Source organism: Actinoplanes sp. NPDC004185, from assembly GCF_053603475.1.
In genome coordinates, this window is sequence record NZ_JBSGFR010000009.1 from 1 (window position 1) to 53880 (window position 53880).

A 53880-nucleotide genomic window follows, 5' to 3' on the forward strand; every position below is an offset into this window, starting at 1 on the left:
CCGCCCGCGGCGGTAATATCGGTCGCGTGAACACCGCGTGCCCGCAGAGCTGGCGCCCGTCCTAGCGACGGCTGCCACTTCCGCACGCGCGGGCCGTCCCATCGGACGGCCCGTTCTGTGTTTCCCGGGTCGTCCACGACCTCCCAGGAGACAGAGATGACCATCCAGACACTGAGCCTCGAGGACCGGATCGCCGCGCGCCCCGGCGACTTCCGCGTGCTGACCGGTGACCGGCCCACCGGGCCGCTGCACCTCGGCCACTACTTCGGCACCCTGCGCAACCGGGTCCGCCTCCAGCGCAGCGGCGTCGACCTGGTTGTGGTGGTCGCCGACTACCAGGTGCTGACTGACCGCGACGTGGCTGAACGGCTCGTGCCCACGGTCGAGGGGCTGATCCTCGACTACCTGGCCGCCGGGCTCGACCCGGACCGGGCGACGATCTTCACGCACAGCGCGGTGCCGGCCCTCAACCAGCTCGTCCTGCCGTTCCTCAGCCTGGTCAGCGTGCCCGAGCTGCAACGCAACCCGACCGTCAAGGACGAGATCGCGCACTCCCGCCAGAGCTCGGTCAGCGGGCTGATGTTCACCTACCCGGTGCATCAAGCCGCCGACATTCTGTTCTGCAAGGGCAATCTGGTGCCGGTCGGCCAGGATCAGCTGCCGCACGTCGAGGTCACCCGGACGGTGGCCCGGCGGTTCAACGAGCGCTACGGGCCGGTCTTCCCGGTGCCCGAGGCGCTGCTGGGCGCCGCGCCGCTGCTGCTGGGCACCGACGGGACGAAGATGAGCAAGAGCCGCGGCAACGCGATCGCCCTGTCCGCCACCGCGGACGAGACCGCCCGGCTGATCCGCGGCGCCAAGACCGACGCCGACCGGCACATCACCTTCGACCCGCAGGCGCGGCCGGAGGTGTCCGGGCTCGTGCAGCTCGCCGCGCTGTGTCTGGAACAGGACCCGCACGAGGTGGCCGCGACGATCGGTGCCGCCGGGGCCGCCGCCCTGAAACGGATGGTCACCGAGGCGGTCAACGAGTTCCTGGCGCCGATGCGGGCGCGGCGGGCCGCGTACGCGCAGGAACCGGGACTGGTGCGGGACGTGCTGCGGGCCGGCAACGCGCGGGCCAACGCCGTCGCGGACCAGACCCTGCAAGAGGTACGGGAGGCGATGGGCACCCTCTACTGACGTGCGGTCACCGTGGCCAGCAGCTCGGGCATCCGCCTGTCCAGCATCGGACCGGCCAGGTGGAGCCCGAGCAGCAGGGCGCCGCCGCCGTAGACCAGGCCCAGCGGCAGGCCGACCCACAGCCAGACGTCATGGGCCAGGAATGCGACGAGCTGCATCGGCACGGTGATCAGCGCCGCGCCGAACAGGGCCGCGAAGGTCAGCAGGCCCTTGGCCATGCCGCCGCCCGAGGACAGGGCGAACGGGTTGGCCGTGTCGGGCAGGGCGTAGGCGACCCGGACCGAGATCGGCAGGACCAGGGCGAGGCCGACGCCGTACGCCGCGGCCAGCATGCCGACCAGGGCGGGGATCGTCTCCGGGCGACCCACGGCGACGCCCACGACGATGGCGATCACCAGCAGCGACGGGACCACGTACACGGAGAAGCCGGCGACCCGCGAGGTCAGCTCGAGCCGACCGGGGACGCCGGCCACGACGTTGGCCGCGTAGGCACTGCCCTCGAAGCCGAACTGGTTGGCCAGGCTCACCGCGGCCAGCGCGCCGACGAAGATCAGCATGCCGGTCGGGGCGCCGGCGGTGCCGCTGCTCACGCCGATGAAGACGGGCAGGAAGATGCCCACCACGCTGAAGGTGATGAGGCTGGCCCGCCGCCGCGTCTCGCGCCACCAGTACCGCATCTCGCGGGCGGTCAGCGCGCCGAACCGGGTGCGGGGCAGCCAGGCCGGCACGAGCTGGGCGACCGGCTTGCGCGCCGAAGCCACCCGCTCCCGGCGGGCGGACCGGCCGACCGAGCCGAGCATCGCGCGTTCGAGGGTCGCCGACCACCACCACAGCAACAGGCCGATCGTGGCCAGGACCAGAACAAGCTTCACCGGTACGGCCCACAGCCGGCCCGCGGCAACGTCCAGGCCCATGCTGTACGGCGCCCCGAACGGGGTCCAGGCGACGACGTCGGCCACCCGGGCGATGCCGGTCCAGTCGGCGTTCTCGGCCCCGGCGAGCGCGGCCAGTTGCAGCGGCCCGAGCAGCGCGGCGACACAGGCGAGCAGCACGGTGGCCAGATCGCGGGCCCGCCGCGACCGCAGCGCCGTCGCGAAGGCACTGGTCAGCGACCGGCTGATCGCCGCGCAGAGCAGGATGCCGGTCACCACGCCGACGAACTGGACGAGGCCGGCACCCGGGCCGCCGAGCCGCGCCGCCGAGTCGACCATGCCCAGCGTCCCGATGAACGTGGCCAGCGCGGGCACCCCGGCCAGCGACGCGACGAACAGGCCGCGGATCAGCGTGCGCCGGGGCAACGGCAGCAGCGCGAAGCGGGCCGGATCGAGTGACTCGTCCACGCCGAAGAAGACCAGGGGCAGGAACAGCCAGCCCAGCACGAGCAGACCGCCGGCCAGCGGCAGGGCCACCTCGGCGGCCCGCTGCTCACCGAGCAGGCCGGGCAGGCTGAACAGGGCGTATCCGCCGACCGCGGCGCACGCGGCGAGGACCGCCCCGAGCACGAACAGGGCCACCCGCCAGGTCTGACCCCGCAGGCCGTTCGCGGTGATGCGCAGCTTCAGCTTGACGAAGTGCCGGACGCCTACAGCCACGCGAGTTCCGACCCGGTCGCTGTCCGGCCGCCGACGACCTCGACGAAGACGTCCTCCAGCGAGCGCTCCCCGCGGACCTCCGCGAGCGTGCCACCCAGCCGGATCGTGCCGTCGGCGAGGATCGCGACGTGGCTGCACAGCCGCTCGACCACGGCCATGACGTGACTGGAGAAGACGACCGTGCCGCCGCCGGAGACATAACGCTGCAGGATGTCGCGGATCAGCGCGGCGGACACCGGGTCGACCGCCTCGAACGGCTCGTCCAGCACCAGCAGCCGGGGCGCGTGCAACATGGCACAGGCCAGGCCGATCTTCTTCTTCATGCCCGCGGAGTAGTCGACGACCAGGGTGCGGTTGTCCGCGCCCAGAGCCAGGACGTCCAGCAGCTCGGCAGAGCGCTGATCGACGACGTCGGCGTCCATCCCGCGCAACAGGCCGTGGTACGCCAGCAACTCGGTGCCGGTGAGCCGGTCGAAGAGGCGTACGCCGTCGGGCAGCACGCCGATCCGGGCCTTCGCCGCGGCTGGGTCGGCCCACACGTCGTACCCCAGGATCCGGGCCTGGCCCGCGTCGGGCCGCAGCAGGCCGACGGCCATCGACAGGGTGGTGGTCTTGCCGGCGCCGTTCGGGCCGAGCAGACCGAAGAACGAGCCGGCCGGCACGTCGAGATCGATGCCCGCCACCGCCAGCTTGGTGTCGAACCGCTTGACGAGACCACGCAGCGCGAGCGCCGGATCCGGGCTCAGGCGCTGGTGGGGGACCGTCATGCCCCCGAACCTAACGGTTGGTCAGCGGCCCGGGCCACCCCTGCGGATGGTCCGGGCCACTTGTCACACCTGGAAAGGGTGGACCCCCGTTCATCCCACCCGTTCGATCACAGCGCGCCGGATGAGGAACTTGCCCGCCTCGCGGACCTCCTCGAAGGCGGCGTTGTTGAGCAGCACGCAACTGCCCGACGGGGTCGCCACCTTGACGGTGATGCTCTTGTTGTTGTCGAGGTTCGTCACCTTGAGCGTGGTGCCGATCGGGAACGTACCGCTGGACGCCGCCGGTGCGCCGCCCTCACCGGACAGGGTCACGGTCGAGCCCTTGCAGACGACGTCGCCGGTGGCTGCCCCGCCGGCCGGCGCCTTGGTCGGGGCGGCCTTGGTGGGGGCCTGGGCCGGGGCCTTCGTCGGCGGCTTGGTGGCCGCCCTCGTCGGTGCGGCCTGCACGTTGCCGGTGCAGCCGGCGGTCGCGCGGCGCTGGTTGATCAGGTCGACGACGGCCTGCCGGTTGGCGATGCGCGCGTCCGAGAGGGCGTCCGGGTTGGCCCGCTGACCGGCGATGAAGTCCAGGTTGTTGCGCAGGGCGCCGTCCAGGCCCGCGCAGTTCTCGCCCGCGCTGCTCATGCCGGTGCTCACCGCGAACGCCCCGCCGGCCAGTGTCGCGGCCGCCACGCCGATCAGCAGTTTCCGGGCCCGGCCGCTCATCCTGTTCCTGCGGTACATGCAGCGCTCCTCCGCGTTCGTCCGGCTGCCCCGTTGCAGCATCGTTAGCTACGGGGCGGGCACCGCGAAGAGTTCAGACAGGTTTCTTAAATATTGTTAAGGGTCATCCTCAGAGACGCAGCGACTCCGGGGCGTGCAACCGCAGCATGGTCGCCCCGATGTCGGCCGGCACCCGGCGTTTGCTCACCAGCGAACCGACCACCATGACCAGGAACGCCAACGGCACGGTCCAGGCCGCGGGCTGCTCGATCAGCTGCGCCGGCCAGCCGGACAGCGGCGGCCCGAGCACCGTGATCAGCACCGCGGCCATCGCGGCGCCGCCGCCGGCCAGGATCCCCGCCACCGCGCCGACGTCGGTGAGCCCCCGCCACCAGATGCCGAGCACCAGCAGCGGGCAGAAACTCGACGCGGCCACGGCGAAGGCCAGCCCGACCACGCGCGAGACATCCATGTTGGCGACGTAGATCGACAGTGCCATCGGCACGATGGCGGCGAGCACGGTGGCCAGCCGGAAGTCCCGCACGGAACCACCCCGGTCGGCGTGCAGGATGTCGGTGAAGACCACCCCGGCGACGCTGGTGAGCAGGCCCGACGAGGTGGACAGGAACGCAGCCAGGGCGCCGGCGGTGACCAGGGCGCCGAGGAACTGGCCCAGGTGTCCGCCGCCGAGCGCCGCCTCGGGCAGGAGCAGCACCACGGCGTCGGTGCGGCCGGTCATCAGCAGCTGCGGGGTGTAGATCCGGCCGAGGACGCCGTACAGGGTGGGCAGCAGGTAGAAGCAGCCGACCAGGGCGAGCACCACCAGGGTCGTGCGCCGGGCCGAAGCGCCGTCGGGGTTGGTGTAGAAGCGGACCAGCACGTGCGGCAGACCCATCGTCCCCAGGAAGGTGGCCAGGATCAGCGAATAGGTGCCGAACAGCGTGGTGTCACCGCCGGGCAGCAGCCAGCCGGCGCCGCGGTTGTCGTCGACGGAGCTGACCTCGGGCACGGCCTCACCGGCGGCGAAGGTGCGCTCCTCGCCCTCGGCGACCCGGCTCTGCGAGCCGTCGGGCAGCCTGAGGGTCGCCGCTTCGGTGAAGGTCACGGTCGTGGTCGCCGCGAACGTCGGGCCGGCCGGGGGCGTCACGGCCGGGCGCCCGTCCGACTGCCACTGCATGACCAGGAAGATCACCGGTACGGCCAGAGCGGTCAGCTTCAACCAGTACTGGAACGCCTGCACGAAGGTGATCGCCCGCATCCCGCCCAGCGCCACGTTGGCGGTGACGACGAGACCGACGAGCAGCGCACCCCACTCGTACCGGCCGCCGGTGACCGTGGTGAACGTCAGGCCGGCGCCCTGCAGCTGCGGCACCAGGTAGAGACAGCCGATGAAGACGACGAAGACGGTGGCGAGCCGGCGCAGCACCGGCGACCGCAGCCGCACCTGGCAGAAGTCGGGCAGGGTGAACGCACCTGATCGGCGCAGCGGGGCGGCGACGAACAGCAGCAGGGCGAGATAGCCGGCCGCGAACCCGACGGGATACCAGAGCACGTCGACGCCGTAGCGCAGCACCAGGCCGGCGACGCCGAGGAAGGACGCCGCGGACAGGTATTCGCCACTGATCGCGGCGGCGTTCCAGCTGGGGCTGACCGAGCGGGAGGCGACCAGGAAGTCGGAGGTGGTGCGGGCGAAACGCAGCCCGTACGCGCCGATCCCGACCGTGATGCCCACGACCAGGAGCAGCCCCGGGACGACGTACGGGTTCACCCTTCCGGCCTGTTGATGACGGCGGTGAAGTCCTGCTCGTTGCGTTCGGCCCAGCGCACGTAGGCCCAGCCGACCCCGATCAGGAACGGGAAGGAGAGCAGGCCCAGCAGCAGCCAGGGCAGGTTGACGCCGAGCAGTTTGGCCCGGCCGACCGCGGGCGCCACGGCGAACAGCAGCGGCAGCGCGCCGAGGCCGGTCACCACGACCAGCGAGAGTCGCAGGGCGAGCGCCAGCTGGGCCCGTACCAGCCCCTTGACCAGGGCCTCGCCGACCGGCGTCTGCTCGGCGAGGTCGGCCCGCGCGGGGTCGGGCGCGGGCCGGCGCGCGGCTGCCTCGCCGAGGACGACGCGGGTACGCCGTACCTTGGTGCCGTCGGTCGGGTCGCCGTCCATGCCCGGCAGTCTTGCCGCCGCCGCGCCGATGTCAAGGTTGTCCTCAGCGCGGCGAGTTCCGGGCGCGCCGAGGACCGAACGGCATTGGTCGGCCACCGGCGCAGCGTCCGGCTCGCGTGGATCTCACCCCAAGAAGCGCAACCGCTCCCGAGAACCGTCCGGGTGGAGCACTTGAAGTGATCCATTGCCCTGATCGGTCAACTCAAGGAACGCTTGGTAAACCATCACCGCACGGTTCAAGACGTCTGTCTTGGAATCGCCCGTTTCGGAGGCAACTCTTTCTAAAGCTGCCATTGCGCGAGGTGTGAAGTTGGCAGTGACCCGTGTCAAAGAGCCACCCGTTGAGGCTTCAGCCTGGCCAGGGCCCGATGGCGGGCCACTTCGGTTCCGCCGAGGACGGGCTGCCGCGGTGTCCGCTTCGTCGTCCACGCTGCCTCCCTGTGTCTCTTCGGGCACGTTGTGTAGCAAACTCATCTCGCCTACTCCTTTGTTGCCGAAGTGAGTGGGCAATGGGTCGGCGTCCGGTGGCATCGGGCGTCGGCCCTTCCATTACCCAGAGTCACGCGTTTGGTGCATGGCTGTAATCGTGCCACACCAGGTGATCCTTTGGTAATCCTGCGGTCACTAAGTGCTGCACGAGACACCCCCTGGATCGGTCCATCTGTACATACGTCGTGGACGCGTGCGGCGCTCACGTTAGCGGCAAGACGCTCAAGTTGACCATGCATCAGGGGAGTTTTGGCTGCTAGCACGCTGGGTCCAGTTCGCTGGTCCAAGTTTGTGTCGTACCCCCATGTCAGAGTTGGCGGCGTGTTCGCATAGGTCGCAACGGGCGCGGGGGCGCGCGGCGCGAGCATATCGTTACCGGTGGGTACGCGTTTCAGTCATACGAATCGCATCAGACGTGCGCCCGTCTATGTCACTTTGTGTGTATGCTGTGCCTCGATGACCTTCATCGGGTGCCTCCTGCCTGACTGAAGACAGCAGTCCGTAGTTAACCGGCACGAAGGGCAGTCGATGGCGATCAGCGGTAGCGGTGAGCCCGAGGCAGGGCGAGAGATGGACCTGTCCCGCGAAGCTCCCTCTCCGGCTCTTCGGGAGGAATTCCTTGAGCGGCTCCATATCGAGGCCGGCACCGGCGATGTAACCGGTCGGATCTCGTTGGGCGTCAAGGGCAGCCTGCTGCCGGTGGCGAATCTGCTGGTCAGCACCGTCTGCACAATCGGTGGGGTCTTCTGCGCATGGGCGCTCTTTCATCTGGAAGGAACCCACCCCGTCATCACGCTGAGCGCTGCCGCTGCGGTTGGGTTCCTGGTATGGCGTGCCTGCTGTGCCTTCCTTCGTCATCGATAGCCAACGCATCAACCGAGACAGAGACGGAGATCTCTCATGTCGCAGATCCTCAAGTGGTCCCTCCGCGAGTCCCCCGCGGGGATGCGGGGAAATTCCGACACGACTCATCGCCCCAAGCACGCCGCGCGAGGCGGCTACACATGGCTGCACCGGGCGCGGCAACTGACGCTGGCCGACGAGATCCTTGCCGCCGCTCGGGAGCTTTTCGACAGCGTTGACGAACTGCACTACTGCCACGACTGGCCTTACGAGCCAGCCGAGCAGCGCGCGTTTGACGCCGTCCACCAAGCTCGCAAGGCCATCAGCCGGGGAGGCGAAATGACCGAGGCGCAACTCCTGCACGCCCTCCTGCCGGTAACGCACGAGTGGTGGCCGGAGTTGTCGCCGCTGGTGGCCGACGCCAGAGCGGCTGTCGAGCGGATCCGCTGCGCTGCCGCTGATGCGAAGTATGGGCCTGGCCATCAGGCCGTCGGATCGGCTGCCGCGTAAGGCTGGCAGCAGCCCACCGAGGCCGCTGCACACCGATGTCATGAACGAACCAGGCTTGAGCTCCAGTCTCAGTACGAGGGGTAGTCGCCCGGGCAACTCCTCGGTGCCGGCGCCGGCCGGTGGGCCAGCAGGTCCCGGGCCTGCTGCCGGCCCAGATTCCAGCCGCGCCAGTCGTCCTCGTTCTGCTCGAGGTCGGCGGCGATCGGGGCCAGCACGCAGTTCCGGTTGGTGCCGGTCAGCCGGTCCAGGGCCGGGACGGCGTCGGCGGAAAGGTTCGACAGGTAGCGGGTGTCGATGCGGTCGGTCTGCTCGTACCGGGTGACGTTGTGGTCGGCGATCAGCCGGTCCGGGTTGGCGCCGGCCAGGCCGAGCAGCGCCAGCACCCCGGCGGCGACCACGGCCCGGGGCAGCCACCGCGCGGTGAGCCGGATGCCCGCGATCAGGATGAGCACGAAGACCAGGCCGAGCCACACCTCGCAGAGCGAGACGAGCAGGCGCAGCCGGGTCAGGCCGTACGTGTCGGCATAGAGGTCCATGCGATGCGTGGCCGAGGCGACCACGACCAGGGTGAGCAGGGAGAGAGCGCCGAGGATCACGCGGATCAGGACGTGGTCGGTGCCGGTGTCCCGCGGAGCCCAGCGGGCCGCCCCGGCGAGAACCACGAGCGTCAGGCCGGTGACGACCAGCAGCTGCCAGAAGCCGCCGCGGGCGTACTCGGCGTAGGTCAGGCCGTCGGTGTCCAGAACATGCTTCGACCCTCCGAACAGGACGGTCAGCTGCACGGCGACGAACATGGCGAACAGCAGCACCAGCAACGTCAACGGCACTGCCCACTCGAGCCGGGCGACCCGGCGACCACCGGGCCGCTCCAGCCCGTCGAGATCCGGCGGCGCGGCCCGCAGATACGCGGCGCCGCCGAGCGCGAACGCTGTGACGGCGAAGACGAAGACCCAGCGGAAAACGGTGACACCGTTGATGTCGGGCATCGCCCGGCCGACCAGATCGGCGAAAGCGGCATCGGCCGAGGCGAACAAGGACCCGAAGACGACAAGAAGGGCGACCGAGACGGAAACCGTGGCGGCGACCCGTAGACCCTTGCCGCCACCCTTCGTACGCGCGGCGGCGAGCCCGCGCCGGACCCAGGGAAGAGCGCGGAAGCTCGCGAGAGGAGCCATGAGCACGGCGACGACCATGGCCCGCAAGGATCGCCCACCGGCCACGGCCAGGGCGCCGGTGACCACGGCGGTGCACAGGCAGAGGAAGAAGAGCCAGCCCGCGGCCCGGAACGTGCCGACCGCGAGCAGGGCGACGGTGGCTGCTGACCAGAAGAAGCGGTCGTTGCTGAGGGCTCGGGGGCCGCGGCGGACGAGCGGGGCGGGGCCGGTGGTTCTGGGCTCGGGATCGGGCACGACGCGGGCGATGACGAGGGCGGCGACGCCGGCGATGGCGGTGACGAACCAGCCCACGCCGGCGCGGTCGAGAGGGACGCTGAGGGCGGCCACCGCGGCGGCGGCCAGGAGGGCGACGATGGTTGCGCGGGAGGCCGGACGGGTGGGGCCGGGCCAGCGTTTGCCGAACAGGGATACGTCGGCCCATGGTCCGTGCAGTTGAGCCACCGGCAGCGCGGCCGGGTGGGCAGGTTGTGGGTGACTTTTCTGGGCGGTCGCCGGGGCAGGGCGGCTTGCGGGGGCGCCGGGTTGGTCGGCGGTCTGTGCCCGGATCCATTCGGGGGTGGCCACCCGCTTCGTCTGAGCCACGCCTGGTGCGGCTGCCGGGCCGGGTCCGGTCGGCGAAGCCGAGGCGGCGTCGCTCGGCCCGGCCGAAGAAGCAGTGGCCTGGTCACCCGCTGAGTGATCAGGTGCGCCGGCCGGATCGTTCTCAGGCGTCGGGGCTTGGTTTTCGGACACGGTGAAGTCCCCCTTCAGGAGGGTGAGAGCCGAACTGCGTCAGGAGAGCGAAGGACGGACCGGCTGCAAGGGCAGAGTCACGTGGATCAGGCAGCCCGGCCGCTGCGCCTGCACGGTCGTCCCCGGTGGGTTGGCGGTCGGGGGCCGGGCCGGGTCGACGACGGCGATCGTTCCGCCGTGGAGCTGGACCACCCAGTGGGCGATGGCCAGGCCCAGCCCCGTGCCGCCGTCCTTGGCCCGTTCGCCTCGGGTGAAGCGTTCGAAGACCCGGTCGCGGTCGGCCGGGAGGATGCCTTCGCCCTCGTCCGCCACCGCCACCACGACGTGGTCGTCGTGGCGTTCGGCCCGGACGGTGACCGTGCCGCCCAGCGGGCTGTGCCGGGCCGCGTTGTCGAGCAGGTTGGCGAAGACCTGGTGCAGGCGTTCGCGGTCGCCTTCTATGCGCAGGGCCGGGGCTGCGACCACGAACTGGACGTCGTGGCCGGCGCCGTCCGCGTTCACGATTGCTTCGCGGATCACGTCGTTCAGGAAGCTCCGGACGTCGATCGGCGCGCTGGCCAGCGGGACGACGCCGGCATCCAGGCGGGACAGATCGAGCAGCTCGGTCACCAGGCGGCCCAGGCGTTCGGTCTGGGTCAGGGCGGTGCGCATGGTTTCCGGCTCGGCGTCGGAGACGCCGTCGACGATGTTCTCCAGGAGGCCGCGCAGGGCGGTGATCGGGGTGCGGAGTTCGTGCGAGACGTTGGCGATCAGCTCGCGGCGTTGCCTGTCCGCCGCGGCCAGGTCCGCGGCCATCTGGTTGAACGCTGTGGCCAGCTCGCCGATCTCGTCACGGGACGTGGCGCGGACCCGGCGGGTGTAGTCGCCGCGGGCCATCGCCCGGGCCGCGTCGGTCATCTCCCGCAGCGGGACCGTGGTGCCGTGCGCCGCCACCTGCAAGGTGACCAGCCCCAGGGCGACCGCGATCGCGAACCAGGACAGCTCCACGCGCATGAAGTCGAGGCTCCACCAGAAGATCAGCAGGCCGACGCCCCCGGCCAGGCCGAGCGCCACCGACAGCTTCGCCTTGATCGAGCGGACCGGGTCGAGCGGGCGGGGCAGCAGGCCGAGCGCTGGGGCCAGCCAGCCGAGGGCCAGGCTCAGCGGCAGCGACACCCAGCGCAGCAGGCGGCTGAGCACCCGGGAGTTCATCGTTCGACTTCCAGGGCGTACCCGACGCCGTGGACCGTGCGGATCAGGTCGGCGCCCAGCTTGCGGCGCAGGCCCTTGATGTGGCTGTCGACCGTGCGGGTGCCCGAGGCATCGGCCCAGCCCCACACGTCGGCGAGCAGCCGCTCCCGCGGCAGCACCGTGCGGGGCCGACCGGCCAGGTGCACGAGCAGGTCGAACTCCGTGGGGGTCAGCTTGGCCTCGACGCCGGCCCGCTGGACGCGGCGCTCGGCCAGGTTGATCTCCAGGTCGCCGAAGCGCAGCAGCTGCGACTCCGCCGGGGTGGGGTCGCTCGGGGCGGTGCTGCGGTCGGCCCGGCGGAGCAGGGCGTGCACCCGGGCGGTGAGCTCGCGCATCGAGAACGGCTTGGTGAGGTAGTCGTCCGCGCCGACCGCCAGGCCGACCAGCAGGTCGGTCTCGTCGTCGCGGGCTGTGAGCATGAGGACCGGTACGCCGCGTTCGGCCTGGATGCGCCGGCACACCTCGAGACCGTCGAAGCCGGGCAGCATGACGTCGAGGACGATCGCGTCCGGCCGGGTGCGCCGGGCGGCATCGACCGCGCTGGGGCCGTCGCCGGCGATGTCGACCGTGAAGCCCTCCGCGCGCAGCCGGGCCGCCACCGCCTCGGCGATGGTGCGTTCGTCCTCGACCACGAGGACCCTCTTTGCCGTCACAGCGCCCCCTCTGCTCCGCCCGCATCGTGCGTGGCCGGTGCAAGGCCGGCATGCCCCCGTGACTGCCGATCTGCCCCGCGCCGAGCAGCCTATTGACCAGTCGTGCAGGCGCGGGGGTGGCTTTGTGGATAACCTGTGAAGATGATCGGCCTGTGGATAACTCTGGGGATAACGCTGTGGGCTTGTGGATAACCCTGTGGATCCGATGGGGGTGAACGGGGGATTCAGCGGGTCCAGTCGTGTTTCGCGGCGCGGATGAGCTTGTCCTTCAGCTCCCGGGTGTGGCGCCGGCTCACCGGCAGCTCGGCGCCGTCTATCGCCACGACGTAACCCGACTGGGTCAGGCGCAGCTCCGCGACCAGGCGCAGCTGCACCAGGTACGAGCGGTGGATACGGACGAAACCGGCGTCCGCCCAGCGCTCGGCCAGCGTCGCCAGCGACACCCGGACCAGGTGGGACGCGTCGATCGTGTGCAGCCGGGCGTAGTCGCCCTGCGCCTCGACCCAGCGCACCGACGAGCGGGGCAGCATCCGGGTGGTCCCGGCCAGCTCGACCGGGATGCTGGGCTCGTCCTGCGGCTTCGCCGGGGTCGGCGGCGGGGTGGCGCGCAGCCCGGCGACGCGGCGCAGGGACTCGCCCAGCCGTTCGGAGCGCACCGGCTTGCGGACGTAGTCGGTCACACCCAGGTCGAACGCGTCCACCGCGCCGTCGTCGTACGCGGTCACGAACACGATCGCCGGTGGCCGGGCGAAGCGGTGCAGGATCCGGGCCAGCTCCATGCCGTCCAGCCCGGGCATCCGGATGTCCAGGAACACCGCGTCGACCTCGGTGTCCCGCAGGACCCGCAGCGCCTCGGTGGCGTCGCCGGCGCGGTGCACGAAGGCGACCCGGTCATCGGCGTTGAGCAGGTACGCGAGCTCGTCCAGGGCGGGCGGCTCATCATCCACGGCCAGCACGACGAGGCTCATGCCCGTACCCCGGGATGGAATTTCGGCACCCGCATGCTCACTTTCGTCCCCGCGCCCGGCGCGGTCTCCACCACCAGCCCGAAGTGGTCCCCGAACACCGAGCGCAACCGCTCGTCCACGTTCGAGAGCCCGACGTGCTGCCCGGCGTCGTCGTCGCGGGCGTTGACCGCCTCGGCGATGCCCGCCGCGAGCACCGCCGGGTCCATGCCGACCCCGTCGTCCTCGACCGTGATGTGGCATTCGGCACCCGCGTCCCGGGCCTCGATGCTCACCATACCGACGCCCGGCTTACGCGACAGTCCGTGCCGGACCGCGTTCTCCACCAGCGGTTGCAGGCACAGGAACGGCAGGCCGACCGGTAGCACCTCGGGCGCGATCTGCAGGCGGACCTGGAGGCGGTCGCCGAACCGGGCCCGTTCGATGGTCAGGTACCGGTCGATCGAGCGCAGTTCCTCGGCCAGGGTGGTGAAGTCGCCGTGCGCGCGGAACGAGTAGCGGGTGAACTCGGCGAACTCCAGGATCAGCTCGCGGGCGCGTTCCGGGTCGGTGCGCACGAACGATGCGATGGCGGTCAGCGCGTTGTAGATGAAGTGCGGGCTGATCTGGGCGCGCAGGGCGCGCACCTCGGCGCGGGCCAGCCGCTCGCGGGAGGAGTCCAGCTCGGCCAGGGCGAGCTGGGAGCTGGCCCAGCGCGCGGTCTCCATGGTGGCCTGGACCAGGCCGGGCGCGGGCTGATCGTCGGCCACGGCCACCAGAGCGGCCACGGCCTGCCCGTCCGCGCCGGTCAGTGGGGCGACGACCGCACCGCGCACCACGCAGTCCATCCGGTCGCAGGGCAGGTCGGCGCCGCCCAGCACGATCGACCGGTTGGCCCGGACGGCCCGGTCGGCCGCCGCGGTGAACTGGGCGCTGTGGTGCCCGCCGCGCCCGTCGAAGGCCAGGCACCGCTCGCCGTCGGCGACGGTGAGCCCGGGCGCGCCGACCAGGCGCCGCAGATGCCGTGCGGCCTTGGCGGCCGACGACGGGGTCAGGCCGGTACGCAGCGGCTCGGCGGCCAGGGAGGCGGTGTGCAGGACGTCGTACGTGGCTCGCTGTCCCGCCGTGGCGATTCCTCGCCGGGCCCGGAGCCGCAGCACGGCGACGACCGCACCGACCAGGGCGGCCAGCACGGCAAGAACCGCCAGCACACTGCCGACCTGACCAGCCACGCACGCATCCTGACCGGAAAGTTCCGGAAAAACCAGCTCAGGGAGTTAATACGCGCCCTTGCGCTTCAGCACTACCCAGATGGTCCGCCAGAGGATGCCCAAGTCGTACGTGAGCGACCAGTTGTCGACGTAGTAGAGGTCCAGCCGGACCGCCTCGTCCCAGGACAGGTCCGAGCGCCCCGACACCTGCCACAGGCCGGTGATGCCCGGGCGCACCAGCAGCCGGCGCCGCACGTCACCCAGGTAGTCGCCGTCGTCGGCGGGCAGCGGGCGCGGTCCGACCAGCGACATCTCGCCCTTGAGCACGTTGATCAGCTGGGGCAGCTCGTCCAGCGAGGTGGCCCGCAGCTTGCTCCCGAACCGGAAGATCCGGGGATCCTCCTTCATCTTGAAGAGCATGCCGTCGGCCTCGTTGAGCTCCTCCAGCGTGGCCTTGCGCTCCTCGGCGTCCACGTCCATGGTCCGGAACTTCCACACCCGGAAGGTGTGACCCTCGTGGCCGACCCGGGGCTGGCGGAAGAAGACCGGTCCGGGGCTGGCCATCTTGATGCCGATGGCGATCACGGCCAGGACCGGGCTGAGCAGGAGCAGGCCGAAGAAGGCGGCGACCCGGTCGAGCAGGTTCTTGGCCAGCCAGCCGGGGCCGGAGAGCGTCGGCTCCTCGACGTGCAGCAGCGGCAGGCCCTCGATCGGGCGGATGTGCACGCGCGGGCCGGCGATGTCGGTGAGCTGCGGGGCGACCACCAGGTCGACGCCGGTGCCCTCCAGGGCCCAGGCCAGCCGGCGCAGCTCGCCGGGCTCGGCGCTGGCCGAGCCGCAGACCGCGATCGTGTCCCCGCCGACCTCGCGGACCAGGGCGAGCACGTCACGGCCGGCGTAGACGGGCACGGGGGTCTCGATGCCTCTGGCCGCGGAGTAGCCGTCGGTGAGGTGGATGGCCACCGGGATGAGGCCGGCGGCGGGGCTGCGGGTGACGGCCGTGTAGACCTCGAGGGCCTCGGGCAGGGTGCCCATCAGGATCATCCGGTGCGCGCCGTGACCGGTGCGCCGCCGGGCCACGTGCAGCACCTGCCGGGCCGAGTAACGGCAGAACAGGATGAAGATCAGCGCGGCCACGCAGACGTAGGCCACCGTCACGCGGGAGAGCTGGGTGCGCGTGCCGAAGGCCAGCAGCGAGACCGCGGCCACGACCGTGATGGAGGAGCGGAAGACCCGTTTGAACTCTTCGCTGCCCAGCCCCAGGTAGCGGCGGTCGTAGCTGCCGTTGGCCCAGAGCGTGAAGATCCAGCCCAGCGGCAGCGCGACGAAGGCGACGAAGTAGAACACGTGCACCCGGTCGGAGAAGCCGGAGTCCGCCTTCTGGATGAAGGTGACGGCAAGGGCGCTGGCCAGGATCGCCGAGACGAAGTCCAGGACGATCAGGACCAACGTGTACGGCCGGTGCCAGCGCGACAGTCGGCGGTGGGAGCGGGTCCACGCGGATCTGGGTATGCCGTTGCTGGGTGGCGGCTCCTGCTGCCACTCGAAACTGTCGTACGGCATGCTGCTCCGGCTCTTGCTGGTTTCCGGGCGCTGGAGGCTTGTGGTCACCTCGCCTACGTCCTCCCGCATCACGTACCGCCCACACCGAGAACATTACGCACCGCCACGGCCCTGGGGGGTCCGGCGGGGCCGCCGGTTCCTAGCGCGCCGCGCACGAAGCGTGGGACCGGGCCACTATACCGATGGAACGGTCCAGAAGAAGGGGACGTTGCGCCCGCTTTCCCCCACGGAACGGCTTGTGCACGCTCAGTGACTATCGGATCAACTTGGACAACCGGCGGTCGGCGAGCGGCTTTCCGCCCGTCTGGCACGTCGGGCAGTACTGCAGGCTCTTGTCGGCGAACGAGACCTCGCGGACTGTGTCACCGCACACCGGGCAGGGCAGGCCGGTGCGGGCGTGGACCCGCATCCCGGCGCGCTTCTCACCCTTGAGCTCGGCGGCCTTCTGCCCCACCGAGCGGGTCACGGCGTCGGTCTCCACCTGGCGCATGGCCTCGAACAGGGTGCTGATCTGCTCGTCGGTCAGCTTGTGGGTCAGCGCGAACGGCGACATCTTCGCCACGTGCAGGATCTCGTCGGAGTAGGCGTTGCCGATGCCGGCCAGCACCTCCTGGTCGGTGAGCACGCCCTTGACCTGGCCCCGGCGGCTGCGCAGCCGCTCGGCGAACTGGTCGCGGTCGACCTCCAGCGCGTCGGGGCCCAGCCGCGACACGCCGGGCACCTCGGCGGGGTCACGCACGAGGTACGCCGCCAGTGACTTCTGGGTGCCGGCCTCGGTCAGGTCGAAGCCGGACTCGTCGTCGAGGCGTACCCGGATCGCGATCGGCCCGCTGCCCGGCTTGAGCGGCGCGGGCGACTTGAACGACTCGCGGTAGTGCAGCCAGCCGGCCCGGGCCAGGTGCACGACCAGGTGCAGCTCCGGGCCCAGGCTGAGATCCAGGAACTTGCCGTGCCGGCCGGCGGCGGTGACGACCAGGCCGGCGACAGCGGAGGCGGGCGGGTCGTAGGTCTTCAGCGCGCTGAAGGACGAGACCTCGAAACGCTGGACGGTACGGCCGACCGCACGCTCCCGCAGGTACGCAGCGAGCGCCTCGACCTCGGGAAGCTCCGGCACGCCCTCAACGGTAGCGTTTCCCGGCGTGAAGGTCGTCGTAGCGCACAACAGATATCGCGAGGCCATCCCGTCCGGCGAGAACGTCATCGTCGACACGGAGATCGCGCAGCTCACGGCGGCCGGGATCGAGGTGCTGCCGTTCCAGCGCGCGTCCGACTCGATCGGGGAGCTGCCGCTGGCGCAGAAGGCCCTGCTGCCGCTGTCGCCGATCTTCGGCCGGGCGGCGCAGCGGGACCTCGCGGACCTGCTGCGGCGGGAGCGCCCGGATCTGCTGCACCTGCACAACCCGTACCCGTTGCTGTCGCCGTCGGTCGTGCGGACCGCGCACGCGCACGGCGTGCCGGTCGTGCAGACCGTGCACAACTACCGGCAGGTCTGCTCGTCCGGGCTCTACTTCCGGGACGGGCACAACTGCCACGACTGCCGGGGCAGGGTGGTGGGCTGGCCGGCCGTCGTGCACAAGTGCTACCGCGGCTCGGCGGCGCAGAGCGCCCTGATGGCGACCACGCTGGCGGTGCACCGGCCGACCTGGAAGTCGGTGGACCGCTACATCGCGCTGACCGGGCGGATCGCCGAGCACCTGCGGAACTACGGCATTCCGGACGACCGCATCGTGATCAAGCCGAACGGCCTGCCGGATCCCGGCGATCCGGAGCCGCTGGGTGACGGTTTCCTGTACGCCGCCCGGCTCTCCCCCGAGAAGGGCCTGGCGCTGCTGCTCGACGCGTGGCGCCGGCACCCCGACGGGGCGCTGGGACAGCTGCGCATCGCGGGCGACGGGGAGCTGCGGCCGCTGGCCGAGCAGGCGGCGGCCGAGCGGGCCGACGTCACCTATCTCGGCCCGCTCGACCAGGCCGGCATGGTCGCCGCCCGCCGCGCCGCCTCGGTGATCGTGGCCGTGCCGACCTGGGACGACGTGCTGCCGACGGTGATCCTGGAGGCGATGGCCGCGGGCCGGCCGGTGCTCGGCACCGACGTCGGCGGGATCCCGTACCTGCTCGGGATCGGCGAAACCGTGGCCCCGGCGGGCTGGGCGGTCGGGCCCGACCCGGAGAAGCTGGCCACCGCGCTGCCGATCGCCCGCGTCGACGCCGCGGCCGTCGCGCCCGCCGCCCGCGACCGCTACCTGCAGGCTTTCCACCCGGACGTGGTGACCCGGCGACTCATCGACATCTATGCCGGGCTCACAGGCAATTCCCACCCCGCATCGAGGTAGATCACCATCGAAACGGGGAAAGCTGGCCCCGTGACCGAAGCCAAACTTTCGCGCCGCAACCTCCTGCTCGGCGTCGGCGGCGCCGTGGTCTTCACCGCGGCCGGCGCCGGGGCCGGCTATGCGATCGCCGACAGCAAGGACGACGCCGGAACGCCGCCGGCCGCCCCGCAGGCCGGTCCCGCGAAGTACCGGTCCCGCCCCGACCTGCGCACGCTGCCCGACGTCACGATCACGACGCCGGCCAACGCGACCGCCCCCGGCTACATCTTCCTGACCCCGGCGTCCGGGACGGGGCTCTGGGGTCCGCTGATCGTCGACGACAAGGGTTCGCCGGTCTGGTTCCGCAAGGTGCCCGACCCGGCCACGGTGGCGATCGACTTCAAGGTCCAGCAGTACCGGAACAAGCCCGTCCTGACCTGGTGGGAAGGGACCATCGGCGGCACCGGCGGGCAGGGCGTCGGGCAGGGCGAGTTCGTCATCGCCGACACCTCGTACCGGGAGATCACCCGGGTCCGGGCGGCGGGCTCCGAGCAGGCTGATCAGCACGACTTCGTGATCACGCCGGACGACACCGCGATCTTCTGGGTCTACGACCCGGTCCCGTACGACTTGTCCGCGCTCGGTGGGCCGGCCGACGGCGTGCTGCACGACGGGGTGATCCAGGAGGTCGACATCCGGACGGGCAAGCGGGTCTTCGAGTGGCGGGCCCGGGACCACGTCGAGCTGTCCGAGTCGTACGCGCCGCTGCCCGAGGGCGACTCCGCGCACCTGCCGTACGACTACTTCCACGCCAACTCGGTCGGGCTCGACGCGGACGGGCACATCCTCGCCTCGGCCCGGCACACCTGGACCAATTACAAGATCGATCGCAAGTCGGGCAAGGTGCTCTGGCGCATCGGCGGCAAGAAGTCCGACTTCACCGTCGACGAGAGGGCCAAGTTCAGCTGGCAGCACGACTTCCGGCGCCGGCGCGACGGGTCGTACAGCATCTTCGACAACGGCGCCGGCATCACCAAGGAGCGCGAGCAGTCCCGCGGCCTGATCTTCAAGGTCGACGAGGCCGCCCGGACGGTCACCTTCGTGCAGGAGTTCCTGCACCCCGAGAAGCTCTCGGCCCCGACGCAGGGCAACTTCCGCGAGCTGGCCGACGGCGGCTCGTTCATCGGCTGGGGGCAGAAGCCCTACTTCACCGAGTACGCCCCGGACGGCACCGTGCGGCTCGACGGGCACCTGCCGCTCGACAACCAGTCGTACCGCGCGTACAAGGCTGAGTGGGCCGGGGCGCCGCTGGACCAGCCCGCCCTGGGCCTGCACGTCGATGGCGGCAACGTGGTCGTCAGCACCAGCTGGAACGGCAGCACGAAGGTCGCCAAGTGGCGGGCCCGGGCCGGCGGCCAGCCGCGCGCGCTGACCCAGACCGCCGAGGCCGGCCGCACCGGCTTCGAGACCACGCTCAAGCTGCCGGGCACCCCGGAGTACGTGGTCGCCGAAGCGCTCGACAGCAACGGCAAGGTGCTGGGGACCTCGTCGGCGATCCCCGTGCGCGTCTGAGTCAGCCCTTCAGGGCAGACCGGCCCGAGAAGGCGATGCTGGCGGCCAGGAAGGCGCCGTTGACCAGCGTGAACGCGCCGATCACGAAGATCGTCCACTGTGGCGCCAGAGTCAGCACCAGGCCGGCCAGGGCGATCACCGCGCCGTAGTCGCGGACCAGCTTGACCACGCGGACGGGCAGCGAGCGGCTCGTCACCATGCTCGACGCCTGGCTGCCGGTCTGCATCACCGAGGTGACCAGGTTGACCATCCAGGTGCCCGCGAAGGCGGCGACCAGCCACGCCGGGGTCTCCGGAACCTGCGCCTCGGCGACTGCGGACAGGGCCGCCACCAGCGCGATCTGACCGGCCACGTCGCACAGCACGTCGACCCGGCCGCCGGCCGCGCTGGTCTGGCCGGTGACCCGGGCCAGCTGGCCGTCCGAGCAGTCCAGCGCGTACGCGAACTGCCATCCGACCAGCGCGAGCAGTCCCACCGGCCAGGCCCACACCTGGCCCTCGGCCACCGGGCCGGCCGCCGCCACGACCACGAACGAGACCAGGCAGCTGAGCCCCAGATTCGCCACGGTCAGCACGGTGGGTGCGAGCCGGTGCTTGTGGGCGAAGACGGCGATCCGGGCACCGACCCGCTGGCTGATCGCCTCACTGAACAGCCCGCCACCCCGGTTGACGCCGTAGTAGTCGGCGGCGGTGGGCGGGCGTTCCACTGTCGGCTCAGCGGCCGGCGACGGCGTCGTCATATTCGGCCAGCTTCCTGCGGATCTCGTCCGGCGACATCGCGAGGTGTTCCAGGATGGTGTAACGGTCCGGCCGGGTCCGCGGCGCGAAGTCGACGACCTCGACCAGCTGCTCGCGGGTCAGGCCGACGTCGGCGGCCGTGCGGGGCAGGCTGTGCCGCACCAGGCAGTCGGACATCTGGGCGAAGCGGCGCTCGTCGCCCCGCAGGAACGTGCAGTACAGCGCGCCCAGGCCGGCGAGCTCGCCGTGCGAGGCCGTGCCGGGGAACAGCGTGTCCGTCGCGTGGATGATCTCGTGGCAGCCGCCGCTGCACGGGCGGCTGCTGCCGCACACCGCCATGGCCAGGCCGCTCGAGATCAGCGCCTCGGCCAGGATGGTGACGAACGCGTCGTCCTGCATGTCGCCCGGCATGCTGAGAATGGCCTCGGCGCCGACCCGCGACAGGGACGCGGCCAGGCCGTCGACCGGCTCGCCGCGGACCTCCCGGCCCAGGTCCCAGTCGGCCAGCGCGCTGATGTTGCTGATCACGTCGCCGATGCCGGCCCGGTTGACCCGGTCCGGGCCGTTCTCCACGAAGTCCAGGTCGACGATCACCGCGTACGGGATGTGCACCCCGTACGAGCCTTTGATCCCGTCGTTGATGAGGCTGGCCACCGGGGACGCGATGCCGTCGTTGGCCAGGCTGGTGGCCACCGACACCATCGGCATGCCCCAGCGGTTGGCCGCGTACTTGGCCGCGTCGACGGTCTTGCCGCCACCGATGCCGACCACCGCGTCGTACGAGCGGGAGCGCAGCTTCGCCGCCAGCTCCAGCGCGGCGTCGAGGGTGCCGCCGGTGGTCGTGTAGACGTCGGCCGAGCCCAGCGACGGCCGGATCATCTCGGCGATCCGCTCACCCTGACCCGGGCCGACCACCACGGCCACGTCACCGCCGGCCGAGATCCGGCCGTCGGCCAAAATGCGGCCCAGGTCCGCGACCGCGCCCCGGCGGACGTCGATGTGCAGCGGCGTCTGGACGCTGCGGGCTAGTAACGGCATGCGATGTCCCGCGCCTTGGCGAGGTCGTCGTGGTTGTCCACCTCGACCCACGGGATGTCGCCGATCGCCGCGCCCCGGATCTCACCGCCGCGGTTGGCGTACTCCTGGTAGCCGTCCTCGTAGTACAGGTCGGGGTTGCGCTCGAAGGTCGCCTGCAGCGCGTCGGCCAGCCCGGCGGCCGCCTCGGCCTCGATGATCGTGGCGCCGATGTACTCGCCCGATGCCTCGGCCGGCTCCATGAGCTTCGTGATCTTCGTGAGCCGGCCATCTGCCGAGAAGACAGCCTTCATCTCCTCGTCAGCAAGCTTCTTCACATTGTCGATGGCGAGCAGGATGCCGGGGCCGCGGTTGGCCAGCAGGGTCTGCTCGACGCTCACCGGGTGCACGGTGTCGCCGTTCACGAGCAGTGCACCCTGGGCGAAGTGGTCCCGCGCCAGCCACAGCGAGTAGGCGTTGTTCCACTCCTCGGCCTTGTCGTTGTGCACCAGGGAGATCTTCACGCCGTACTTCTGCTCGAACGCGTCCTTGCGCTGCTCGACCGCGCCGGCCTGGTAGCCGACCACGATCGTCACGTCCGTCAGCCCGGCCGCCGCGAGGTTGCGCAGGGAGATGTCCATGATCGTGGTCTCCCCGTCCACGGGGACCAGCGCCTTGGGCAGCGTGTCCGTGTAGGGGCGCAGCCTGCGTCCGGCGCCGGCGGCGAGTACCAAGCCGATCATGGGGTGGTTCCTTCCCGAAGTGAGGGGCGTGCCAGCCGAGGATAGCGGTGGGTTCACATACCGAGATTGTGCAGGACCGCGGAGCCGTCCTCGGCCAGTGCGGAAAATGCTTGCGTGCGGATGACCGGCGCTGGAAGAAATGCGGCCGTCGTCGCCCCCGACGAGAGCTCCGCCGTCGGACGGCGGGGTCGGGGGACACTCGAAAAATGACATAGAGCCTGCTCGTAAGCTTGGGGCATGACCGCTGAGCAGCTGATCTCGTTCGCAAGAGGGGCTCCGTCCCTGGACATCATCGACGTGCAGGGCCTCAAGGCCGCCGCCGCCCGGGCCTTCGACGCCGATCCGGCCGGGGTGACCGCCTACGGCACCTCTGTCGGTTACGTCCCGCTGCGCAAGTGGATCGCCGAGAAGCACGGCGTCGACGCGGACCAGGTCATCGTGACGAACGGTTCGCTGCAGGCCGACGCGTTCCTCTTCAACCACCTGGTCAACGCCGGCGACGACGTGATCGTGGAGAAGCCGACCTACGACCGCACCCTGCTGAACCTGCAGAACCTGGGCGGCAAGGTGCACCAGGTGACGATCGAGCCGGACGGCATCGACGTCGCCGAGCTCAAGGGGATGCTCGAGGCGGGCCTGCGCCCGAAGCTCGCCCACATCATCCCGAACTACCAGAACCCGGCCGGTGTCACGCTCTCCCTGGAGAAGCGGCAGGCCCTGCTGAGCCTGGCGGTCGAGTACGGCTTCACGATCTTCGAGGACGACCCGTACGTGGACATCCGCTTCCGCGGCGAGGCCCTGCCGTCGATGCTGTCGATGGACTCGGAGAACGTGGTCGTGCACGCCTCCAGCTTCACCAAGACGGTGTGCCCCGGTGTGCGCGTCGGTTACCTGGTCGGCCCGGCCGCCCTGATCGACGCCATCGCCAAGAAGGCCACCAACCTCTACATCTCGCCCGGCATGGTGTCCGAGGCGATCGTGCACCAGTTCTGCGTCTCGGGCGACATCGAGCGGTCGGTGCAGACGGTCAGCACGGCGCTCGCCGAGCGGGCCCGGGTCCTCGCCGCCTCGCTGCGCGAGCACATCCCCGGCGCCACCTTCACCGAGCCCGACGGCGGCTACTTCCTGTGGGTGGATCTGCCGTCCTCGGTGGACGTCGACAAGCTGTTCCCGGCGGCCATGAAGAAGGGTGTCGCCGTGGTCAAGGGCAGCGACTTCCTGCTGGACGGCGGTAAGTCGTCGGTGCGGCTGGCGTTCTCCGCGGTCACCGTCGACCAGATCGACGAGGGCGTACGCCGGCTGGCCGCGGCCATCGCCGAGGTCTCTGCCTGATACCTGCCTGACTGTCGGGTTTCCGACACTGCGCCTCAGACGCCGGTCCCGGGTTTCGCCGGGACCGGCGTTCGGCTCACAATGCTGCTGCACCGGCTGCATGACCATGCGGCCCGGTGCGTCGACACCCACCCCCGCCCCCCGGCGCCGGGCGGGCCGATCGCACCTTCACCCCCCGAAATGCGGCCGGTCCGTCCGGCGCCACCCGGCCGGCCGGCATGCGGGTGGCCCGGCCGGGCAAGGTAACGGGCGTAGCCTCGTGCAGGCCTCACCCCGAGGCCGGCCGACATCACCCCTGGGGGAGGCAGCCATGAGCGACGACGTGCACCGCAGCCGGACCACCGGCGTCAACCGGTCACTGTCCCGGGCCTGGACCGCCCCGGTCCGGGCGATGAACCGCTTCCTCGGCGCCGACGACGGCCGGCCCGACGAGCCCGGCCGGCCCTACCACGGCACGGCGGTGGTGGACTGCGGCGTCTACGTCGACGGCAAGCGCGAGCCCGGTGACTTCACCCCGGACGAGGCGCTGCGCGAGGCCTGCAGCCGCGAGAACGCCTTCGTCTGGCTCGGCCTGCACGAGCCCACCGCGGCCGAGATGGCGGCCATCGCGCGCACGTACGACCTGCACGAGCTCGCGGTCGAGGACGCGGTCAAGGCGGAGCAGCGGCCCAAGCTGGAGCAGTTCAACTCGGTGCACTTCCTGGTGCTGCGCACCGCGCGCTACGTGCCGCACGGCGAGCTGACCGAGACCTCCCAGGTGGTCGAGACCGGGCAGATGATGCTCTTCGTCGGCGAGCGCTTCGTCATCACGGTCCGGCACGGCGACGCCTCCCGGCTCGCGCCCGTGCGGGCCGACATGGAGGCCCGTGGCGAACTGCTCGCGCAGGGGCCGTGGGCGGTCGCGTACGCCGTGACCGACCGGGTGGTGGACGCGTACATCGCCGTGGCCGACCAGGTGGAGACCGACCTCGACATCATCGAGGAGGGTGCCTTCTCCCGGGACAGCGGCAGCCCGGTGCAGCAGATCTACCAGATGAAGCGCGAGATCGTGGAGTTCCGCCGGGCGGTGGTGCCGCTGCAGCGGCCGCTGGCCACGATCACCTCCCCGCAGAGCCGGCAGGTGCCCAAGGAGATCCGGCGCTACTTCCGCGACGTGCAGGACCACCTGACCCGGACGGTCGAGCAGGTCGCCTCGTACGACGATCTGCTCAACTCGATCCTGCAGGCCCGGCTGGCCCAGGTCACCGTGGACCAGAACAACGACATGCGCAAGATCGCCGCCTGGGCCGGTATCGCGACGGTCTGGACCGCGATCGCCGGCGTGTACGGGATGAACTTCGAGCACATGCCCGAGCTCGCCTGGCAGTACAGCTACCCGGCGCTGATCACGTTGATGCTCGCCATCTCGGTGCTGCTCTACCGGGCGTTCCGCCGCAACGGCTGGCTCTGACCCGCCCCCCACCGTCCCCGGCCGACCTTTACAGTGACGGAGTCGCCCTGGGGAGGGAAGTCGCGTGCCGTCACGCCAGGATCAGCTGCACTCGTACCAGTACTCGCAGCAGCGGGTGGTGGCCGCGCTGGTCACCCACGACCCCGATCCGCACCGCTCGCCGCTGCGCCGGGCCGGCAGCGCCGCCCTGATCAGCCTGGTCGTCGCGTCGCTGGCCGTCGGTGGCGCCGCCGTCTACGGCCTGCTCAAGGGGCGCAGCTCGGTCGATCCGCGCAACGAGGCGGTGGTCTTCCTGGAGAAGGGTTCGGGCGCCCGCTTCGTCTACCTCAAGTCCGACGACCGGATGCACCCGGTGCTCAACTACAGCTCGGCCCTGCTGATCGCCAACGCGACCGAGCCCAAGATGGTCGACGCCTCCTCGCAGAGCCTGGCCAAGGTGCAGCTGGGCGATCCGCTCGGCATCCCGGACGCCCCCGACTCGCTGCCGGCGGCCAAGGGCGGGATGGTGCCGCGGGTGTGGACGGTCTGCTCGCGGACGCCGGCCGATTCCGGCTCCGGCACCCCGGCGCAGAGCCTGCTCGTGGTCGGCGACCGGCTCACCGACGGCACCGTGCTGCCCGTGCCCCGGGCCGACACTCCCGCCGCCGACCTGCGCGGCCTGCTCGTCGTCGACCCGTCCGGGCGCACCTACCTGGTCTACAACAACAAGCGGTTCCTGATCCCGGCCGGCCGGCTCCAGCGCACCCAGTCCTTCCTGGGCTGGACCCAGCAGCCGCTGCCGGTGGCGGCGGCCTGGATCAACGCGGTGCCGATCGGGCCGGACCTCAAGCCGCCGGCGATCCGGGACCTCGGTGACCCGTCAACGGCGATCGACGACTTCGAGATCGGCCAGCTGCTGCGCATCCGGGGCGACGCCAGCGGCACGGACAAGTGGGGCGTCGTGCTGGGCGACGGCGTGGCCGACATCACCGACGTGCAGGCGCGGCTGCTGCAGGTCGACCCGGAGGCGTACGACCGCCGGGACATGGACCTCAATCTGTACAGCAGCCTGCCGCACTCGCGGACCCAGCTGATCGGCGAGGCCGCCGCCGCGGGCCTGCCGCCCGCGGTCCCGGTGCTGCTCAACGGCCCGGAGCAGGTGTGTCTCACCTACGACGGCGAGGACGCCAAGGGTGACGCCGGCCGGGGCGTGATCAGCATCCGGATCGGCCCGACGGCTCCGAACGGCAGCCCGGTCGCGGGTGCGCCGGCCGTCGCGGGTGGCGTGCAGGCCGATCTGGTGCACGTGCCGCGCGGCAAGGGGGCGCTGGTCGTGGCGGCCGCTTCACCCACGGCGCCGGCCGGTAGTGGCACGGTCAGCATCGTGACGGACACCGGACGCCGCTATCCGGTCGCCAACCGGGAGGTGCTGCCCCGCCTCGGTTACGCCGGTGTCGAGCCCGCCCCGATCCCCGGCCAGCTCGTCTCGCTGCTGCCGCAGGGGCCGGCGCTCGACCCGGTGCGCGCCCGCCAGGGCAAATCCACCGAGGGCTGACCGGCCGGGCTGAACGCAGCGAGGCGGGCGGACGGCTCCGTCCGGAGCGCCCACCCGCCTGCAGGATCTGCGTAACCGGGGGTCAGTTCTTCTTCTGGCCGCCGCTGGCCAGCCGGGCCACCTTCGGGCTGTGCTGCGCCGACTGGGTCTGGTCGACCGGGTCGACGTCCACCAGCTCGATGGCGGGCTCCGCGGTGCCGGCACCGACCGTCGAGTCGACGTTCTTGGCCGGGTCCGAGCCGGCAGCTCCGACGACCGGGCCGGTCTCGCCCTTCGGCGTGACGAAGCCCGACGGACCGGACAGGTCAGCCGGCTCGGCCAGGGCCTCGTCGGTGCTGGTGATCCGCGTCGTCGCGGGGCTCGGGTCGTACTCGTCCCACTGCTCCTGACGACGCTTGCGCATCACGTACGCGCCTGCGGCACCCACTGCGGCGCCGGCCAGCAGCAGACCGCCGAGCTTGCTGCCCGTACGGCTCTTCTGCTTGCGGCCCAGCGTCTTGTCGGCCCGCTTCTGCAGCTTCTTGGCGTTCTTCTTGACGTCCTTCTTGCTGGCCTTGACGTCCTTCTTGCTCGCCTTGGCCGTGCTCTTGCTGACCTGCTGCGCCTTCTCAGTCGCGGCGGTGACCAGCGGCGTCAGCGTCGCCACGGCGCTGCCCCAGCTGCTCGACGCGGCATCCTTGGCCTTGCTGGCCGTCGGCTGCACGCGGTCGCGGGCGGCATAGAAACGGGGACCCACGGTCGCGCTGGTCTCCTGTGCGGCGAGCGATGCCGCACGCTTGAAGTGATCAACGCTCTGACCGAGCTCGCTCTTCATCTTTGCGCTGCGGTTCTTCCGTCGCATCGTTGCGAACACCAGTGCCCACCTCCTGTGGTTCTCTCCCACGTCATGTTGCCCTCTTGGGTACCCCCGCGTTGCCGGATCAGACACATGGGGGAGGATCCGAACTGCAAAGAACTGTCCAGCGCCGGCCCTCCACCTAGCGACCGGCGACCGCGACACTGATGGGAGTACCCGTGGCCGAGACTCTTTACGCCACCCTGCACACCAATCACGGCCCGATCCGGCTCCAGCTCTTCCCGGACCACGCGCCGGCGACCGTGCGCAACTTCGTGGAGCTCGCGGAAGGCACCAAGGACTATGTCGACCCGCGGACCGGTCAGAAGGGCAACGGCCCGTACTACGACGGGACGATCTCGCACCGGGTCATCGCCGGCTTCATGATCCAGCTCGGCGACCCGACCGGCACCGGTCGCGGTGGCCCGGGCTTCCAGTTCGCCGACGAGTTCCACCCGGAGCTGCAGTTCGACCGTCCCTACCTGCTCGCCATGGCGAACGCCGGACCGGGCACGAACGGCTCGCAGTTCTTCATCACCGTGGGCGCCACCCCGCACCTCAACCGCCGGCACACGATCTTCGGCCAGGTCGCCGACGAGCAGTCGGCCAAGGTCGTCGACTCGATCGCGGCCACGCCGACCGGCCCGGGCGACCGTCCGCGCGAGGACGTCGTGGTGGAGCGCGTGGAGATCGAGCGGGCGTAGTTCCGTTACCCCGTCCGGGTACCGTTGTGGGTATGAGTGAGTCTCCGGTGACGGCGCCGGTCTGCTACCGACACCCGTCGAAAGAGACCTACGTCCGTTGCACCCGCTGCGAGCGGCCGATCTGCCCGGACTGCATGAACGAGGCCTCGGTCGGCCACCAGTGCCCGGAGTGCGTTGCCCAGGGCAAGCGCACGCAGCGGCCGGCCCGCACCGCCTTCGGCGGCAGCGTGGCCGGCCGTGCCGGCACGACCACCAAGGTCCTGATCGGCATCAACGTCGTCGTGATGCTGGTCTCCATCCTGAGCGGCGGCGCGAACGCGGTCGCCGGCGGCGGCTGGGGCGGACTACTGGGCGGCAGCACCCCGCTCACCGAGTGGGGCGCGGTGCTCGGTTCCGCCGTGTACGGCCCGGCCGGCGACGTGGTCCCGCACGGCATCGCCCACGGCGAGTGGTATCGCCTGTTCACCGCGATGTTCCTGCACTACGGCGTGCTGCACCTGCTGATGAACATGTACGCCCTGTGGTTCCTGGGGCGCGACATCGAACGGGTGCTCGGCCCGGCCCGCTTCGTGGGCCTCTACCTGCTGGCCGGCCTCGGCGGCAACGTGGCGGCCTACCTGCTCGCCGCGCCGAACTCGATGACCGCGGGCGCGTCGACGGCTGTCTTCGGACTGATGTCCGGCATCTTCGTGCTGCTCAAGCGGCTGAATCTGAGCGTGGCGCCGATCCTGCCGGTGATCGTCATCAACGTCGTCTTCACCTTCGTCGTCTCGAACATCTCGGTGGCGGGGCACCTCGGCGGACTGGTCGTCGGCGCGATGACGGCGGCTGTGCTGGCGTACGCGCCCAACGACAAACGCAACCTGGTCCAAGGGGTCGGCTGCGCAGCGATTCTGGTGATCCTCCTGGCGCTGGCTGTCTACCGCACGCTGTCCTTGATGAGCTGAGGGCCGGTCGCGGCCAGGCAGACCCGCCGGCTTGCGCCGATCCGGACGCCGGCGGCCACGTCCTGACCGGTGACCCGCCATTCCGACCGCGGGGTGGGGGGCTCCTCCGGCGCGTGGCACACCGTGACGTCGGTCAGGCCGGCGCGTGCTGCCACGTCCAGGGCACTGGCCAGCCCGAGGCCGACGAGGCCGGGCATGACGATCTCCTCGCGGGCGTGGGCACGATCGGCCGCCCTCGCCTCGGCGGCTCTGGCTTCGGCGGCCCGGGCATCGGCGGCCTTCGCGGCCAGCAATTTCGCGGCCAACGCCTTGTCGTCCGCGGCCCGCTGCGCAGCGGCCCGTTCTTCCGCGGCCTTGGCTTCCGCGCTGCGCCGGGCCTCGGCCTGTTCTTCCGCAACCTTGGCTTCCGCTACTCGCCGCGCCGCGGCCTTGGCTTCCGCGGTCCGCCGGGCCGCGACCAGGTCCTCCGCGGCCTGGCCGGCTGCGGTCCCGCCCGCACTGACCGATCCGGAACCCCGGCCCAGCCGCACCTGATCGACGTTCGTGCCCCACCCGACGCCGAAGCACAGCAGCACGACGGCTGCGCCTGCCCCGACGATCCCGGTCAGAGTCCGGTGGCGGCTCGTCCAGCCGGCACCTCTCGCCGTCGGAGCGGACGGACGGGCCCGGCGGGCAGAGCGCCACGACAGCCGGCTCGCCGATTCCGGCAGCTCACCGGGCACGTCGATCGGTTCGGCCGGCGGTAACGGAAGCCGGGGCCGGGGCATGACGGGTCGCAGGGACGGAAGGGTGAAGCGCATGCGGTTTCCTCAGCACAGATACGGGCGATGACCACCAGGGACGATCATCGCCGCCGTACCGGCCGAGCGGGGACAGATCCCCGCAATTGCCCTAGAGCGGGGCGTTGGCCCGCAGGGCGTTGAGGGACTCCGCGACCTCTTCGGGGTCCGTGCCCAGCTCATGCAGGCTGAACAGGTGCAGGCTGTCGCCGGCGTCGATCTCCAGCAGCCGGTTGCGCAGGCCCATCCGCTCGCGGCGGTCCACCCGTACGCGTTCGATCTGCGGCCAGGCCACGTGCCGGCGCCGGACGAAGCCGACCACCATGGTCACCCCGCTCGTGTCCGCACTGAGCCGGATCGGCGCGATCAGGTCCCGGACCGCCCAGCCGGTCAGCGCGGCGGCCACCGCCGCCGCGATGACCCATTGCACCGGATCGCCGCGGCCGAACGCCAGGACCAGCGCGACCAGGGCCACCGCGCCGAGCAGTTTGGCGATCGGCAGGACGGGCCGCACCCGCCACTGAAGAGGCGACATGGAACCACTATGGCAGCCCGGCGTACCGTCGGCAGTATGCGAGACGCGGTGATCGTGGGGGCGGTACGCACTCCTGTCGGACGTCGCAACGGCGGGCTGGCGCAGGTGCATCCGGTCGACCTGTCGGCGGTGGTGCTGCGGGCGCTGGCCGAGCGCACGGGCATCGACCCGGCGGACGTCGAGGACGTGATGTGGGGCTGTGTGTCCCAGGTGGGTGAGCAGTCGTGGAACGTCGGCCGTAACGCCGTGCTGGCGGCCGGCTGGCCCGAGTCGGTGCCGGCCACGACGATGGACCGGCAGTGCGGCTCCAGCCAGCAGGCGCTGCACTTCGCGGCGGCGACCGTGCTGTCCGGGCAGGCCGATCTGGTGGTGGCCGGCGGGGTCGAGTCGATGAGCCGGGTGCCGATGGGCTCCAGTGCGGCCGGCGCCGATCCGTACGGCTCGGCGGTCGCCGAGCGCTACGGCACGACCGTGTTCAACCAGGGCGTCGGCGCCGAGATGATGGCCGAGCGGTGGGGCCTGTCCCGGCACCAGCTGGACGAGTACGCGCTGGCCAGCCACGACGCGGCGGCGAAGGCCCAGGACGCCGGCGAGTTCGACGCGGAGGTGGTCCCGGTCGGCGACGTCACCCATGACGAGGGCATCCGGCGCGACACCACGCTGGAGAAGCTAGGTGGGCTCAAGACGCCGTTCAAGGCGGACGGCGTGGTCACGGCCGGCTCCGCGTCGCAGATCTCCGACGGGGCGGCTGCCCTGGCCGTCACCAGCTCACGCTGGGCGGCCGCGCACGGCCTGCGGCCGCTCGCCCGCATGCACACGGCGGTGGTGGCGGCGGCCGATCCGGTGATCATGTTGACCGCGCCGATCCCGGCCACCGCGAAGGCCTTGGCCAAGGCGGGTCTCACCCTGGACGACATCGGCGTGTACGAGGTGAACGAGGCGTTCGCGCCCGTACCGCTGGCCTGGCGGGCCGAGACCGGCGGCGATCCGTCCCGGCTCAACCCGCGCGGCGGGGCGATCGCCCTCGGACATCCCCTTGGCGCCTCAGGGGCCCGGATCATGACGACGATGATCCACCACATGCGACAGACGAAGGTCCGCTACGGCCTGCAGACGATGTGCGAGGGCGGCGGAATGGCCAACGCCACGGTGCTGGAGCTTCTGTAATTCGATATTCATCGGGTGTTCCCCGCTGCTTCCCCGTCCGGCGGCCGTTAAACGCCACATGGACGTGTTCTCCCGTACGTTCCTTCCCGCCGCCGCCGAAGCCGGGGTTGCGATCCCCACCGTGAGCCGGCACATGCCCATCTTCCGCCGCTGTGTGGAGCCCGACGACGCCACGGTGCTGGTCACCAGGTGCGTGAGCCCGGACCGGCCGCTGGCCGGGGACTTCCTGCTGCTGCTGACGTACCGCCGGATGGTCGTGATCCAGGAGACCCGGGTGCTGCACCGGCTGCGGCTGCACCTGAACGCCAACCTGCGGCACCTGAGCGACGTCACCTGGAACCCCGACCTGCGGACGTCCGTCGTGGACGTCGCGGCGACGGCGGTGGACGGGGTGCGCGAGCGCTTCCGGATGCGCCTGGCCGAGCCGGCGCAGGTGTGGCACGTCGACACGCTACTCAAGCACGTGTTCCGCGAGCGCCGCACCCCCGCCTTTCCGGCCGCCGTCGCCGCCTAACCACCGGCCTGCAGGAACGCGCTGATCGAAGTGCGCAGACCGGCTGGGTCCAGACCGTGCCAGCGCGCATGGTCGGCGGGGGTGCCGTACCGCCGCTGCTCCGCGCGGCCCACCCCGAGATGCAAACTGCGATGGGGTACGTCGGACAGCGCCGCCGCCACCAGCCGGCTCGACGTGCCGGCCAGGTAGGGCTCGACCACCACCACCTCGCGGCTGACCAGCTCCCGCAGACCCCGGGTGTCGAGCGGCCGCGGCGTGAGCGTGTACGCGACCGTGACGTCCAGGTCAGCGGTGGCGGCGAGCACCGGGTCGAGCATCGGCCCGACCGCCAGCACCACCGGCGCCCCGGCCCAGCCCTGCCGCACGACCTGCACCTTGTCCGTGGGCGCGTACGCCCGGCTGTTCTGCTGGGTCGAGAGCCGCACGTAGATCCGGTCGTCGTTGCGGGCGGCCGCCCGCAGCAGTGCGGGCACCTCGTTCGGGTGACCTGGCACGTGCACGGTCCAGCCCTCGAGGGTGTCCAGCAGGGCGACGTCGCCGGGTGACTGGTGGGTGTAACCCCCGCTGGACGCGTCGTACGAGGCGCCGATGCTGACCAGCACGGCGCCGACATCCTGGTGGCCCAGGTCCAGCTTGATCTGCTCGTACGCCCGGTCGATGACGAAGGGCGCGTACGAGTGCACGTACGGCCGCAGCCCGGTGAGCGCGAGCCCACCGGCGACCCCGGCCATGAGCTGCTCGCGGATGCCGACGTTGAGCACCCGGTCGGGATGCCGGCGCTGAGCCGGCGCGAACGCGTCGCCGGAGATGTCGGCGATCACGACGGCGGTCCGCGGGTCCTCGTCGAGCAGGGCGGTGGTGGTGGCGACGAAGGTGTCTCGCATGATCCTCAGCCTTTCTTCTCGACGGCGGCCACGACGACGTGCGGACGGTCGCGGTCGCGCTCCCGCAGGGCGATCTCGATGGCCTCGTGGTCGCGGCCATCCACAGTGGAGGCGGTCCAGCCCGGGAACCGGCTGGCGATACCGCCGGGCCAGCCGTGGGTGGACGACTGGTTGTCGATGACGATCGCGGTGAGCTTGTCCAGCCGGGCGGCGGCCGCGTACGCGATCGCCTCATGGTTGGAACCCTCGTCCAGCTCGGCGTCGCCGAGCAGCACGAACGTCCGGGCGTCGAATCCCTGCGCCCGCAGGCCGAGGGCGGTGCCCACGCCGAGGCCGAGCCCGTGCCCCAGCGAGCCGGTGCCGATCTCGACGCCGGGGATCAGCACGCGGTCGGGGTGGTGCCCGAGCGGGCTCCGCGGCCCGCCGAGATCGTCGAGCCAGTCGACGGGGATGAACCCCTTCGCGGCGAGCACGGCGTAGTAGCCGGCGGGCCCGTGCCCCTTGGAGAGCAGGAACCGGTCCCGATCAGGTTCGTCGACGGTGTCGGGCGTGACCCGCAGCACCCGGTCGTAGAGCACCCAGAGCACATCAAGGGTCGAGTACGCGCTGGGTGCGTGCTTCTCGTCACCGGTCAGCCGGGTCAGCAGAGCGCCCAGCAGATCTGGATTTACCGCTGTCGTAGTCATAGGCTCACTCTGCAAGTTAAAGCTCACTTCAACTCAAGGATGTCGGCAGTGGAGCTTCTCACCATCGGCGACATGGCCGTCCGCAGCGGCGTGGCCCAGTCGGCGTTGCGCTACTACGAACGCGAAGGCCTGATCCGGTCGACGCGCACGGGCGGCAACCAGCGCCGGTACGAGCGGCACGAGCTGCGCCGGATCGCCTTCATCCGGATCGCCCAGCAGGTGGGGGTCTCCCTGGAGGAGATCCGCGAGGCCCTGGCGGAGCTGCCGGAGAACCGCACCCCGACGAAAGCGGACTGGGCCCGGCTGTCGGCGCGATGGCGGCGCAAGCTGGAGGCCCGCATCGCGATGATGGAACGGCTACGCGATCAACTGACCGGCTGCATCGGCTGCGGATGCCTGAGTCTGAGCCGCTGCAAACTGATCAACCCGGAGGACCGGCTGGCCGCCCGCGGCACCGGCCCCCAAATGATCATCAACCCGCCGGACTGACGGCCCCGCGCCCGGGTGCGGTCAGGCGACCCGGGGTACGGGCAGCGCACTCATCCGCACGTCGCCGGTCTGCTCAGGGGAGGGCGCCGGCCGGGTCACAGTCGCGGTGTCGTCCTGAGGCTCCGGCGCGCCGGCCGGTGGCACGACGTCGGTGAGGAAGGCGGCCAGTCGGCCGGCCTCTTCGGCGGCCAGGCGGAAGGAGCCGCGGCAGACCGGGCCCGCCCACAGGGAGACGACAATGACGCCGCGGTCCTGGTGGTAGCTGACGCGCATGCTGCGGTCGTCGCCGCGTACATCCTGGAAGACGTCGCCGACGGCTGGGATCGGAAGCACCTCGCCCATGACGCCAGCTTGCCGGAACGACGGTCCGGAGGGAAGGGGTGTCTTCAGGAGGCCGGTGGCCGGCCGTCCTGTGGCGCTGCGGGGTCCTCGCCGGCCGGCTGGTCGAGCTGGTCGAGCCGGCCGGTTTCCAGGTGGCTGATGTCGCCGCCGGTGTCGAGGGCGGTGGTGAGCAGCATGGCGAGCGACGTGCCGTAGAGGGGGACATCCGCCGGGTCGTCGCGCAGGACCAGGTCCGGCTCGTCCTGGCTGTGGTCCGGGCCCTGGTCGGTGGTGCAGGCGAGCCAGTGCAGAGTCTCGGTGGCGTCGTCGACCGCCGCGCCGAGGGTACGGCCGCCGGGCAGGTCGATGACCGCGATGATGCTCGGGCGCCCGGGGCCGCGGTACAGGTTGCCGTGCTCGGCGACGGGCCGCAGCCGCCAGGCGCCGTCGAACAGGACCGCGGAGCCGAGGCGCCGGTAGATCGCGGCCAAGTCGGCGGAGGCGAAGAGCAGGCGGTCCTCGCCAGGCGGGGTGCTGTGGTGGTCGCCGATGATCCGGTCGATGACATCGTCGATCTGCGGCTCGGCCCGGGTCAGGTGCCACCCCGCGACCGGCCGCAGCGCGCCGTCATGGTCCTGGGCGACGGCGACCAGCCCGGCGTGCAGGGCGACCATGTGGTTGTCCCCCTCGGCGCGATCGTTGACGTTGACGGTCACGCGGGAGAGCGTGGCGGGGACGGAGTCACTGCGGATGCCCGGTCCGGTGTAACCCATGCGGTCGGAGGTCAGCTCGCGAGGTTCGTCGATCGGCAGCTCCAGCAACGGATTGGGCCGGTCGACGGTGCCGTCACCCTTGAGGTAGGGGTACAGGCCGGCCACCCATCCGGTGATCACCTCACCGCCGTAGGCGTCCGCCGGGTTGTAGATCCGCTGCCAGAAGCCGGTGTTCACCACGCCCGCAGCAGCCTGGACGAACTCGTCGACGACCGGCACCAGCGACTCACGCCACCGCTCCAACCCGAACACGGACAGCGCGTCCACCCGCTCCCGGATCTTCCGCCAGTCGGCCTCTGTCCCCGTCAGCGTGATCGACGGGATGCCACAGACGCACGTCAACCACAGCGAGAAGTAAGGCGCGTACGCGTCGAGCAACACGATCTGCCCCGCGACGCGGTCGACGTCGGTGCTCGTGGTGAAGTCACAGGCGAAGAGATCCGCGTTGTCGATCTCGCCGGCGAGCTGCTTGCTGAACGACCCGACCAGGGTCTTCCAGGACTCGGCGTCCGTGGGCATCGGGCCGAGGTGGACTACTTCGAGGCGCTTGCGGCCGGGATGGGACACGAGGTGCGGTCGCAGCTCCTCGGCGTGCAGGCGCACATGCTGCGCGACGCCGCGGGCGATGGTCAGCCATACCGCGTCGGGGGACAGCACGAGCGGACGATGCTCGGCGAACGCGCGACCGACGGCGCTCAACAACGGATCCACGCCGTCCGGCGCGAGGACCGGCCCGGCCGGGTCACCGCCGACAGCCAGGGCGTCCGCGAACAGGCTGCCGAGAGGCTGGGTCGGTAAGGGCTCGACCGCGGGGACGACGTCATCGACCGGAAAGCTCACCACATCCACGACGGTAGCTGTCGATGCGAGATCGACCCGTCCCCACTCACGTCGCCGGCAAGAAGAAAAATTTCTTCCGGTCGGCGACAACCTGGCGGCTGCGATAGGCGTGTGCCCGGATGTAGGCGCTCGTCACACCATCCGGGGGAATCTGATATGTCCGCTCGCCACCGTCTGCTGCTGCCCGTATTCGGCCTCCTGCTCGGCCTCACCGCGTGTAGTTCCACACCGGCCCCGATTGCGGCAGCCCCGCCGTCGACGGCCCCGGCAACAACGGCTCCGGCCACGGAGGCCACCAAGGCGCCGAACACCAAGTCACCGACGCGTCCCGTTGCCACCAAGACGGCCGAAGGCGTCAAGTGCCCATCGGCCAAGACGCTGGAGCGGGTGGCCCGGGACCAGAGCATGCCGGCGGAGGAGGCCCTCCCGGAGGACTCGGACTTCGTTCAGGTGAAGTGTTGGAAGGAATGGGCTACGGCCGGCGTGAAGGGCCCGTATCCCGGTGACGGCGTCTACCTGTTCCGGCACAGCGCCGGCTCGGGCTGGCAGTACCACAGCCAGGGCAGCGGATACCACTGCCAGGACCTCGGCATCAAGGAGGACGCCCCATTCTGTGACGCCTCCTGAGCCCAGCGAACGGGGGCACCGTCATGGTCAAGATCGATTACGGTGTGCGGCAGAGTCGGCCCGGAAAGCAGATGCCAAGCATGTCGCATTCGACAGACGACATTTTCGCGGACTTCGTGCGAACCCGGTCACCGGCGCTGCTGCGGACGGCGTTCCTGCTGACCGGCGACCGGCACCTCGCCGAGGACCTCGTGCAGGAGGCGCTGGCTCGTACCCATCGGGGCCGGCATCGGCTGGCCGACCCCGGGCACTTCGAGGCGTACACCCGCACGGCCATGTACCACCAGCAGGTGAGCCGGTGGCGCCGCCGCAAGCCGGCCGAGTCGCTGCCGGGCGAGCTGACCGACGTGGTCCAGCCCGGCAGCGACCACGCCCGGCGTACCGATCTCAAGCTTGCCCTGCACGAGGTCCTGGCCCAGCTCACCCGGCGGCAACGAGCCGTGCTGGTGCTGCGGTACTTCGAGGATCGCAGCGAGGCGGAGACCGCGGACCTGCTGCACTGCTCGGTCGGCACGATCAAGAGTCAGACCAGCAAGGCACTGGCTCGCATCCGGAAACTGGCGCCCGACCTGCTCTCGGCCGCGATGGAGGAAGCGTGATGACCGACAACCTCGGCCCGCTGCGTAAGGCCATGTCCGACCTGTCCGAGCACGGCGGAGCCACCGACATGTACGACCGTACGCTGCGCCGGTCACGCCAGGTGCAACGACGCAACCGCATCGCCACCGGCACCGCGGCGGCCGTGGTGGTGTTCGCGGTCGCCGGCGCCGTACCGTTCGTCATCGGCAGCCGCCCGCATCCGTTGACCCCGGCCGCGACCGCAACGCCACCGCCCAGCACCACCCCGGCCTCGGTGGCGCCCAGCATCACTCCGAGTCGCCCGGAGCCGAGCGCCACCAAGCCTTCGTCGAAGACGCCGAAGTCCACCCACACCACCGAGCGTCCGCAGTACCCCGACTGCCCCTCGGCGAAATCCCTGGAACGGATCGCCCGCGACCTGCCGCCGGACGAGGCCTTGCCGGACAACTGGCAATTCCCCGCCTCGACCGTGGAGTGCTGGCGGACGTGGGCCACGGCCGTCCCGAAGGGCCCGGACACGGGCGACGGGGTCTACCTGTTCCACTACAAGTCGGATACGGGCTGGCGCTATCACAGCCAGGGCAGCGGCTACCAGTGCGCGGACCTGGGCATCACCAGCGGCAATCCGCCGTTCTGCAGCAGGGACTGAGCTTCGATCCGTGGATCGGCTCGGGCGTGATCGCCGGGCCGGGGTCGAGAAGTCGTGGTCGCGGCGAGCGAGATCAAGCGCTCCGCGGTGAGGGCGGGTGAGCGGAGGGCGTGGGATTCGAACCCACGAAGGTTTCCCTTACCGGTTTTCAAGACCGGCGCCATCGGCCACTAGGCGAGCCCTCCCGTACGGCGGCACTCAGTCTGCCAGATCGACGCGCGCCGGGATGGAAGGGACGGGTCGCCCAGCGCGCCGCCGCCTGAGCGAAACTTATATTAACTCTCTTAACAGGCATCTGAGCTGCGGGAACACCCCCGCACAGCAGGACGGCGACGGTTGACACCGCATCGACCCGCATGGTTATTGTTCGCTGCCTTTCCTATCCCGGCCAGGCCCCCACCTTCGGTCAAGGGAGTTCCCCACCATGCCCGTCCCCGGAAGAAGGACCGCGCTCGTCGCCGCCGCTGTGCTCGCGGCCGGCGCCGGCATCGTGCTTGCCCCCAGCGCGTTCGCCGCCAACGAGCAGGTCAACATCTATCTGACCACCACCAGCGACAGCGGCGGCCGCGCCGTGACCCGCGGCCTCCAGCAGCAGACCCCGGTCGCCTTCGCCGGCAGCACCGGCAGCGCCAACCAGACGATCACGGTCAACGAGAACACCACCTACCAGCAGTTCGAGGGCGCCGGCGCCTCGTTCACCGACACCGCTGCCTGGCTCATCAACGGCAGCGGGGCGCTGTCCGCGGCCACGCGCAACGACGTGATGACCAAGCTTTTCAGCCCCACTGCCGGCATCGGGGTGAGCGCCACCCGCAACGTCATGGGCTCGTCGGACCTTGCAAGATCCAGCTACTCGTACGACGAAACCTGCTGCGACGTCAACGACTTCACGCTGGCCCGGGACGTCGACGTGCTCGCGCTCACCAAGCAGGCCCGCAGCCTCAATCCCAGCCTGGTCGTGATGGCTTCGCCCTGGTCCGCGCCCTCCTGGATGAAGGACAACAACAGCTACGACCAGGGGTACCTCAAGGCCGAGTACTACAAGGCGTACGCGCAGTACTTCGTCAAGTACATCCAGGGGTACGCGGCTCAGGGCGTACCGGTCAATTACGTCACTGAGCAGAACGAGCCCGGCTGCTGTCCCGGCTATCCCTCCATGCAATGGAGCGTCTCCGGTCTGCAGTCGTTCGCCAAGAACGACCTGCTGCCGGCGCTGCAGTCCGCCGGGCTCAGCACCAAACTGCTGGTGCACGACTGGAACTACAGCGACTACGACACCTGGGGCGCGCCCCTGGTCAACGACGCGGCGATCCGCAACCACCCGAACTTCGGCGGCGTCGGCTGGCACGGTTACGGCGGCGATCCGAGCAAGGCCACCACGGTACGCAACCAGTACCCGGCCATGAACCAGTACTTCACCGAGCATTCCGGGGGCACCTGGGTCGGCAATCAGCAGGCCGAGGATATGAACAACCTCATCGACTACACCCGCAACTGGGCGCGGTCGTGGACCAAGTGGAGCCTCGCCGTCGACCAGAACATGGGTCCGCACAACGGCGGCTGCGGCACGTGCACCGGCCTGGTCACCGTGCACAACGGGGACGGGCGCAGCGGGCAGGTCGACTACACGATCGAGTACTACACGATGGGTCACCTGACCAAGTTCGTGAAGCCCGGTGCGGTGCGGATCGACTCCACCGCGAACGCGACCGTCAAGAACGTGGCCTGGAAGAACCCGGACGGATCCAAGGCACTGATCGCGTACAACACCAGCGGCAGTGCGCAGACCGTCAAGGTCAACTGGGGCGGGCAGTCCTTTGTGTACAGCCTGCCGACCAAGACCTCGGCGACTTTCACCTGGGGCGGGACCCAGGGCGGGGGTACGGCGCCGGCCACGCGTACCGGTGCGATCTCGGGTCTGGGCGGCAAATGCCTGGACGTGACCGGAGGCTCCACCGCCAACGGCAACCTGCCGCAGCTCTGGACATGCACCGGTGGCCCCAACCAGACGTGGACCGTCGGTTCCGACAACACGGTCCGTGGCCTCGGTAAGTGCCTCGATGTGTCGAACAACTCCACCGCCGACGGCGCCGCCGTTCATCTGTGGGACTGCATCGGCACCGTAGCCAGCCGGAAGTGGACCGTGAGCAACGGATCGCTGGTCAACACGGCTTCCGGCAAGTGCCTTGATGTCAAGGACAACAACACCGCCGACGGGGCGAAGCTGCAGATCTGGGCGTGCACCGGCGCCGCCAACCAGAGGTGGACCATGCCGGCGTAAGCCGTCCCGATCGGGGTACCAGGCGGGCACCCCCAAGAGACGGAAGGCCCGCGGGTGGCGGTGGGTGCCACCCGCGGGCCTTCTCCTGTTTTTGTCGTACGCGTCGGGCAAGCTGATACCCATGCACGCGATCACGATCGAAGACCCCGGCGGCCCCGAAGCCCTCGTCTGGACCGAGGTGCCGGACCCGTCCCCGGCCGCCGGCGAGGTGGTCGTCGAGGTGACAGCCGCGGCGGTCAACCGGGCCGACGTGATGCAGCGGCAGGGCCATTACCCACCCCCGCCGGGCTCTCCGCCCTATCCCGGCCTCGAAAGCTCCGGCGTTATCACCGCGATCGGCGCCGACGTGACCGGCCACCACGTGGGCGAGCGCGTCTGCGCGCTGCTGTCCGGCGGTGGCTATGCCGAGCAGGTGGCGGTGCCCGCGGGCCAGCTCCTGCCGATCCCACAGCAGATGTCCGTGCAGGAGGCTGCGGCTCTGCCCGAGGTCGCCTGCACCGTCTGGTCGAACGTGGTCGACATCGCCCGGCTGCGCAAGGGCCAGACGCTGCTGATCCACGGCGGAGGCGGCGGCATCGGCACTTTCGCGATCCAGCTCGGCAAGGCCCTGGGCGCCCGGGTGCTGGTCACCGCCCGCGAGGCCAAGCACGAGCAGCTGCGCGCGCTCGGAGCCGACCTCGCCATCGACTACACGGCGGCCGATTTCGTGGCGGAGACCCGCGAAGCCACCGACGGCCGGGGCGTCGACGTCATCCTGGACATCATCGGCGCGAAATACCTGGACCGGAACGTGGCCGCGCTGGCCCCGGACGGCCGCATCGCGATCATCGGCCTCCAGGGCGGCCGCCGCGGCGAGCTCGACCTGGGCGCGCTGATGGCCAAGCGCGGATCGGTGTCCGCGACGACCTTGCGCGCGCGTCCGGCTGCCGACAAGGCCCGGATCGTCAAGGGCGTGCGGGAGCGGGTGTGGCCGCTGGTCGACGCGGGTGCGATCCGCCCGATCATCGACCGGACGTTCCCGATGGCGGAGGCCGCGGCGGCCCACCGCCTGATGGAGAGCAGCGACCACCTGGGCAAGATCCTGCTGCTTCCCTGAGCGGGCTCAGACCTGGAAAGCGGCGATGCCGGAGAAGACGCGCACCCGCCAGCTGCAGTCGGCCGAGGTGCTGACCTTGAAGAAGCCGTTGCGGGCACCGGCGTGGCCGTTCAGGGTCAGGCTGCCGGCCGGCTGGGCGCCGTGGACGTATTCGGAGCCGCCGCCCTGGCCGGTCCAGGCCAAGTGGACGAACGGCGAACCCTCCTGCGGGCACGTCCACGAGAAGATCGCCTTGTAGTCCTGGGTGGGGATCCGGATCGTCGGGCTCTGCCACGCGCCTGTCTGCTGCGACCAGCCGGCGATCTCCCGCGAGCGGCGCTGAAAGACCTGCACCGCGTCCAACCGGGCGGCGTTCTTACGGCTCGTCGAGCCCGCGTAGACGGCCTTCCACGTGCCGGTGGTCTGCGCGACGGCCCGGTGGCTGAAGTGCCCGGCGTCCGTCGTCGTCGCGAAGCCCTGGTAGGTGAACGAGTTCGCCGGGGTCCCGTTCGCGTGGAAGTAGAAGTCGACCCGGGCCTGGTTGCCGCGCGCGGTCCGCCACACCCGGCCGGACAGGGTCACGGCCTCGCCCTTGGCCACCGGCTCCGGCGCCGCATCAAAGGTCATCCGCACCGCCGCCGGCGCCGCGCCGAGATTCCGCCCCGCCGAAGGCGTCGCGTCAAGCGTCGACCGCACCGCCGCCGGCGCGGCTTGGGCGGGCAGCGCCTGGCCAGGAAGCACCGAAGCCACAACAGTCAGAACGGCAAGCAGGGTGGAACGGCGCATCAGGGGAAACGACCTCTCGCAAACCTCGGGGGATATGTCCAATTTGCCAGGTTCGGCATCCCGAAGCAATCACCCGCTCAGAGCAGCCGGCGCGGCCCCGGCCCCGCCCGGCCGAGCTCGTCGTCCGGGTTGATCAGCGGGCACCGGTCGATCGACATGCACCCGCACCCCACGCACCCGGTGAAGTCGTCCCGCAGCTGTTGCAGGTGACGCATCCGCCGGTCCAGCTCCTCCTGCCAGCAGTGCGACACCCGGGCCCAGTCCTCCCGGGTCGGCGTGCGGTTGTCCGGCAGCAGCGCCAGGATCGCCTGCACCTCCTTCAGGGGGATGCCGACCCGCTGGGCGATCCGGATGAACGCCACCCGGCGCAGCGCGTCGCGGCGGTACCGGCGCTGGTTACCGGCCGTGCGCCGGCTGCTGATCAGGCCCTGGCGTTCGAAGAAGTGCAGGGCGGACACCGCGACCCCGCTGCGGGCCGCCAGTTCCCCGACGCTCAGCTCCATTCGACCCCACCTCACGCTCGCTGCTTGACCTCAACATTAGTTGGGGTTTTAGCGTCAGTGCCGTCACTGCACCGACCGAGGAGGACCCCATGTCCGCACATCCGCTCCGCGTCGCCGTCATCGTCGCCAGCACCCGGGAGGGCCGCTTCGGGCCCACCGTCGCCGCCTGGTTCGCCGGCGAGGCCGCGGCCCGCACCGACGTGGACGCCGAGATCATCGACCTGGCCGGCCCCGACCCCGATGGCGGCCTTCAGGCCGAGACCGGTCCCGGTGCGGAGACCGAACCGATCACCGCTCGGCTCGCAGCGGCCGACGTGTTCGTGATCGTCACCCCGGAGTACAACCACAGCTATCCCGCACCGCTCAAGGCTGTGATCGACAGCCACTTCCGGGAGTGGCACGCCAAACCCGTCGGCTTCGTCTCGTACGGCGGGTTGTCCGGCGGATTGCGCGCCGTCGAGCATCTGCGGCCGGTCTTCGCCGAGCTGCACGCCGTCACAGTGCGCGACACGGTCAGCTTCCACGGCGGCCGGTCGTGCTTCGGCCCGGACGGCCGCCCGCTCGATCCCCGCGAGCCCGGCGCCGCCGCGCATCGGCTGCTGGACCGCCTCACCTGGTGGGGCGTCACCCTGCGCGACGCCCACCAGGCTCGCCCGTACGTGGCGGTCTGAGGTGCGGATCAGCGCGGAGTTTCCGAACCCGGCCCGCAGTGACGCGGCCTTTGTGGTGTCCGGCGAGTGGGCGGTGGGCAGCGCCGATCAGCTGGCGGCCGCCGCGGAGGCCGTCATTGCCGCCCGGCGACGTGGCCCGTGGCCGGACGGGCTCTTGGCGTACTCGCTTTTCATCGACGCGGACGGCGATCTGCTGCGTGACTACGCACAGTGGACAGATGAGGGTGCAGCCGGACAAGAGCCCGACATCGAAGCAGTCCGCCGGGACCGCACCGCATATCACCTGTACCGGGGCGGCAGATCAGCCGCGGCCACGCCCCCGGGCGCGATGGTGGCCGTGCGGGTCGACACGGACGGCGACGCGCTCGCCCGTACCTGGGTGGATGCGGTCTTCGAGGCCCTGGACCAGGACGCGGACCTGCCCGCCGGTGGGCTGGGCGCGTTCTTCCATGTCAGCACCGACGGCCGGCGCGTGCTCAACTACGCCGAATGGGTCAGCGCCGACGCGCATCGCCGAGCCCTGGCGGCCACCGGCCGCGGGATCTCGTCCGGGCCGCTGTGGGACAAAGTCCAGACCATGCCGGGGGTACGCCCGCAGAGCGTCACCCGCTACCACCTCTACCGAACGCTGACCGCCTAGCCTGAACTCATCATGAGCGCACGACTGAAGGCCATCGCCCGCGAGACCGTGGAGATCGCCGAGCGAGGCTGGTACCGCGATCCGCGGGGCGCCGAGGTGCGCGTCGACGCCGGGCCCGCGATCGCCGGCACCCGGCTCTACCTGCCCACCGACGAGCTCCCCGAGAGCGTGCCCGGGGTGGCAGGGCGCGTCGAGGTCACGGGCGAGTCCACTCTGGCCGCCGCACGGCGTCTCGGTGGTGATGTCGCGGCGCTGGTCTTCGCCTCGGCCCGGAGTCCGGGCGGCGGTTTCCTCAACGGGGCCCAGGCCCAGGAGGAAAGCGTCGCCCGCAGTTCGGCGTTGTACCCGTGCCTGCGCGCGGCCGATGAGTTCTACGCGTTCCACCGGGCCCAGGCCGAGCTCACCTACACCGATCGGGTCATCTACTCGCCGGGCGTGCCCGTCTTCCGGGACGACCAGGCGACGCTGCTCACGCCGTACCCGGTCACGTTTCTCACCGCGGCCGCGCCCAATCTCTCCGCGATCCGGCGCGATCAGCCGGAGCTGGCCGCCGAGGTTCCCGCGATCCTGCGCCGCCGGGCGCGGCGGGTCCTCGCGGTCGCCGCCGCGCGCGGCCATCGCCGGATCGTGCTGGGGGCATGGGGTTGCGGGGTCTTCGGCAACGACCCCGCGACAGTGGCGGAGGCCTTCGCCGCGGCGTTGATCGCTCACCCGATGGAGCACGTCGTCTTCGCGGTCCTGGGTCCGAACCGCGACGAGTTCACGGCTGCTTTTCCAGCTGCCGGAAGATAGCGTCACGGACCTCCGCCTCGGTCGGCATCGGCACGCCCTCGGTCGCCGCGAGCTGCCGCAGCGAGGTCATCGCCACGTCGTCGAGGCTGCACGCCACGAACGAGTCGAAGACCGACAGGTCCGGGTCGATGTTGAGGGCGAAGCCGTGGCTGGTCACCCCACCGCGGATGCGCATGCCGATCGACACGAGCTTGCGCCCGTCCGGCGTCCACACGCCGACCAGGCTGGGCGAACCCTTCGGCGTGTCCCGGCGGACCGTGCGGAAGCCGAGCTCGGCCAGGGCCGCGATCAGGCTGTTCTCCAGCCACCGGACGACGTCGCCCGGCCCGCGTGCGTGCAGGTCGACGACCAGGTAGCCGACCAGCTGGCCGGGACCGTGGTAGGTCGCGTGGCCGCCGCGGTCGGCGAGCACGGCCGGGATCCGGGCCAGGTCGCCCGGCAGGTCGGTGAGCGGGGTCGTGTGCCCGTAGGTGATCACCGCCGGGTGGCTGAGCAGGAACAACCGGTCCGGTGCGGTGCCGGCCCGGCGTTCGGCCGTCCAGCTCGCCATCCACTGCATCGCCTGCTCGTACGGCACCTCGCCGAGGTCCACTCGCTGCATGTCCTCCAGTCTGCGTCGCGCGACGGCGTCGCTGCGATACTCGCCGGCATGACGGATCAGGGACCCCTGCGGATCGTGGCACTGGTCGAGATGGCCGCCGGGCACGCCGAGGCCGGCAGCCGGTACGAGGACGAGGTGCTGGCCCTGCTCACCCGGTACGGCGGCACGGTGGAACGCCGGCTGCGCACCACGGACGGCCGCTCGGAGGTGCACATCCTGGCGTTCGAGTCCCGGGCCGGCTACGAGGCCGTGCTCGCCGACCCGCAACGGCTCGCGTTGCGGGACGCCCTGGGTGACGCGGCACCGACGACGCGGGTGCTCGAGGTGAGCGACGTACCGTGAAGTGGTGGAATCCGTCTGGGACTACCCGCGCCCGCCGCGGCTCGAGCGCAGCGCCGCCCGCATCACCGTGGTGCACGCCGGGGTGACCCTGGTCGACAGCGATCAGTGCTGGCGGGTGCTGGAGACCTCGCACCCGCCGGTCTACTACGTGCCGGCCGCCGCCATCGCCCCCGGCACCCTCGAACGGGCCCGGGGCAGCTCGTTCTGCGAGTTCAAGGGCACCGCGGGCTACTGGGATCTGGTCGTCGGCGAGATCCGGGTGGCCGACGCCGCTTGGTCCTACGAACGGCCGTCACCCGCGTACGCGGAGCTGGCCGGGGCGGTCGCCTTCTATCCGAGCCGGGTGGACGAGTGCCGGGTCGACGGTGAGCTGGTCCGCCCGCAGGAGGGTGACTTCTACGGCGGGTGGATCACCTCGGACATCGCCGGACCGTTCAAAGGTGGTCCGGGGACGAGGGGCTGGTGAGCTCCCGGGCCTGCCGCAGGAAGGCGACCTCCGCGGCGTTGCCGGTCAACTCGGCCGCCCGGGTGTAGGCCACCGCCGCCTCCTCGGCCCGGCCCAGCCGTCTGAGCAGGTCGGCCCGCACCGCGTGGAACAGGTGGTACCGGCTGAGGTCGAGCGCCTCCACCAGCGGCAATGCCGCTGCCGGGCCGGACACCTCGGCCACCGCCACCGCGCGGTTCAGCGCCACCACCGGGCTGGGGGCGAGGGCCATGAGTTGGCCGTAGAGCTGCAAAACGGCGGGCCAGTCGGTCGCGGCCACGCTCGGCGCGGCACTGTGCACAGCATTGACGGCCGCTTGCAGCTGGTACGGACCCGGCTGTCCCTTCCGTACGCATTCGCGGATGATCCGCTGCCCCTCGGCGATCAGTGCCGCGTCCCAGCGGGACCGGTCCTGGTCGGCGAGCCGGATCATCGCGCCGTCCACAGTGGTGCGGGCCGAGCGGCGGGCGAGAATGAGCAACTGCAACGCAAGTAAGCCCTGTACCTCGGGTTCCGCGGGCACCAGCCGGGCCAGCAGCCGGGTCAGCCGGACGGCTTCGGCGCACAGGTCGTCGCGGGTCAGCGTGGGGCCGGCTGCGGCCGCGTACCCCTCATTGAAGATCAGGTACAGGACGGCCAGGACGGGCCGCAGCCGGCCCGGCAGCTCCGCGTCGCCGGGCACCCGGTACGGGATGCCCGCGTCCCGGATCTTGCCCTTGGCCCGGACGATGCGCTGGGCCATGGTCGGCTCCGGCACCAGGAACGCCCGGGCGATCTCCGGTGTGCTCAGTCCACCGAGCAGCCGGAGCGTGAGGGCGACCTGCGCCGGCTGGGCCAGCGCGGGATGGCAGCAGGTGAAGATGAGCCGCAGCTGGTCCGTCTCCTCCTCGGCCGGTGACGCCGGGATCAGCATGGCCGCCTCGGCCTCCTTCGCGGCCCGGATGGACTCGCGCCGCAGCCGGTCGACGGCCCGGTTACGGGCGGTGGTGATGAGCCACCCGGCCGGGCTCGGTGGCACGCCCTCAGCCGGCCACTTCGCGCTGGCCACCGTGAACGCGTCCTGCACCGCCTCCTCGGCGAGGTCGAGATCGCCGAGGACCCGGGTCAGGACCGCGACCGCGCGGCCGTACTCGGCCCGGAAGACGTCGGTCAGGTCTGGAATGGCCGCACCTCCACCGGCAGGGTGGTCGCCGCCGCCATCCGCTCGCCCCATGTCAGGGCGGCGTCCAGGTCCGGGGCGGTGATGACGGTGAAACCGCCGACGAACTCCTTGCTCTCCAGGAAGGGCCCGTCGGTGAGCAGCACCTCGCCGTCGCGGGCCCGGATCACCGTGGCCGAGCTCGGCGGGCACAGCCCGGCGGAGAACACGAAAGCGCCGGCGTTCTGCATGTCCTGAGCGATTGCCGCCAGTTCGGCCATCACCGGTTCGAGGACCTCCGGCCCGGGCGGCGGTCCCTCCGGCTGATAGATGCTGAGCAGGTATGTCTTCACGTTTTCCTCCTCACGATGGATGACATATACACGTTCGGGGCACGCTCAGCTCGACACCCCGGGAGCATTTTTTTTCGGTTCTTCGTCACGTGGCGCCGAATGTGTGTTGGCATGGTCGACGGAATTACCTATATCGCCTGGGTTCCCATTGTCGCCGTTTCACGGATGACAACCGGCGCGGCGGCACCATCCGTCGCACCGAATTGGGATTCGCGTGAGAGCCCCGGGCCGAACTCGGAGGCTTCGCTGTCCCGTCCGTCCACCGGCCGCGTCCTGGCCGCCGGCGCCCTCGCGCTCGCCGTGAGCACGCCGGTTCTCGAATCCGTCGAAACTCCCATGGGCCTGCCGAACCCCGCACCGGCCGCCGCGCCGGCCGTGGTGGAGAGCCAGCCGGCTCTGGTGGACCGCGCGGCACTGCGCGCTTCGCGCTCGGCAGTGCGCCGGTCCGCCGCCCGTCCGGCTGCGGTCGCGCTGCGTGCGGCGCAGCGCTCCGCCCAGCGGGAGACGAAGAAAATCCAGGAGGTACGCCGGGCAGCCCACGCCCGCCACGTCGCCCAGGTCAGGGCGGCCGCCCAGCGCCGGATCGCCGTCCGGCGGGCGCTCGCCGCTCGCCGTGCGGCCGCCCGTCAGGCCACGGCGATGGTCAAGCCCCGGGCCGCGGTGCGGCCCGCGGCCAAGCACCGCGCCGCGCCCCAGCGCCGGGCAGTGCCCAAGCGCCGGGCGGTGACCCGGGTACGCACGTCGATGCGGATGTCCTCGGTGATCGCGTACGCCCGTTCGCAGATCGGCAAGACGTACCGGCGCGGCGGTGAGGGGCCGAACGCGTTCGACTGCTCGGGATTCACCAAGCGTGCGTACGCCCAGGCCGGGCTCAGCCTGCCGCATTCCTCGGGAGCCCAGGCGGCCCGCGCCCGGACCGTTTCCCGGGCCGCCGCGCAACCCGGTGATCTGGTCGTGGGGCCGGGGCACGTGGGGATCTACATGGGCGGCGGAATGATGATCGACGCCGGCAACTCGCGGACCGGTGTCGTTTACCGGCGGCTCTACCCTGGGTTGCACATCGAGCGGTTCTAAAGGATTGGCGCCGGCCGGTGACGAGCCGCGAGAATCCCTCGCATGATCACCGATCACTGGCCACTGTTCGGGCTGCGGCTGCACACGCCGCGGCTCGAACTGCGCGTTCCGGACCTGGCCGACCTCGCGCAGCTCGCCGAGGTCGCCGCCGCAGGCGTGCACGACCCCGGGCAGCAACCGTTCGTGGTGCCGTGGACCGACGGCACCGCCGAGGAAGTGGCCCGCAGCACGTTGCAGTTCCAGTGGCGGATGTGGGGCCAATGGGCGCCGGACAACTGGTCGCTGCACTTCGTGACAGTGCACGACGGCCAGGTCATCGGCACCCAGGCGCTCGACGCCCGGCAGTTCGCCACGCTGCGCGAGGTCGGCACCGGATCGTGGCTGGGCCGCGCCCACCACGGCCGGGGCTTCGGCACCGAGATGCGGGCGGCCGTGCTGGACCTGGCGTTCACCGGGCTGAACGCGCAGTGGGCGGTCACGGAGGCGTTCGCGGACAACGCGGCCTCGTACGGCGTCTCGCGCAAGCTCGGCTACGCCGACGACGGCATCGCCCGGCACGTGGTCCGCGGGGAGGCGGTGGTGGGCCGGCGGCTGCGGCTGGACCGGGCCGGCTGGGCGGCGGCCCGCACTGTCGGCGTACGGATCGAGGGTCTGCCGCCCTGCCTGCCCATGTTCGGCTGCTGAATCCTGCACTCGCGGCCCGGACCTGCCGATAGGGCAGGGTATGAGGAAGAAGTCCGACGCGGGCTTCACCATGATCGACGTGCTGGTCTCGATGAGCGTGATGGTCGTGGTGCTGGCCGCGGCCACCGCCGGGATCTCGTCGATGTACCGCACGGCGAACGCCGTCGACGCCAGGTCGGTCGCCCAGGCCCAGCTCGGCTTGGCGCTGCAGCGTCTGGACCGGGAGATCCGGTACGCCGAGGGCATCAGCCAGGAATACCAGGTGAACGGCGACTGGTACGTGGACTTCCTGACCGTCCAGGGCACCGAGCGGCAGTGCCTGCAGCTGCGGCTGACCGGCGGGCAACTGGCTCAGCGCAGCTGGGTGCCCGACAAGAACCCGCTGACCCGTACGCCGTGGAAGCCGCTCGCCGACGGGATCACCTCGGCGCAGCCGTTCGACTACGTCCCGCCGTCGGACCTGATCGGCTACCAGCGCCTGACCCTGGATCTGCGATCCGGCAAGGACGCCAACAATGCGACTTTCACCGCGCTGAACACCACCCGTACCAGCCGTAACGACTACTGCGTGGCCGGGCGTTAGGCGCGGGGCAGCGTCAGCCGGACTGTCGTGCCGACACCCGGCTCACTGTCCAGGTGGATGCTGCCGTGGTGGGCTTCGATGATCAGGTTGACGATCGACAGGCCGAGGCCGGGCCCCGGCGCTGCCATCCGGTCGGCGGCCGCGCTGCGGAAGAACCGGTCGAAGACGTGCGGCAGTTCAGCGGCGGGAATGCCCACCCCGGTGTCGACGATGACGATCTCCGGCTCGTCGCCGGCCGTACCCCGGACGATGATCTCGCCGCCCGGCGAGGTGAACTTGATCGCGTTGACCACCAGATGGTTCAGCGCCTGGCCCAGCCGCCGGCCGTCGCCGCGGGCGAGCACCGGCTGGTCCATCAGGTTGTGCAGAGCCACGTCCCGGTGCTCGGCCAGCGGCCGGCAGGCCGTGGTCACCTGGTGCACGAGCTCGGCCAGATCCAGCTCGGCCAGGTGCAGCTCCATGCCGCTCTCGTTGAGCCGGGCCACCGTCAGCAGGTCGTCGATGAGTCGCAGCAGCCGGTCGGAGTTGCGCTGCATGACCGCCAGGAAACGCTGCGACGTCTCCGGGTCGAAGCCGTCGGCCAGCAGGATCTCCAGATAGCCGCGGATCGACGTCAGCGGGGTCCGCAGCTCGTGGCTCACCCCGGCGAGGAACGAGTCCTTCATCCGGTCGAGCTGGCGCATGCGGTCAGCGATGGTCCCGGCGTGCTGGGCGTAGCGGCGCAGCTCGAGCTGGACGGAGGTGTGCCGGGCCAGACAGCGCAGGGCGCGGCGCTGTGACGCGGTCAGCGCACGCGGCACCTTGTCGAGAACGCAGATCGTGCCGACGGCGTGGGTGCCGTCGAGGAGGACCGGCGCGCCCGCATAGAACCGGAATTCGTCGTGGGTCACGAACGGGCTCGTGGCGAAACGGGGATCGGCGCAGGCGTCGGGCACCTCCAGCACGTCGTGCTCCTGGATGGTGTGGGCGCAGAACGACTCGTCGCGGGGTGACTCGTCGTAGTCGATCCCGACCTTGGCCTTGATCCATTGCCGCTCGGCGTCGACCAGGCTCACCATGCCGACCGGCGTCCCGCAGATCTCCGAGGCCAGCAGGGCGATGTCGTCGAAGTCTTCCTCCGGCGGGGTGTCGAGCACACAGGCCTCGTACAGGGCGGCCAGGCGGCCTTCCTCACCGGGCGGAGCGACTCTCACCTTCTGATGCTCTCATCGCTTCACGGCATATGTCTGAGTTCGGGCGGCTATCCCACATAGCAGTCGGCACCCGTCGCGGAGGGCGGGTGCCGACTTGCTGGACGCCGGGAGGCGACCGATCGCAACCGAGCGCGGGGATCTCTGCCCTGCGCACCCGGTCGGATGTCTGACACCACTATCGCCCGGGGCAAGCCCGCGCACGCGCACCACCTGTGCGTTTCTGCATCCGCGGCGGATATCAGGCCGAAAGATGTGTGACACCTCACCCGGTTACCGTCGGCCAACGGGGGAAGTCAGCAAACGGTGCCATGTGGGTGCCGGACGACGTGGAAGGACAACCGAGCATGAGCCTGGAGCGAGCCGAAGCGCCGGATCCGTACGACATCCTGCCGTCCGTCCCGGCCTTCACCCTGACCAGCGCGGACGTAGCGGACGGCCGACCGCTCGACGAGCTGTACGCGCACACCAGCGTCGGCGGCAAGAATCTGTCCCCACAGCTCTCCTGGTCCGGCTTCCCGGCAGAGACCCGTAGCTTCGTCGTGACCTGCTTCGACCCTGACGCGCCCACGGGCAGCGGCTTCTGGCACTGGGTGGCCGTGAACCTGCCGGTCTCGGTGACGGAGCTCGACCGGGGAGTCGACCCGCTGCCGGAAGACGCCTTCACCGTACGCAACGACTACGGCGACACCGGCTACGGCGGCGCCGCCCCGCCGCCCGGTGACCGCCCGCACCGCTACGTCTTCGCCGTGCACGCCATCGACGTCGACCGGCTCGAAGTGGGCGCGGACGCCACCCCGGCGTACGTCGGCTTCAACCTCGCGTTCCACACCCTGGCCCGGGCCACGATCCGGCCCACGTACCAGGTCAAGGGCTGACGCCGAGCCCCGCACACGGAGAAGTCCGCCGGATCACGGATCCGGCGGGCTTCGTCGAGCGGAGCGGTGCGGTCAGCCGGGAACCTTGGCGACCACGAAGACCGACTGGCCGAACGGCGGCTTCACGATGCTCTCGGCGGCCTTGGTGATCGGCAGCACGACGCTGTCGTAGACCTTGACCATCGGGCCCTCCTTCGGGGCCAGCTTGAAGATGCTCGTCGCGCCGTAGTAGCCGATCAGGCCCAGGGCGTTCGCGTAGTGCAGCTTCTCGATGGTGAGGCCGGCCTCGGTCATGGCGGCGCGCATCGTCTTCTTGGTGTAGCGGCGGATGTGGCCCGTCGCGATGTCGACCTGGCTCATCGCGAACATGAAGGCCGGCACGATCAGGATGATCCGGCCGCCGGGGCGCACCAGGTCGGCCATGCTGCGCAGCGCGCCGACGTGGTCCTCGATGTGCTCGAGGACGTTGTACGACACGGCGGCGCTGTACTCACCGTTCGCGTCGGGCGAGGGCAGCAGCATCTGCCGCACGTCGATGTTGTCGTGGTCGGCCAGGCGCTCCTTGAGCTGCACCAGCCGGTCAGGGTCGGCCTCCGTCGCGGTGAAGCGGGGCAGGTGCTCCGCCCACTCCAGTGCGTAGTCGCCCAGGCCACTGCCGATCTCGATCGGGTTGTCGCCCAGGTACGGGAGGGCGAGCTCCACGAACCACCGGCGGTGGTTCACGGCCGTGGCGAGGCCTTCGAGCACTTCGGACTGGATCCGCTGGTCTCCAGTGATGTCTGCCATAAGTAAGGTTCCCTCGTCTTGCCGATCCGAGCTGACAGCGGGACCGGAAGAGTTAACCATCCGCTGCGCGCAACCGAAAGTTGAGCGGGGGGCGCCCGCTCATTTTTTGCCTGATTGAGACATTGACCCGTGGGTACCCACCGGCCTTACCCATCATGCACTGTGCGGGCCAGTGACCGGAAATACATGCTTAGATATCGGGTCGATCACGCCTGCGCCGCCCGTCACAACACTGTTACCAACCTCGGTTAGGCTCGCCGATGCTATGACGATTACGGGTATTGACTCGACAGGCCAGTCGGCCGGTGGGAACGTTCTGCCGCCCGACCCCGCCGCCGACGCCGAAGACCTGGACGCGGAGCTGCGCGCGCTGGAAAGCGAGGTCGCCGTCGCGCCGATCTCGGTCATACCCGCTGTTGACGCCTCGGTCGTACCCGCAGTTGACGCCCGGCCCGGTGGCGAGGCCGCCCGGCAGCCCGAGCCGGCGCCGCGCCTGCGGTGGTGGCGGTCTCTCACCTGGCGAGATGTTCTCGCAATAGTCACCTTCATTGCGGTAGCGGTCTTCATCACCGCCCCGTTGTGGCTCAATCTTGATCATGAGTTGCGCGATGATCCTCAGGATCAGGCATTCTTTGAGTGGATGTTGGCGCACGGTGCACGCGTGCTCACGGATGGCGTTTATCCGTTCTTCTCGGATCGCATGAATTACCCCGATGGGGTGAACATGATGGCCAACACGTCGGTGTTGGCCGTTTCGCTGCCGATGACGCCCGTCACTGCCATCTTCGGGCCGCATGTGGCGTTCAACGCGTTTCTTACGCTGGCCTTGGCAGTCACCGGCATTTCGTGGTATTTCGTGCTGTCCCGCCAGTTCGTCAGCTCCCGGCTGGCGGCGTGGGTCGGCGCGCTGTTCGCCACCTTCGCGCCGAGCATGATCTCGCACGCCGGCGGCCACCCGAACATCGTCTCGCAGTTCCTGGTGCCGCTGATCATCTGGCGCACGCTCGCCCTGCGGACACCGGGCCGGATGGTCCGCAACGGGCTGCTGCTCGCCGGCCTGCTGGTCTGGCAGGCCTTCATCAACCTCGAGATCCTCTTCATGACCGCGGTCGGGCTGGGCATCTTCTGCGTGGTGATGGCCGTCACGCGGCGCCGCAGCCAGCCGGGCGAGATCGCCACCTTCGTGCGCGGACTCGCTGTCGCGGCCGGTGTCACGCTGGCCGCGCTGGCCTACCCGCTTTACGTG

General features: G+C 70.7%; 57 protein-coding genes and 1 tRNA gene (1 of these 58 only partly in view). 28 read left to right on the forward strand and 30 right to left on the reverse strand.

Annotated features, from left to right (window positions below; all coding sequences use genetic code 11):
- The first annotated feature begins 156 nt into the window (after positions 1 to 156).
- Positions 157 to 1182, forward strand: a complete 1026-nt coding sequence (gene trpS / locus ACWEOZ_RS11200) for a tryptophan--tRNA ligase (protein ID WP_451910594.1) — start codon at positions 157 to 159, stop codon at positions 1180 to 1182.
- Here trpS and ACWEOZ_RS11205 read toward each other — a convergent pair.
- The 5 genes from ACWEOZ_RS11205 to ACWEOZ_RS11225 all read right to left on the reverse strand — a co-directional run bounded on the left by ACWEOZ_RS11205 (position 1176) and on the right by ACWEOZ_RS11225 (position 6403).
- Positions 1176 to 2774 carry an ABC transporter permease gene (locus tag ACWEOZ_RS11205; RefSeq protein WP_451910595.1) on the reverse strand — a complete coding sequence of 533 codons (1599 nt, stop codon included), beginning with the start codon at positions 2772 to 2774 and terminating at the stop codon, positions 1176 to 1178. The genes trpS and ACWEOZ_RS11205 overlap by 7 nt on opposite strands.
- Positions 2765 to 3541, reverse strand: a complete 777-nt coding sequence (locus tag ACWEOZ_RS11210) for an ABC transporter ATP-binding protein (RefSeq protein ID WP_451910596.1) — start codon at positions 3539 to 3541, stop codon at positions 2765 to 2767. The genes ACWEOZ_RS11205 and ACWEOZ_RS11210 overlap by 10 nt, the downstream gene beginning before the upstream one ends.
- 90 nt (positions 3542 to 3631) lie before the next feature.
- The gene (locus ACWEOZ_RS11215) at positions 3632 to 4264 is read right to left on the reverse strand and encodes a hypothetical protein (RefSeq protein WP_451910597.1); all 633 of its coding nucleotides are present in this window, start codon (positions 4262 to 4264) and stop codon (positions 3632 to 3634) included.
- Positions 4265 to 4373: 109 nt separating this feature from the next.
- Positions 4374 to 6011, reverse strand: coding sequence for a sodium/solute symporter (locus ACWEOZ_RS11220; RefSeq protein WP_451910598.1), 1638 nt, complete (start codon positions 6009 to 6011; stop codon positions 4374 to 4376).
- Positions 6008 to 6403: a hypothetical protein gene (locus tag ACWEOZ_RS11225; protein ID WP_360546489.1), complete on the reverse strand. Its 396-nt coding sequence runs from the start codon at positions 6401 to 6403 to the stop codon at positions 6008 to 6010. Before ACWEOZ_RS11225 ends, ACWEOZ_RS11220 begins: the two co-directional genes overlap by 4 nt.
- Positions 6404 to 7462: 1059 nt before the next feature.
- Here ACWEOZ_RS11225 and ACWEOZ_RS11230 point away from each other — a divergent pair.
- Both ACWEOZ_RS11230 and ACWEOZ_RS11235 read left to right on the forward strand, forming a co-directional pair.
- On the forward strand, positions 7463 to 7756 hold the full coding sequence (locus ACWEOZ_RS11230; RefSeq protein ID WP_451910599.1) for a hypothetical protein: 294 nt from the start codon (positions 7463 to 7465) through the stop codon (positions 7754 to 7756).
- 36 nt (positions 7757 to 7792) lie between these two features.
- Positions 7793 to 8245 (forward strand): hypothetical protein, encoded by a 453-nt coding sequence (locus ACWEOZ_RS11235; protein WP_451910600.1) that lies wholly within the window; start codon positions 7793 to 7795, stop codon positions 8243 to 8245.
- Between the two features lie 68 nt (positions 8246 to 8313).
- Here the strand turns inward: ACWEOZ_RS11235 and ACWEOZ_RS11240 are convergent, their stop codons facing one another.
- The 7 genes from ACWEOZ_RS11240 to ACWEOZ_RS11270 all read right to left on the reverse strand — a co-directional run bounded on the left by ACWEOZ_RS11240 (position 8314) and on the right by ACWEOZ_RS11270 (position 16867).
- Positions 8314 to 9861: a DUF4153 domain-containing protein gene (locus ACWEOZ_RS11240; RefSeq protein ID WP_451910601.1), complete on the reverse strand. Its 1548-nt coding sequence runs from the start codon at positions 9859 to 9861 to the stop codon at positions 8314 to 8316.
- Positions 9862 to 10191: 330 nt separating this feature from the next.
- The gene (locus ACWEOZ_RS11245; protein ID WP_451910602.1) at positions 10192 to 11343 is read right to left on the reverse strand and encodes a sensor histidine kinase; all 1152 of its coding nucleotides are present in this window, start codon (positions 11341 to 11343) and stop codon (positions 10192 to 10194) included.
- A complete protein-coding gene (locus ACWEOZ_RS11250) occupies positions 11340 to 12035 on the reverse strand; it encodes a response regulator transcription factor (protein ID WP_451910603.1) in 696 nt (231 codons plus the stop codon). Before ACWEOZ_RS11250 ends, ACWEOZ_RS11245 begins: the two co-directional genes overlap by 4 nt.
- 224 nt (positions 12036 to 12259) lie before the next feature.
- Entirely contained in the window at positions 12260 to 13003 is a 744-nt protein-coding gene (locus ACWEOZ_RS11255; RefSeq protein ID WP_451910604.1) for a LytR/AlgR family response regulator transcription factor, read from the reverse strand.
- Positions 13000 to 14211 (reverse strand): histidine kinase, encoded by a 1212-nt coding sequence (locus ACWEOZ_RS11260; protein WP_433723206.1) that lies wholly within the window; start codon positions 14209 to 14211, stop codon positions 13000 to 13002. Before ACWEOZ_RS11260 ends, ACWEOZ_RS11255 begins: the two co-directional genes overlap by 4 nt.
- A gap of 45 nt (positions 14212 to 14256) precedes the next feature.
- A complete protein-coding gene (locus ACWEOZ_RS11265) occupies positions 14257 to 15753 on the reverse strand; it encodes a sugar transferase (protein ID WP_451910768.1) in 1497 nt (498 codons plus the stop codon).
- A gap of 253 nt (positions 15754 to 16006) precedes the next feature.
- Positions 16007 to 16867 (reverse strand): Fpg/Nei family DNA glycosylase, encoded by an 861-nt coding sequence (locus ACWEOZ_RS11270; RefSeq protein ID WP_451910605.1) that lies wholly within the window; start codon positions 16865 to 16867, stop codon positions 16007 to 16009.
- Between the two features lie 25 nt (positions 16868 to 16892).
- Here ACWEOZ_RS11270 and ACWEOZ_RS11275 point away from each other — a divergent pair, with 25 nt between their 5' ends.
- Both ACWEOZ_RS11275 and ACWEOZ_RS11280 read left to right on the forward strand, forming a co-directional pair.
- The gene (locus tag ACWEOZ_RS11275; protein ID WP_451910606.1) at positions 16893 to 18083 is read left to right on the forward strand and encodes a glycosyltransferase family 4 protein; all 1191 of its coding nucleotides are present in this window, start codon (positions 16893 to 16895) and stop codon (positions 18081 to 18083) included.
- A 30-nt stretch (positions 18084 to 18113) separates the two neighbouring features.
- Positions 18114 to 19634, forward strand: coding sequence for an arylsulfotransferase family protein (locus ACWEOZ_RS11280; protein ID WP_451910607.1), 1521 nt, complete (start codon positions 18114 to 18116; stop codon positions 19632 to 19634).
- Between the two features lies 1 nt (position 19635).
- Here the strand turns inward: ACWEOZ_RS11280 and ACWEOZ_RS11285 are convergent, their stop codons facing one another.
- The 3 genes from ACWEOZ_RS11285 to ACWEOZ_RS11295 are packed head-to-tail and all read right to left on the reverse strand — an operon-like array spanning position 19636 to position 22128.
- Positions 19636 to 20373 carry a CDP-alcohol phosphatidyltransferase family protein gene (locus ACWEOZ_RS11285; protein WP_451910608.1) on the reverse strand — a complete coding sequence of 246 codons (738 nt, stop codon included), beginning with the start codon at positions 20371 to 20373 and terminating at the stop codon, positions 19636 to 19638.
- Positions 20348 to 21409 carry an iron-containing alcohol dehydrogenase family protein gene (locus ACWEOZ_RS11290; RefSeq protein WP_451910609.1) on the reverse strand — a complete coding sequence of 354 codons (1062 nt, stop codon included), beginning with the start codon at positions 21407 to 21409 and terminating at the stop codon, positions 20348 to 20350. The genes ACWEOZ_RS11285 and ACWEOZ_RS11290 overlap by 26 nt, the downstream gene beginning before the upstream one ends.
- Positions 21397 to 22128: a phosphocholine cytidylyltransferase family protein gene (locus tag ACWEOZ_RS11295; RefSeq protein WP_451910610.1), complete on the reverse strand. Its 732-nt coding sequence runs from the start codon at positions 22126 to 22128 to the stop codon at positions 21397 to 21399. Before ACWEOZ_RS11295 ends, ACWEOZ_RS11290 begins: the two co-directional genes overlap by 13 nt.
- 237 nt (positions 22129 to 22365) lie before the next feature.
- Here ACWEOZ_RS11295 and ACWEOZ_RS11300 point away from each other — a divergent pair, with 237 nt between their 5' ends.
- The 3 genes from ACWEOZ_RS11300 to eccB all read left to right on the forward strand — a co-directional run bounded on the left by ACWEOZ_RS11300 (position 22366) and on the right by eccB (position 26444).
- Positions 22366 to 23460: an aminotransferase-like domain-containing protein gene (locus ACWEOZ_RS11300; RefSeq protein ID WP_451910611.1), complete on the forward strand. Its 1095-nt coding sequence runs from the start codon at positions 22366 to 22368 to the stop codon at positions 23458 to 23460.
- A 310-nt stretch (positions 23461 to 23770) separates the two neighbouring features.
- Entirely contained in the window at positions 23771 to 24910 is a 1140-nt protein-coding gene (corA, locus tag ACWEOZ_RS11305; RefSeq protein ID WP_451910612.1) for a magnesium/cobalt transporter CorA, read from the forward strand.
- A gap of 64 nt (positions 24911 to 24974) precedes the next feature.
- The gene (eccB, locus tag ACWEOZ_RS11310; protein WP_451910613.1) at positions 24975 to 26444 is read left to right on the forward strand and encodes a type VII secretion protein EccB; all 1470 of its coding nucleotides are present in this window, start codon (positions 24975 to 24977) and stop codon (positions 26442 to 26444) included.
- Positions 26445 to 26526: 82 nt separating this feature from the next.
- Here the strand turns inward: eccB and ACWEOZ_RS11315 are convergent, their stop codons facing one another.
- Positions 26527 to 27258, reverse strand: coding sequence for a hypothetical protein (locus ACWEOZ_RS11315; protein WP_451910614.1), 732 nt, complete (start codon positions 27256 to 27258; stop codon positions 26527 to 26529).
- A 200-nt stretch (positions 27259 to 27458) separates the two neighbouring features.
- On the opposite strand from ACWEOZ_RS11315, the gene ACWEOZ_RS11320 reads away from it, so the two are divergent.
- Together ACWEOZ_RS11320 and ACWEOZ_RS11325 are read left to right on the forward strand one after the other, a co-directional pair.
- Entirely contained in the window at positions 27459 to 27983 is a 525-nt protein-coding gene (locus ACWEOZ_RS11320; protein ID WP_451910615.1) for a peptidylprolyl isomerase, read from the forward strand.
- Between the two features lie 32 nt (positions 27984 to 28015).
- Complete coding sequence (locus tag ACWEOZ_RS11325) at positions 28016 to 28930, forward strand: rhomboid family intramembrane serine protease (RefSeq protein WP_451910616.1); 915 nt, start codon at positions 28016 to 28018, stop codon at positions 28928 to 28930.
- Here the strand turns inward: ACWEOZ_RS11325 and ACWEOZ_RS11330 are convergent.
- Together ACWEOZ_RS11330 and ACWEOZ_RS11335 are read right to left on the reverse strand one after the other, a co-directional pair.
- Positions 28903 to 29730, reverse strand: a complete 828-nt coding sequence (locus tag ACWEOZ_RS11330; protein ID WP_451910617.1) for a PASTA domain-containing protein — start codon at positions 29728 to 29730, stop codon at positions 28903 to 28905. The two genes, ACWEOZ_RS11325 and ACWEOZ_RS11330, sit on opposite strands and share 28 nt — an antisense overlap.
- Before the next feature lie 91 nt (positions 29731 to 29821).
- On the reverse strand, positions 29822 to 30244 hold the full coding sequence (locus tag ACWEOZ_RS11335) for a PH domain-containing protein (protein ID WP_451910618.1): 423 nt from the start codon (positions 30242 to 30244) through the stop codon (positions 29822 to 29824).
- A gap of 36 nt (positions 30245 to 30280) precedes the next feature.
- On the opposite strand from ACWEOZ_RS11335, the gene ACWEOZ_RS11340 reads away from it, so the two are divergent.
- Both ACWEOZ_RS11340 and ACWEOZ_RS11345 read left to right on the forward strand, forming a co-directional pair.
- Positions 30281 to 31411 carry a thiolase family protein gene (locus tag ACWEOZ_RS11340; RefSeq protein WP_451910619.1) on the forward strand — a complete coding sequence of 377 codons (1131 nt, stop codon included), beginning with the start codon at positions 30281 to 30283 and terminating at the stop codon, positions 31409 to 31411.
- Positions 31412 to 31469: 58 nt separating this feature from the next.
- Positions 31470 to 31925 carry a hypothetical protein gene (locus ACWEOZ_RS11345; RefSeq protein ID WP_451910620.1) on the forward strand — a complete coding sequence of 152 codons (456 nt, stop codon included), beginning with the start codon at positions 31470 to 31472 and terminating at the stop codon, positions 31923 to 31925.
- On the opposite strand, the gene ACWEOZ_RS11350 is transcribed toward ACWEOZ_RS11345, so the two are convergent.
- Together ACWEOZ_RS11350 and ACWEOZ_RS11355 are read right to left on the reverse strand one after the other, a co-directional pair.
- The gene (locus ACWEOZ_RS11350) at positions 31922 to 32809 is read right to left on the reverse strand and encodes a transketolase family protein (protein WP_451910621.1); all 888 of its coding nucleotides are present in this window, start codon (positions 32807 to 32809) and stop codon (positions 31922 to 31924) included. The genes ACWEOZ_RS11345 and ACWEOZ_RS11350 overlap by 4 nt on opposite strands.
- A 5-nt stretch (positions 32810 to 32814) precedes the next feature.
- A complete protein-coding gene (locus tag ACWEOZ_RS11355; protein ID WP_451910622.1) occupies positions 32815 to 33495 on the reverse strand; it encodes a transketolase in 681 nt (226 codons plus the stop codon).
- Between the two features lie 39 nt (positions 33496 to 33534).
- Here ACWEOZ_RS11355 and soxR (ACWEOZ_RS11360) point away from each other — a divergent pair, with 39 nt between their 5' ends.
- A complete protein-coding gene (soxR, locus tag ACWEOZ_RS11360) occupies positions 33535 to 33984 on the forward strand; it encodes a redox-sensitive transcriptional activator SoxR (RefSeq protein WP_451910623.1) in 450 nt (149 codons plus the stop codon).
- A gap of 21 nt (positions 33985 to 34005) precedes the next feature.
- On the opposite strand, the gene ACWEOZ_RS11365 is transcribed toward soxR (ACWEOZ_RS11360), so the two are convergent.
- Positions 34006 to 34326, reverse strand: coding sequence for a hypothetical protein (locus tag ACWEOZ_RS11365; RefSeq protein WP_451910624.1), 321 nt, complete (start codon positions 34324 to 34326; stop codon positions 34006 to 34008).
- A gap of 44 nt (positions 34327 to 34370) precedes the next feature.
- Entirely contained in the window at positions 34371 to 35921 is a 1551-nt protein-coding gene (locus ACWEOZ_RS11370) for a DUF4419 domain-containing protein (RefSeq protein ID WP_451910625.1), read from the reverse strand.
- Positions 35922 to 36074: 153 nt separating this feature from the next.
- Here ACWEOZ_RS11370 and ACWEOZ_RS11375 point away from each other — a divergent pair, with 153 nt between their 5' ends.
- The 3 genes from ACWEOZ_RS11375 to ACWEOZ_RS11385 all read left to right on the forward strand — a co-directional run bounded on the left by ACWEOZ_RS11375 (position 36075) and on the right by ACWEOZ_RS11385 (position 37773).
- Entirely contained in the window at positions 36075 to 36545 is a 471-nt protein-coding gene (locus tag ACWEOZ_RS11375) for a hypothetical protein (protein WP_451910626.1), read from the forward strand.
- Positions 36546 to 36625: 80 nt separating this feature from the next.
- Entirely contained in the window at positions 36626 to 37144 is a 519-nt protein-coding gene (locus ACWEOZ_RS11380) for a SigE family RNA polymerase sigma factor (RefSeq protein ID WP_451910627.1), read from the forward strand.
- Positions 37144 to 37773, forward strand: coding sequence for a hypothetical protein (locus ACWEOZ_RS11385; RefSeq protein ID WP_451910628.1), 630 nt, complete (start codon positions 37144 to 37146; stop codon positions 37771 to 37773). Before ACWEOZ_RS11380 ends, ACWEOZ_RS11385 begins: the two co-directional genes overlap by 1 nt.
- 102 nt (positions 37774 to 37875) lie before the next feature.
- Here ACWEOZ_RS11385 and ACWEOZ_RS11390 read toward each other — a convergent pair.
- Positions 37876 to 37958, reverse strand: a tRNA-Ser gene (locus ACWEOZ_RS11390).
- A gap of 239 nt (positions 37959 to 38197) precedes the next feature.
- Here ACWEOZ_RS11390 and ACWEOZ_RS11395 point away from each other — a divergent pair.
- Together ACWEOZ_RS11395 and ACWEOZ_RS11400 are read left to right on the forward strand one after the other, a co-directional pair.
- Positions 38198 to 40054, forward strand: a complete 1857-nt coding sequence (locus ACWEOZ_RS11395) for a ricin-type beta-trefoil lectin domain protein (RefSeq protein ID WP_451910629.1) — start codon at positions 38198 to 38200, stop codon at positions 40052 to 40054.
- Between the two features lie 121 nt (positions 40055 to 40175).
- On the forward strand, positions 40176 to 41150 hold the full coding sequence (locus tag ACWEOZ_RS11400) for an NAD(P)H-quinone oxidoreductase (RefSeq protein ID WP_451910630.1): 975 nt from the start codon (positions 40176 to 40178) through the stop codon (positions 41148 to 41150).
- Positions 41151 to 41156: 6 nt separating this feature from the next.
- Here ACWEOZ_RS11400 and ACWEOZ_RS11405 read toward each other — a convergent pair whose 3' ends face one another.
- Both ACWEOZ_RS11405 and soxR (ACWEOZ_RS11410) read right to left on the reverse strand, forming a co-directional pair.
- Positions 41157 to 41756 carry a hypothetical protein gene (locus ACWEOZ_RS11405; protein ID WP_451910631.1) on the reverse strand — a complete coding sequence of 200 codons (600 nt, stop codon included), beginning with the start codon at positions 41754 to 41756 and terminating at the stop codon, positions 41157 to 41159.
- Positions 41757 to 41992: 236 nt separating this feature from the next.
- Positions 41993 to 42418, reverse strand: coding sequence for a redox-sensitive transcriptional activator SoxR (gene soxR, locus ACWEOZ_RS11410; RefSeq protein WP_451910632.1), 426 nt, complete (start codon positions 42416 to 42418; stop codon positions 41993 to 41995).
- Between the two features lie 89 nt (positions 42419 to 42507).
- On the opposite strand from soxR (ACWEOZ_RS11410), the gene ACWEOZ_RS11415 reads away from it, so the two are divergent.
- The 3 genes from ACWEOZ_RS11415 to ACWEOZ_RS11425 are packed head-to-tail and all read left to right on the forward strand — an operon-like array spanning position 42508 to position 44521.
- Entirely contained in the window at positions 42508 to 43089 is a 582-nt protein-coding gene (locus ACWEOZ_RS11415; protein WP_451910633.1) for an NADPH-dependent FMN reductase, read from the forward strand.
- 1 nt (position 43090) lies between these two features.
- Positions 43091 to 43729, forward strand: coding sequence for a hypothetical protein (locus ACWEOZ_RS11420; RefSeq protein ID WP_451910634.1), 639 nt, complete (start codon positions 43091 to 43093; stop codon positions 43727 to 43729).
- A 12-nt stretch (positions 43730 to 43741) separates the two neighbouring features.
- Positions 43742 to 44521 carry a TIGR02452 family protein gene (locus ACWEOZ_RS11425; protein WP_451910635.1) on the forward strand — a complete coding sequence of 260 codons (780 nt, stop codon included), beginning with the start codon at positions 43742 to 43744 and terminating at the stop codon, positions 44519 to 44521.
- Here the strand turns inward: ACWEOZ_RS11425 and lipB are convergent.
- Positions 44490 to 45122 carry a lipoyl(octanoyl) transferase LipB gene (gene lipB, locus ACWEOZ_RS11430; RefSeq protein WP_451910636.1) on the reverse strand — a complete coding sequence of 211 codons (633 nt, stop codon included), beginning with the start codon at positions 45120 to 45122 and terminating at the stop codon, positions 44490 to 44492. The two genes, ACWEOZ_RS11425 and lipB, sit on opposite strands and share 32 nt — an antisense overlap.
- A gap of 48 nt (positions 45123 to 45170) precedes the next feature.
- On the opposite strand from lipB, the gene ACWEOZ_RS11435 reads away from it, so the two are divergent.
- A complete protein-coding gene (locus ACWEOZ_RS11435) occupies positions 45171 to 45464 on the forward strand; it encodes a hypothetical protein (RefSeq protein WP_451910637.1) in 294 nt (97 codons plus the stop codon).
- Between the two features lie 4 nt (positions 45465 to 45468).
- Positions 45469 to 45930 carry a DUF427 domain-containing protein gene (locus ACWEOZ_RS11440; RefSeq protein WP_451910638.1) on the forward strand — a complete coding sequence of 154 codons (462 nt, stop codon included), beginning with the start codon at positions 45469 to 45471 and terminating at the stop codon, positions 45928 to 45930.
- Here ACWEOZ_RS11440 and ACWEOZ_RS11445 read toward each other — a convergent pair.
- Positions 45899 to 47161 (reverse strand): RNA polymerase sigma factor, encoded by a 1263-nt coding sequence (locus ACWEOZ_RS11445; protein ID WP_451910639.1) that lies wholly within the window; start codon positions 47159 to 47161, stop codon positions 45899 to 45901. The two genes, ACWEOZ_RS11440 and ACWEOZ_RS11445, sit on opposite strands and share 32 nt — an antisense overlap.
- Entirely contained in the window at positions 47098 to 47439 is a 342-nt protein-coding gene (locus tag ACWEOZ_RS11450; RefSeq protein WP_451910640.1) for a YciI family protein, read from the reverse strand. Before ACWEOZ_RS11450 ends, ACWEOZ_RS11445 begins: the two co-directional genes overlap by 64 nt.
- Positions 47440 to 47775: 336 nt before the next feature.
- On the opposite strand from ACWEOZ_RS11450, the gene ACWEOZ_RS11455 reads away from it, so the two are divergent.
- Genes ACWEOZ_RS11455 through ACWEOZ_RS11465 form a run of 3 tightly spaced genes read left to right on the forward strand, consistent with a single transcriptional unit; the run spans position 47776 to position 49780 of the window.
- Positions 47776 to 48513 (forward strand): C40 family peptidase, encoded by a 738-nt coding sequence (locus ACWEOZ_RS11455; RefSeq protein ID WP_451910641.1) that lies wholly within the window; start codon positions 47776 to 47778, stop codon positions 48511 to 48513.
- A 42-nt stretch (positions 48514 to 48555) separates the two neighbouring features.
- On the forward strand, positions 48556 to 49197 hold the full coding sequence (locus ACWEOZ_RS11460) for a GNAT family N-acetyltransferase (RefSeq protein WP_451910642.1): 642 nt from the start codon (positions 48556 to 48558) through the stop codon (positions 49195 to 49197).
- A gap of 40 nt (positions 49198 to 49237) precedes the next feature.
- Positions 49238 to 49780 (forward strand): hypothetical protein, encoded by a 543-nt coding sequence (locus tag ACWEOZ_RS11465; RefSeq protein ID WP_451910643.1) that lies wholly within the window; start codon positions 49238 to 49240, stop codon positions 49778 to 49780.
- On the opposite strand, the gene ACWEOZ_RS11470 is transcribed toward ACWEOZ_RS11465, so the two are convergent.
- Entirely contained in the window at positions 49777 to 50973 is a 1197-nt protein-coding gene (locus tag ACWEOZ_RS11470; RefSeq protein ID WP_451910644.1) for an ATP-binding protein, read from the reverse strand. The genes ACWEOZ_RS11465 and ACWEOZ_RS11470 overlap by 4 nt on opposite strands.
- 344 nt (positions 50974 to 51317) lie before the next feature.
- On the opposite strand from ACWEOZ_RS11470, the gene ACWEOZ_RS11475 reads away from it, so the two are divergent.
- Positions 51318 to 51848, forward strand: a complete 531-nt coding sequence (locus ACWEOZ_RS11475; protein WP_451910645.1) for a YbhB/YbcL family Raf kinase inhibitor-like protein — start codon at positions 51318 to 51320, stop codon at positions 51846 to 51848.
- A 72-nt stretch (positions 51849 to 51920) separates the two neighbouring features.
- Here the strand turns inward: ACWEOZ_RS11475 and ACWEOZ_RS11480 are convergent, their stop codons facing one another.
- Entirely contained in the window at positions 51921 to 52634 is a 714-nt protein-coding gene (locus ACWEOZ_RS11480) for a class I SAM-dependent methyltransferase (protein WP_451910646.1), read from the reverse strand.
- A 265-nt stretch (positions 52635 to 52899) separates the two neighbouring features.
- Between ACWEOZ_RS11480 and ACWEOZ_RS11485 the strand changes: the two genes are divergently transcribed.
- Positions 52900 to 53880, forward strand: the start of a protein-coding gene (locus ACWEOZ_RS11485; RefSeq protein ID WP_451910769.1) for a hypothetical protein. Its footprint extends 1023 nt past the window's final position; only the first 981 of its 2004 coding nucleotides appear in the window; it begins with the start codon at positions 52900 to 52902; its stop codon lies beyond the right edge, outside the window.

What these genes read in the sequence shown, in the direction of transcription:
- trpS (WP_451910594.1), top strand. Translation starts at nt 157, where the DNA reads ATGACCATCCAGACACTGAGCCTCGAGGACCGGATCGCCGCGCGCCCC.
- ACWEOZ_RS11210 (WP_451910596.1), bottom strand. Translation starts at nt 3,541, where the DNA reads ATGACGGTCCCCCACCAGCGCCTGAGCCCGGATCCGGCGCTCGCGCTG.
- ACWEOZ_RS11215 (WP_451910597.1), bottom strand. Translation starts at nt 4,264, where the DNA reads ATGTACCGCAGGAACAGGATGAGCGGCCGGGCCCGGAAACTGCTGATC.
- ACWEOZ_RS11225 (WP_360546489.1), bottom strand. Translation starts at nt 6,403, where the DNA reads ATGGACGGCGACCCGACCGACGGCACCAAGGTACGGCGTACCCGCGTC.
- ACWEOZ_RS11230 (WP_451910599.1), top strand. Translation starts at nt 7,463, where the DNA reads ATGGACCTGTCCCGCGAAGCTCCCTCTCCGGCTCTTCGGGAGGAATTC.
- ACWEOZ_RS11235 (WP_451910600.1), top strand. Translation starts at nt 7,793, where the DNA reads ATGTCGCAGATCCTCAAGTGGTCCCTCCGCGAGTCCCCCGCGGGGATG.
- ACWEOZ_RS11245 (WP_451910602.1), bottom strand. Translation starts at nt 11,343, where the DNA reads ATGAACTCCCGGGTGCTCAGCCGCCTGCTGCGCTGGGTGTCGCTGCCG.
- ACWEOZ_RS11255 (WP_451910604.1), bottom strand. Translation starts at nt 13,003, where the DNA reads ATGAGCCTCGTCGTGCTGGCCGTGGATGATGAGCCGCCCGCCCTGGAC.
- ACWEOZ_RS11265 (WP_451910768.1), bottom strand. Translation starts at nt 15,753, where the DNA reads ATGCCGTACGACAGTTTCGAGTGGCAGCAGGAGCCGCCACCCAGCAAC.
- ACWEOZ_RS11285 (WP_451910608.1), bottom strand. Translation starts at nt 20,373, where the DNA reads ATGACGACGCCGTCGCCGGCCGCTGAGCCGACAGTGGAACGCCCGCCC.
- ACWEOZ_RS11290 (WP_451910609.1), bottom strand. Translation starts at nt 21,409, where the DNA reads ATGCCGTTACTAGCCCGCAGCGTCCAGACGCCGCTGCACATCGACGTC.
- ACWEOZ_RS11295 (WP_451910610.1), bottom strand. Translation starts at nt 22,128, where the DNA reads ATGATCGGCTTGGTACTCGCCGCCGGCGCCGGACGCAGGCTGCGCCCC.
- ACWEOZ_RS11300 (WP_451910611.1), top strand. Translation starts at nt 22,366, where the DNA reads ATGACCGCTGAGCAGCTGATCTCGTTCGCAAGAGGGGCTCCGTCCCTG.
- corA (WP_451910612.1), top strand. Translation starts at nt 23,771, where the DNA reads ATGAGCGACGACGTGCACCGCAGCCGGACCACCGGCGTCAACCGGTCA.
- ACWEOZ_RS11315 (WP_451910614.1), bottom strand. Translation starts at nt 27,258, where the DNA reads ATGAAGAGCGAGCTCGGTCAGAGCGTTGATCACTTCAAGCGTGCGGCA.
- ACWEOZ_RS11325 (WP_451910616.1), top strand. Translation starts at nt 28,016, where the DNA reads ATGAGTGAGTCTCCGGTGACGGCGCCGGTCTGCTACCGACACCCGTCG.
- ACWEOZ_RS11330 (WP_451910617.1), bottom strand. Translation starts at nt 29,730, where the DNA reads ATGCGCTTCACCCTTCCGTCCCTGCGACCCGTCATGCCCCGGCCCCGG.
- ACWEOZ_RS11335 (WP_451910618.1), bottom strand. Translation starts at nt 30,244, where the DNA reads ATGTCGCCTCTTCAGTGGCGGGTGCGGCCCGTCCTGCCGATCGCCAAA.
- ACWEOZ_RS11340 (WP_451910619.1), top strand. Translation starts at nt 30,281, where the DNA reads ATGCGAGACGCGGTGATCGTGGGGGCGGTACGCACTCCTGTCGGACGT.
- ACWEOZ_RS11345 (WP_451910620.1), top strand. Translation starts at nt 31,470, where the DNA reads ATGGACGTGTTCTCCCGTACGTTCCTTCCCGCCGCCGCCGAAGCCGGG.
- ACWEOZ_RS11350 (WP_451910621.1), bottom strand. Translation starts at nt 32,809, where the DNA reads ATGCGAGACACCTTCGTCGCCACCACCACCGCCCTGCTCGACGAGGAC.
- ACWEOZ_RS11355 (WP_451910622.1), bottom strand. Translation starts at nt 33,495, where the DNA reads ATGACTACGACAGCGGTAAATCCAGATCTGCTGGGCGCTCTGCTGACC.
- soxR (WP_451910623.1), top strand. Translation starts at nt 33,535, where the DNA reads ATGTCGGCAGTGGAGCTTCTCACCATCGGCGACATGGCCGTCCGCAGC.
- ACWEOZ_RS11365 (WP_451910624.1), bottom strand. Translation starts at nt 34,326, where the DNA reads ATGGGCGAGGTGCTTCCGATCCCAGCCGTCGGCGACGTCTTCCAGGAT.
- ACWEOZ_RS11375 (WP_451910626.1), top strand. Translation starts at nt 36,075, where the DNA reads ATGTCCGCTCGCCACCGTCTGCTGCTGCCCGTATTCGGCCTCCTGCTC.
- ACWEOZ_RS11380 (WP_451910627.1), top strand. Translation starts at nt 36,626, where the DNA reads ATGTCGCATTCGACAGACGACATTTTCGCGGACTTCGTGCGAACCCGG.
- ACWEOZ_RS11385 (WP_451910628.1), top strand. Translation starts at nt 37,144, where the DNA reads ATGACCGACAACCTCGGCCCGCTGCGTAAGGCCATGTCCGACCTGTCC.
- ACWEOZ_RS11395 (WP_451910629.1), top strand. Translation starts at nt 38,198, where the DNA reads ATGCCCGTCCCCGGAAGAAGGACCGCGCTCGTCGCCGCCGCTGTGCTC.
- ACWEOZ_RS11400 (WP_451910630.1), top strand. Translation starts at nt 40,176, where the DNA reads ATGCACGCGATCACGATCGAAGACCCCGGCGGCCCCGAAGCCCTCGTC.
- ACWEOZ_RS11405 (WP_451910631.1), bottom strand. Translation starts at nt 41,756, where the DNA reads ATGACCTTTGATGCGGCGCCGGAGCCGGTGGCCAAGGGCGAGGCCGTG.
- soxR (WP_451910632.1), bottom strand. Translation starts at nt 42,418, where the DNA reads ATGGAGCTGAGCGTCGGGGAACTGGCGGCCCGCAGCGGGGTCGCGGTG.
- ACWEOZ_RS11415 (WP_451910633.1), top strand. Translation starts at nt 42,508, where the DNA reads ATGTCCGCACATCCGCTCCGCGTCGCCGTCATCGTCGCCAGCACCCGG.
- ACWEOZ_RS11425 (WP_451910635.1), top strand. Translation starts at nt 43,742, where the DNA reads ATGAGCGCACGACTGAAGGCCATCGCCCGCGAGACCGTGGAGATCGCC.
- lipB (WP_451910636.1), bottom strand. Translation starts at nt 45,122, where the DNA reads ATGCAGCGAGTGGACCTCGGCGAGGTGCCGTACGAGCAGGCGATGCAG.
- ACWEOZ_RS11435 (WP_451910637.1), top strand. Translation starts at nt 45,171, where the DNA reads ATGACGGATCAGGGACCCCTGCGGATCGTGGCACTGGTCGAGATGGCC.
- ACWEOZ_RS11445 (WP_451910639.1), bottom strand. Translation starts at nt 47,161, where the DNA reads ATGGGGCGAGCGGATGGCGGCGGCGACCACCCTGCCGGTGGAGGTGCG.
- ACWEOZ_RS11455 (WP_451910641.1), top strand. Translation starts at nt 47,776, where the DNA reads ATGGGCCTGCCGAACCCCGCACCGGCCGCCGCGCCGGCCGTGGTGGAG.
- ACWEOZ_RS11460 (WP_451910642.1), top strand. Translation starts at nt 48,556, where the DNA reads ATGATCACCGATCACTGGCCACTGTTCGGGCTGCGGCTGCACACGCCG.
- ACWEOZ_RS11465 (WP_451910643.1), top strand. Translation starts at nt 49,238, where the DNA reads ATGAGGAAGAAGTCCGACGCGGGCTTCACCATGATCGACGTGCTGGTC.
- ACWEOZ_RS11475 (WP_451910645.1), top strand. Translation starts at nt 51,318, where the DNA reads ATGAGCCTGGAGCGAGCCGAAGCGCCGGATCCGTACGACATCCTGCCG.
- ACWEOZ_RS11480 (WP_451910646.1), bottom strand. Translation starts at nt 52,634, where the DNA reads ATGGCAGACATCACTGGAGACCAGCGGATCCAGTCCGAAGTGCTCGAA.